Genomic DNA, 57,671 nt, shown 5'->3' with positions numbered 1-57,671 from the left:
CCGTGCCGACGAGGGCGCCGAGCGCGCGGTCGCCGCGGTGGGGATCGCCCTGCGGGACCAGGGGTTCGACGACGACCCCGCCGAGGCCCTCACGCTCACCTGTTCGACGACACCGTGCCTCGCACCCGGCAGCGATGTGGCGGCCCGGATCGACGTACGCGTGCCGCTGCCCTTCGTGCCGGGGTTCGTGCGCGACGTCGTCCCGCTGGAGGTGCCGGTGAGCGCCGAGCGGGTCGCACCCGTCGACACCTACCGGGCGACCCGATGAGGGACAGGCCGGAGGACGACCGCGGCCAGGTGATGATCCTGACGCTCGGGTTCGTGGTGGTCGCCCTGCTGCTCATCACGGTCGTCGTGTCCGCCGCGGGGGTGCACCTGGAGCGCAAGCGGCTGCTCGCGCTCGCGGACGTGCTCGCGCTCGAGGCGGCCGACGCGGCCGGCGACGACCAGTACTTCGCCCCGGGTGCGGGCCAGGGGGACCCGGCGACCGAAGGGGTCCCGCTGACCGACGCGTCGGTGCGCGACGCCGTGGACCGGTACCTGCGCGACAACCCGGACGCGGCCACCGCGTGGGACGAGCTCGCGGTGCTCTCCGCGTCGACGACCGACGGCCGGTCGGCGCACGTGCACCTGGGCGCCGTGGTCCGGCCGGTGCTGGTCAGCTGGGTGCTCGCGCCGTGGTCCGACGGGATCGCGCTCGAGGCGGAGTCGGTCGCGCGCGGCTCGTGACGGGCTCCCGCCGGGGGAGGAGCGGGGAGCGTGGACCCGGTAGCCTGGACGGTTGTGGCCACCACCGACTTCCCCACCGCAATCCGTGATCTGCGCACCACCCTGGGCACCATCCAGGCGGTGAGCGACCCGACCGCGCTCGAGGCCAAGGTGGCGCAGCTGTCGGAGCAGGCGTCGGCCCCCGACCTGTGGGACGACCCGGACGCCGCGCAGAAGATCACCAGCGCGCTCTCGTCGACGCAGGCGGAGCTGGACCGGATGAGCAAGCTCGACGGGCGGATCGACGACCTCGAGACGCTGGTCGAGATGGCCGCCGAGGAGAACGACGAGGACACGCTCGCCGAGGCCGAGGCCGACCTGCTGAAGATCAAGAAGGACCTGGGCGAGCTCGAGGTCCGCACGCTCCTGGCGGGGGAGTACGACCAGCGCGAGGCCGTGGTGACCATCCGTGCCGGTGCCGGTGGTGTCGACGCCGCGGACTTCGCGGAGATGCTCCTGCGCATGTACCTGCGCTGGGCCGAGCGGCACGGCTACCCGACCACCGTGCTCGACACCTCCTACGCGGAGGAGGCCGGGCTGAAGTCGGCGACGTTCGAGGTCAAGGTCCCGTACGCGTTCGGCAACCTGTCGGTCGAGGCCGGCACGCACCGGCTGGTCCGCATCTCGCCGTTCGACAACCAGGGCCGACGCCAGACGAGCTTCGCGGCCGTCGAGGTGATCCCGCTCATCGAGTCGAACGACTCGATCGACATCCCGGAGTCGGAGATCAAGGTCGACGTGTTCCGCTCGTCGGGCCCGGGCGGCCAGTCGGTCAACACCACCGACTCGGCGGTACGCATGACGCACATCCCCACCGGCATCGTCGTGTCGATGCAGAACGAGAAGTCGCAGATCCAGAACCGCGCCGCGGCGCTCCGGGTCCTGCAGTCCCGCCTCCTCCTGGTCCGCAAGGCCGAGGAGGACGCGAAGAAGAAGGCCCTCGCGGGCGACGTGAAGGCGAGCTGGGGAGACCAGATGCGCTCCTACGTCCTACAGCCGTACCAGATGGTCAAGGACCTGCGCACGGAGCACGAGGTGGGCAACCCCGCCGCGGTCTTCGACGGCGACATCGACGACTTCATCGAGGCCGGAATCCGCTGGCGCCGGTCGCTGGACAACGCCTCCGCCTGATCTGTCTGTCTTCGGAGGCCGAAGTTATAGGTCCTAGGTCCTTCGGAAAACGCTCTCAAACCCCCGCAGGACACGGGTTGGTAACGGCACTTGCGCTCACGTAGCCTTCAGGTCTTGAATTCAACCGACATGACCGGCCATGCGGACCGGCAGGACCAGAGACGGTCCCGCTCGGGCCGCCGGGGCACAGATGCCCCGGCGCCGCAGGCCGGACGGTGCAACGAGAGAGCGGACAACGATGTCATTTGCATGGAAGAAGGTGGCCGTCGGCATCGCCACGGCTGGCCTGGTGATCGGCCTCTCCGCCTGCAGCCAGGAGCGGGACGCGGCTGACGAGCCCACGGGCGACGCAGCGGTCGAGGACACCCTGATCGGCATCGCGATGCCGACCAAGAGCCTCGAGCGGTGGAACCGTGACGGTGCGCACCTCGAGGAGCTCCTCAAGGAGGCGGGCTACGAGACGACGCTGCAGTACGCCGACAACAAGGTGGACCAGCAGATCACGCAGCTCGAGAACATGATCAACCAGGGCGCGAAGGTCCTCGTGATCGCGTCGATCGACGGCACGGCGCTCGCGCCGGTCCTCGAGCAGGCGGCGTCCAACGACGTCAAGGTCATCGCGTACGACCGCCTCATCAACGACACCCCGAACGTGGACTACTACGCCACGTTCGACAACGAGAAGGTCGGCACGCTCCAGGGCGAGTTCATCGTCGACGCTCTCGACCTCGAGAACGCCGCAGGCCCGTTCAACCTCGAGCCCTTCGCCGGTTCGCCGGACGACAACAACGCGAAGTTCTTCTTCTCCGGTGCGTGGGACATCCTCCTGCCGTACGTGGAGGAGGGGAAGCTCGTCGTCCCGTCGGGCAAGTCGCCCGCGAGCAACGACGACTGGGCCAGCATCGGCATCCAGGGCTGGGGCTCCGACACCGCCCAGGCCGAGATGGAGAACCGCCTGAACTCGTTCTACGGCGGCGGCCAGAAGGTCAACGTCGTCCTGTCGCCCAACGACTCGCTCGCGCTGGGCATCGCCCAGGCGCTCGAGGGCGCGGGCTACGCCCCGGGTCCGGACTACCCGGTGCTGACCGGGCAGGACGCCGACCAGGCGAACGTGCTCAACATGCTGGCCGGCAAGCAGTCCATGTCGGTCTGGAAGGACACCCGCGCGCTGGGTGACCAGGTCGCCAAGATGATCCAGCAGATCGTGGACGGCGACACGGTCGACGTCAACGACGAGGAGACGTACGACAACGGCAACAAGGTCGTCCCGACGTACCTCCTGGACCCGCAGGTCGTCACGCCGGACACCGTCGAGTCGGTGCTCGTCGAGTCCGGCTTCTACGAGGCCTCCGACCTGGGTCTCTGACCCATTCGGAGAGTGCTGCCGACCGCCGGTCCGTGCGAACACCTGCACGGACCGGCGCTCGGCGGCCCGCCTGACGACACACCTGTGAGGAAGCATGAGCACTGACCACATCCTCGAGATGCGGGACATCACGAAGCGGTTCCCCGGAGTCATCGCGCTGCAGGACGTGAACCTGTCGGTCCGCGCCGGCGAGATCCACGCGATCTGCGGCGAGAACGGCGCAGGAAAGTCCACCCTCATGAAGATCCTGTCGGGCGTCTACCCGCACGGGACCTACGAGGGGGAGATCGTCCTGAGCGGCGAGCCCGTCGAGTTCCGCGGCATCCGCGACTCGGAGCGCCACGGCGTCGTCATCATCCACCAGGAGCTCGCGCTGAGCCCGTTCCTGTCGATCGCCGAGAACATCTTCCTCGGCAACGAGCAGGCGGAGCGGGGCGTCGTCGACTGGAACAAGACCAACTCGGAGGCCGCCAAGCTCCTCGCCCGCGTGGGCCTGGACGAGCGCCCCGACACCAAGATCGTCGACATCGGCGTCGGCAAGCAGCAGCTCGTGGAGATCGCGAAGGCGCTCTCCAAGGAGGTCAAGCTGCTCATCCTCGACGAGCCCACCGCGGCGCTCAACGACGAGGACAGCGCTCACCTGCTCGGCCTGATCCGGAGCCTCAAGGAGCACGGGATCACGTCGATCATCATCAGCCACAAGCTCAACGAGATCGAGGCGGTCGCCGACACCACGACGATCATCCGCGACGGCAAGACCATCGAGACCCTCGAGATGCACGGGGACGACGCGGTCACCGAGGAGCGGATCATCCGTGGGATGGTCGGCCGTTCGCTCGACAACCGGTTCCCGGACCACGTCTCCACGATCGGTGAGGAGGTGCTCCGGATCGAGGAATGGACGGTGCACCACCCGATCGACCAGGCGCGCAAGGTGGTCGACAACGCGTCGATCGACGTGCGCCGCGGGGAGATCGTCGGCATCGCCGGCCTCATGGGTGCGGGCCGCACGGAGCTCGCGATGAGCCTGTTCGGGCGCAGCTACGGTGCACGGATCTCCGGCCGGGCCTTCAAGGACGGCAAGCAGGTGGAGCTGCGCAACGTGGGCGCGGCCATCAGGCACGGCATCGCGTACGCGACCGAGGACCGCAAGCGGTTCGGCCTCAACCTCATCGACACCATCCAGCACAACGTCTCGGCGTCCGCGCTGGGCAAGCTCGCGCGCTGGGGCGTCGTCGACCGGACCGCCGAGGAGAAGGTCGCCGAGCAGTACCGACGCGACCTCAACATCAAGACGCCGACGGTCTCCGCCCTCGTGGGCAAGCTGTCCGGCGGCAACCAGCAGAAGGTCGTGCTGAGCAAGTGGATCTACGCCGATCCCGACGTGCTCATCCTCGACGAGCCCACCCGAGGTATCGACGTGGGCGCCAAGTACGAGATCTACACGATCATCAACCGGCTCGCGGACGAGGGGAAGGGCGTCATCGTCATCTCCTCCGAGCTGCCCGAGCTGATCGGCATCTGCGACCGCATCTACGCCCTCAGCCAGGGCCGTGTGACGGGCGAGGTCGCCCGCGCCGATGCCACGCAGGAGCGCCTCATGCAGTACATGACCATGGAGAAGGACGTGACCCCCCGATGACTACCGACCTCAACCCCGCCCCTGCAGCGCCTCCGGGAGCTCAGGCCCGCGTGCCGCTCGGACAGCGGATGGCCGGCCTCGGCGGCAACGCGCGCCAGTACGGCATCTTCGGCGCGCTCGTCGTGATCGTGCTGCTCTTCCAGGTGCTGACCGACGGCAAGCTGCTGCTCGCCAACAACGTCGCGGCGCTGTTCCAGCAGAACGCCTACGTGATGATCCTGGCCATCGGCATGGTCATGGTCATCGTCGCCGGGCACATCGACCTGTCGGTCGGCTCCGTGGTCGCGTTCGTCGGTGGCATCGTCGCCGTGAGCATGCGGGACATGGGGCTGCCCTGGCTGGTCGCCGTCCTGCTCGGGCTCGCGGTCGGCGGTGTCGTCGGCGCGTGGCAGGGCTACTGGGTCGCGTACGTCGGGATCCCGGCGTTCATCGTGACGCTGGCCGGCATGCTCATCTTCCGCGGGCTCGCGCTCGTCATCGTCGGTGAGACCGTCGCCGGCCTGCCGTCGCAGTTCATCGCGATCTCGAAGGGGTCGCTGCCGAACTTCTTGGGCTACGCGAACAACATGGACGTCGTCACGATCCTCATCGGCGTCCTGGCCATCGGGGCGATCGTGGTCTCGCAGGTCCGTGCCCGCCGTTCTCTGCGCAAGCACGAGCTGTACGTCGAGCCGGTGGGCCTGTTCGCCACGAAGCTCGCGCTCGTGGCGATCGGTATCGGCGTCCTCACGGTCATCCTGTCGTTCTCCGCGGGCGGCACGCCGACCGTGCTCGTCATCGTCGGGGTGCTCATCGTCGCCTACACGTTCCTCATGGGGCGCACGGTGTTCGGCCGGCACATCTACGCGATCGGCGGCAACCGCCTCGCGGCGAGCCTGTCGGGCGTGGACACCCGTCGGGTCGACTTCTGGATCTTCGTCAACATGGGCGTGCTCGCCGGAGCGGCCGCGATCGTCACCACCGCTCGCGCCGGTGCCGCCATCGCGTCGGCCGGGCAGAACTTCGAGCTCGACGCCATCGCGGCGTGCTTCATCGGTGGGGCGGCCGTCACGGGCGGCATCGGCCGGATCTCGGGAGCGATCGTCGGTGCGCTCATCATGGGCGTGCTCAACATGGGCCTGTCGATCCTGTCGGTCGACCCGTCCTGGCAGATGGCGATCAAGGGCCTCGTGCTCCTGTTCGCCGTGGCGTTCGACCTGATCAACAAGCGTCGGGCGGGGACGCGCTAGCAAGGCGATGAACCGATGGACGACGAGTTGCACTAGGTTCGCACGGTGAGCAGGCGAGCACCCGCAGCCGGCTCCCAGTCGTCCCTGCGCGACGCGAACCGCAACCTCGTCGTCGAGACGGTCAAGCGGTACGGCGGGCTCACGCAGGTCGAGCTCTCCGAGGCGACAGGTCTGTCGCAGGCGACGGTGTCGACGATCGTCCGGGAGCTCCTGGCTGCCGGCGTCGTCGACACCGCCACGACCACCCGCAGCGGGCGGCGTGCCCAGATGGTCACGCTCGCCCGCCGCGTCGGTCTGGCGGCCGGCGTGCAGATCGGGCACCGGCACCTGCGGCTGGTGCTGGGGGACTTCAGCCACCAGGTCATCGCGGAGCAGACGCTCCCGCTGCCGGCGGACCACCGGGTGGACACGAGCCTGGACCGCGTGGCCCTGCTCGTCGTCGACCTGGTCGAGCGGGTGGGGGCCTCGCTCGACGACGTCGTCGGGCTCGGCGTGGGGCTGCCCGCGCCGGTCGACGCGTCCACGGGCATGGTCTCGGTGCGCGGCATCATGCCGGGCTGGGACACGGTGCACATCGGCCAGGTGCTCTCCAAGCGGCTGGGCCGGCCGGTGTACGTGGACAACGACGCCAACCTCGGCGCGATCGCCGAGAGCACGCTCGGTGCGGCGCGGCAGTACAGCGACAGCGTGTTCGTGCGCGCGTCCTACGGCACGGGTGCCGGGATCGTCATCAACGGCCAGGTCCATCGCGGCGTCGCCGGCACCGCGGGCGAGATCGGGCACGTGCAGGTCGCGTTCCCGGGAGAGCTGTGCCGGTGCGGCAACCGCGGTTGCCTCGACACCGTCGTCGGCGCCTCGGCACTCATCGACCGGCTCCGCGTGAGCACCGGTCCGCTGGCGCTGCGCGACGTGGTGCAGCGCGCGATCGACGGCGACGAGCGCTGCGGCAAGGTGGTCGCGGAGGCCGGCGCCATGATCGGGATGGTCGTCGCGGGGCTCGGCGTCGCGGTCAACCCGCAGCTGGTCGTCGTGGGCGGCGAGCTGGCGGAGACGGGGGAGCTGCTGCTGCGGCCCCTGCGTGAGGCCGTCCGCAGGAACGTGCTGCTGAACCAGATCGCCCCGCTCGAGGTCGTCGCCGCCTCGCTGGGGTCCCGGGCCGAGGTGATCGGCGCCCTGGTGCTGGCCCTCCAGTCGACCGCACTGCCGCTCCGTGTCGACGACGACCAGGCGGCGGTCGGGGTCGGAGCGGCGCAATGACGCGATCGACGCCTCAGATGGTGGAAGATTCACTGCACGTGTCACGTGCCCAACGGGGAGCAGGTGAGTGGCGATGAGCACGGCCAACGACGTGCCCCTGCTGTCGCTCAGGGGTCTGGGCAAGCGTTTCGGTGCGGTGGAGGCCCTGGTCGACGTCGACCTGGACGTCTACGCGCACGAGGTCGTCGCGCTCGTCGGCGACAACGGCGCCGGGAAGTCGACGGTGGCCAAGATGATCTCGGGCGTGCTGACCCCCGACACGGGACTCATCGAGATCGACGGCGAGACCGTCACCATCCCGACGCCGATCGCGGCGCACGCGCTCGGCATCGCGACGGTGTTCCAGGAGCTCGCGCTGGCCGACAACCTCGACGTGACGTCGAACCTGTTCCTCGGCCGCGAGCTGCACCGCGGTCGGGTGCGCGACGACGAGACCATGGAGCAGATCGCCCGGAAGGTCCTGCGCGACCTGAACAGCCGGATCCCGTCGGTCAAGTCGCCGCTGTCCACCCTGTCCAAGGGACAGCGGCAGTCGGTGGCGATCGCCCGCACCCTGATCGGCAGGCCCAGGATCGTGGTGCTCGACGAGCCGACGGCCGCGCTGTCGGTGTCGCAGACCGCGGAGGTGCTCACGCACATCGAGCGCCTGCGCGACCTCGGGCTCGGGGTGGTCCTCATCAGCCACAACATGAACGACGTCCGCGCGGTGTCCGACCGGATCATCGTGCTCCGGCACGGCCGCAACAACGGCGAGTTCGACGCGGCGACGGTCAGCCACGAGGCGATCCTGGCCGCGATCACCGGGGCACCCCCGACGCGCGAGCTGGACCCGACGGCGTTCCTGCCGACCCCGCACTGACCGGCGATTCGCGGGCGTTTGCCCGACCTGTCCGGACGCCGCTGCAGTTCACAGGTTCCCCTGCGGCGTGTCACCACCGGGTGGGGGTGGGTCCGTTGCCTACTCTCGACAAGGCCAGCAGTAGTTCCCGTGCGTGAAGTCCATCCCCGAACCTGGCCCCTACGAGCACCGTGATCAGATTCGAGAATGTCACCAAGGTCTACGCCCGCGGCGCACGACCGGCGCTGGACCGCGTGTCCCTGGATGTCGAGCGGGGCGAGTTCGTCTTCCTCGTCGGCGCGTCCGGGTCCGGCAAGTCCACGTTCCTGCGCCTCGTGCTGCGCGAGGAGCGGGCCTCGGCCGGCCGCGTGTTCGTCGCCGGCAAGGAGCTGGGCACCCTGTCGTCGTGGAAGGTGCCGACGCTGCGCCGCCAGATCGGCGCCGTCTTCCAGGACTTCCGCCTGCTGCCCAACAAGACGGTGTTCGAGAACGTGGCCTTCGCGCTCCAGGTGATCGGCAAGCCGCGGCACCACATCCTCACCACCGTGCCGGACACGCTCGAGATGGTCGGCCTGGCCGGCAAGGAGAAGCGTCGTCCGCACGAGCTGTCCGGTGGCGAGCAGCAGCGCGTGGCCATCGCGCGCGCGTTCGTCAACCGCCCGAACATCCTGCTGTGCGACGAGCCCACGGGAAACCTCGACCCGACGACGTCCCTGGGGATCATGCGCCTGCTCGACCGGATCAACCGCACGGGCACCACGGTCGTGATGGCGACGCACGACGACGAGATCGTCGACCAGATGCGCAAGCGCGTGATCGAGCTGTCCACCGGCGCGATGGTGCGTGACCAGTCGCGCGGCGTCTACGGGTCGGACCGCTGATGCGCCTCCAGTTCATCCTCTCCGAGATCGGCCTGGGTCTTCGTCGCAACCTGTCGATGACGATCTCCGTCATCCTCGTGACCTTCGTGTCGCTCACCTTCGTCGGCGCCGCCGCCCTGCTGCAGACGCAGATCGGCAAGATGAAGGACGACTGGTACGACAAGGTCGAGGTCTCGGTCTTCCTCTGCCCGCAGAACTCCACAGAGCCCACCTGCGCGAGCGGAGAGGTGACCGACGAGCAGAAGGCCGACATCCAGGCCGCGCTCGCGTCGCCCGAGGTCAAGCCGTACGTCGAGAAGGTCTACACGGAGACCAAGGAGCAGGCGTTCGAGGCCTTCCAGGAGCAGTTCAAGGACCAGTTCTGGGCGTCGGCCGCCACGGTCGACGACATGAACTCCTCCTACCGGATCAAGCTCACCGACCCCGAGCAGTACCCCGTGGTCGCCGAGGTGGTCTCGGGCAGGCCCGGCGTCGAGGAGGTCAAGGACCAGCAGCGGCTGTTCGACCGGCTCTTCTCGGTGCTCAACAACGCGACCCTGCTGGCCGGCGGGCTCGCCGCGGTGATGCTCCTGGCCGCGGTGCTGCTCATCACCACGACCATCCGGCTGTCCGCGCTGAGCCGTCGTCGCGAGACCGGGATCATGCGCCTGGTCGGGGCGTCGACCGTGTTCATCCAGCTGCCGTTCATGCTCGAGGGCGCGATCGCCGCGACGATCGGTGCCCTGCTGGCGGTCGGTGCGCTGTGGCTAGGGGTCGGTTACCTGATCGACGACTGGCTCGGTGAGCAGGCGGCGTGGATCCCGTACGTGAACACGTCCGACGTCCTCGCCGTGGCACCCATCCTCATCGCGGTCGCGATCCTGCTCGCCGCGATCTCGTCCCTGGTCACTCTGAGCCGCTACACGAAGGTGTGATCGTGCGCCGTCTGCGGATGCCCGCGTTGCTCGTCGTGCTCGTCCTCATCGTCACGGCGCTCTTCACCGCACCCGCCTACGCCGACAGGATCGACGACCGCCGCAAGGCGGCCGAGGCGCAGAAGGCCGCGATCGCGAAGGCGCGCGACGACACCGAGGCGGCGATGGAGGGCGTCGACGCCAACCTCCAGGCCCTGGCGATGCAGCTGGCGGACACGCAGGCGAAGATCCCAGCCGCGCAAGCCGTGCTCGACGAGGCCAAGGCTGCGCTGGAGAAGGCGCAGCGCGAGGCGGCGATCATCGCGGCCCGGCTGGTCGACGCCGAGGACCAGCAGGCGACGATCACGACAACGATCACGCAGGACGCCGAGTACGCCGCGCAGATGCGTGCCGCGATCGGGCAGATGGCTCGTGAGGCGTACAAGGACGGCGGCGGCGTGTCCGGCGTCGACGTGATCCTGGACGCGCAGAGCACCGACGACTTCGTGCAGCGGTACGGCCTGATGGCCACGGCGCTGCGCACGCAGGCCCAGATCCTCGACCAGCTCCGGACGGCCGAGTCGGCCAACAAGAACGCCGAGGCGCGGCTGGGCGCGGTCAAGGAGAAGATCGCCCAGCTCAAGGCCGAGGCCGACCAGAAGGTGGTCGAGGCCGACGCGGCGAAGGCAGCCGCGGCCGCCGCGAAGGCGTCGCTCGACGAGCTGCTCGCGCGGCAGGTGCAGCAGCAGGCGTCGCTGGACGCCCAGCGTGCGGCCCTGGCCGCCCAGCTGGCCCAGGCCGACGCCGAGGCGGCCGCCGTCCAGGCCGAGCTCCAGGCCGCGATCGCCGCCCAGAAGGCCCGCGACGCCGCAGCCGGCAACCCGCACGGCCCGGCCGGTCCGATCGGCAACGCCCTGTTCGGCAACCCGACCAGCGTCAGCCCGATCTACGTGACCTCCGAGTTCGGCATGCGGTTCCACCCGACGCTGCACTACACGCGCCTGCACGCCGGCATCGACCTGCGGACCTTCTGCAACACCCCGATCTACGCCGGCCGCGCCGGCACGGTGACGTGGGCCAAGGCGCGGTACGGGTTCGGCAACCAGGTGATGATCGACAGCGGGTTCGTCAACGGGAACGCCCTGTCGGCCAGCTACAACCACCTCACCAGCTTCGCGGTCAGCTCCGGTCAGACGGTCGAGCGGGGGCAGCTGATCGGGCGGTCGGGCAACACCGGCACGTCGGCCGCCTGCCACCTGCACTTCGAGGTCTACGTGAACGGCGGGACCGTGAACCCGCGTCCGCTCCTCGGACTCTGAAAGCGCTGGCCACGGGCAGGTAGTCTCGACCCGCACCATCCGCGCACTCAGGAACGAGGTTCGACCACCGTGGCCAAGGATGTCGGGCGCAAGGTCGTCGCCTCGAACCGGAAGGCCCGGCACGACTACGTCATCGAGGACGTGTTCGAGGCCGGCATGGTGCTCAGCGGCACCGAGGTCAAGGCGCTGCGGATGGGCCGGGCCTCGCTGGTGGACGGCTGGTGCGAGGTGACCAACGGCGAGCTGTGGCTCGAGGGCGTGCACATCCCCGAGTACTCGCAGGGCACCTGGACCAACCACGCACCCCGCCGCAAGCGCAAGCTGCTGCTGCACCGCTCGGAGATCGACCGTCTGGAGTCCCGCACGCGGGAGAAGGGGCAGACGATCATCCCGCTGTCCCTGTACTTCCTCGACGGGCGCGCCAAGGTGGAGATCGCGCTGGCCCGCGGCAAGCGCGAGTGGGACAAGCGGCAGGCGCTGCGCGAGCGGCAGGACAACCTCGAGGCCACCCGGGCCATCCGCGAGAAGCGCGACCTGTGAGGGCCCTGCGCGCGGTCCTGCTGGCACTCGGTCTCGTCGTCGCCCTGACGGCCGCTGCCGTCCCCGACCAGACGAGCGGCCGTGAGATCACGCGGTACGACGTCACGGCCACCCTGGCTGCCGACGGCACGATGCGGGTGACGCTCGACTTCGACTTCGACTTCGGCGACGACCCCGGTCACGGGCCGTTCCTCAGCCTGCCGACGAGGGTCTACTACGACGAGACGCTGGACCGCGCGTTCCGGTACACCGACATCTCGGCATCGTCCGCGTCGGGGGCGCCCGACCAGGTGAACGAGGAGTCGACCTCCGACGCGCTGATCCTGCGGATCGGCGACGAGGACATCGACAACGTCTCCGGCGTGCAGACCTATCACGTGGAGTACACCGCCGACGGGCTGCTGAACCCCGCGAACGAGCAGCACTCCGGCGACGAGCTCTACTGGAACGTCATCGGCGCCGGCTGGGAGATCCCGCTGGGCGACCTGTCGGTGGCGGTCGACGGCCCGGCCGCGGTCGAGGGTGCCGTCTGCTTCGCCGGACCGTACGGGTCCACCACCCCGTGCACCTCGTCGTCGTTCTCCGGCTCGACGTCGAGCTTCACGCAGGACCTGGTGCCCGTCGGCGACCAGTTCTCCACCGTGACCGGCTGGCCGGCCGGCACGTTCCCGGGCGTGGAGCCGATCCTCGTCGACAAGCCCGACCCGCTGGCGCCCGTGCGGCCGACCTCGGCGCTCGGGATCGTCGCCCTGCTCGTGCTCGTCGGCGGCGGCATCCTGGCCTTCCTCCGGGTCCGCCGGGTGGGCCGCGACAAGGCCTACCTCGGACTGACCCCGGGGCTGCGTCCCGCCGACAACCAGCCGGGTGCCGCGACGGGCTTCCGCGACCGCCGCGAGGTCGTCTCCGTGCAGTTCCAGCCGCCCACGGGCGTGCGACCGGGGGAGATGGGCACGCTCCTCGACGAGAAGGCCGACCCCGTCGACGTCACCGCCACGCTGGTGGACCTCGCGGTGCGTGGCTGGCTGCGCATCGAGGAGGTGCCGCGGTCCAACCCGAAGAAGAAGGCCAAGGACTGGACCCTGGTGCAGCTGAAGAACAAGGACGGCTCGCTGCTGCCGTACGAGGACGAGCTGCTGACGTCCATCTTCGCCACCTCGACCTCCGTCAAGCTCTCCGACCTGAAGACGACGTTCGCCGCGTCGATGGCGAAGGTCCAGGACGGCCTCTACGACCACGTGACCGCGTCCGGCTGGTTCCGGGCGAATCCCAAGCACGTCCGCGCCAGGTGGTACGGCGCCGGGATCGCGATCGCCATCCTCGGCGTGATCCTCACCTTCGTCGTGTTCGGCGTCGGTCTGTCCGTGACCGGGCTCGCGCTCGTGCCGATCGCGCTGGTCGTCGTCGGCATCCTCGTCACGATCCTCGGCAAGGCCGCCCCCGCCCGCACCGAGGACGGCACCGCCGTGCTGGCGCAGTCCCTCGGGTTCCGCCGTTACCTGGCCACCGCCGAGGCGAACCAGCTGCGGTTCGAGGAGGGCGAGGACATCTTCAGCCGGTACCTGCCCTACGCGATCGTGTTCGGGCTGGCCGACCGGTGGGCTCGCGTGTTCGCGGAGCTGGCCGCGCAGGGGCGGTCGTTCGAGCAGCCTGGCTGGTACGTCGGCGGCTACTACCCGGGGGCCAACATCTACTGGGCGACCGCGTTCGCGTCGTCGCTGGACCGGTTCCAGTCCGTGGCCACCGAGGCGATCTCCGCGCCGACGCCCGGGTCCTCGGGCGGGTCGGGGTTCAGCGGCGGGTTCTCCGGCGGTGGCGTCGGCGGCGGTGGTGGCGGGGGCTGGTAAGACTGGTGGCCATGAAGCTGCCGGTGATGCCGCCCGTGGACCCGATGCTCTCCAAGTCGGCGCCGTCGATCCCGCCAGGGAAGCTGTACGAGCCCAAGTGGGACGGGTTCCGCGCGATCGTGTTCCGCGACGGGGACAAAAAAAAAAAGCCGATGCAGCGGTACTTCCCGGAGATCGTGTCTGCGGTGCTGTCGTACCTGCCTGACCGGTGCGTGGTCGACGGGGAGATCATCGTGCCGTCGTCGACTCACAGCGGCCTCGACTTCGACGCGCTGCTCCAGCGCGTGCATCCGGCCGAGTCGCGGGTGCGGCTGCTCTCCGTCGAGACGCCGGCGCTGCTGGTGCTCTTCGACGTGCTGGCTCTGGGGGACGACGACCTGACGGGGTTGCCCTTCGCTCAACGCCGTTCGGTGCTGGAGTCCTTGGTCACGCCGGGTGGACCGATCTCGATGACCGCCCAGACCTCGTCCCTCGACGTCGCTACGCAGTGGTTCTCGCAGTTCGAGGGCGCGGGGCTGGACGGCGTCGTCGCCAAGGACCCCGCCGGGCTGTACGAGCCCGGCAAGCGGACGATGCAGAAGATCAAGCACGAGCGCACCGCCGACTGCGTGGTCGCCGGATACCGGCCGCACAAGTCGGGCGACGACGCCGTCGGGTCGCTGCTGCTCGGGCTGTACAACTCCTCCGGCACGCTCGCGTCCGTCGGGGTCGCGGCGTCGTTCCCCATGGCGCGCCGGCGGGAGCTGGTGACGGAGCTCGCGCCCCTGGTGGTGCCGCTGGTGGGCCACCCGTGGGACTACTCCGCGCTCGGACGCACGCCGCGTGAGGCGGCCGGGAGTCGCTGGTCCGCGGGGAAGGACCTGTCGTTCGTGCCGCTCTCACCGACCCTGGTGGTCGAGGTCGCGTACGACCACATGGAGGGCGAGCGGTTCCGGCACACCGCGCAGTTCCGCCGCTGGCGCCCGGATCGGGACCCGTCGTCGTGCACCTACGCGCAGCTCGAGGAGCCGGTGTCGTACGCACTGAAGGACGTGCTCGCGACCAGCTGACGGTTCCACAGGCTGCGCACGGGTGGGCTCCAGCGACCTCTCGGGTGCGAGGCGTTCTCTATTCCTTGACGGCGCCAGACGGGGGCCGTCGGGGAGGTCAGAGCCATGGACGAGCAGCAGGTTTCCGGAGCGTCGGACGCTCCTGTCGAGAGCGCTTCCGTGCCCGCCGGGTCGGTGCCGGGTGCGGGCTCGGTTCCTCTGGGCGCCACTGCGCCGCTGAGTGCGTCGGCGTCGCTGGATGCGGGGCACTCGGGTGCCGACGCGTCCGGGCTGGGCCGTGTCGCCGTCGCGACCAAGCCTGTCGTCCGTCGGGGCCTCGCGTTCGGTGCCGCGGGAGGCGCCCTCGCGCTCGGCCTGCTGGCCGGTGGCGTGACCGGCGGCCTGATCGCGGCGGCCCAGGCGTCGTCCGACACCGACACCGCGGCCGCGTCGGCGGTCGAGGGCGCCGCGTACGAGCCGCCTGCCGCCGAGGTTCCGTCGTTCGTCCCGCCGTCGTGGGGCAGCTCTCCGTCCACCTCTGACCAGGAGGCCGCCAGTGCGGCGAGCGCGGACCAGCAGGTGGGCGTCGTGACGATCACCAGCACGCTGGGCTACCAGAACGCCTCGTCGGCCGGCACCGGCATGGTGCTGACGGCGAACGGGCTGGTGCTCACCAACAACCACGTGATCGAGGGCTCGACGTCGATCGAGGTGACCATCGAGTCGACTGGCGCTTCGTATGTCGCCACCGTCGTCGGCACGGACGCCTCGTCGGACGTCGCGCTCCTGCAGCTCCAGGACGCGTCGGGGCTGGACACGGTCGCTCTGGACGACGACAGCGGCGCGGCGGTCGGCGACGCCGTGACGGCGGTCGGCAACGCGGAGGGCGGGGGAGACCTGCTGGCCGCGGTCGGCAGCGTGACCGCGCTGGACCAGACGATGACGGCGTCGACGGACGGCTCGTCGTCCGAGACCCTGTCCGGCTTGATCGAGTTCTCCGCGGCCGTCGTGCCCGGCGACTCGGGCGGCCCGGTGTTCGACGACGAGGGCGAGGTCATCGGCATGACGACCGCCGCCTCCAGCAGCACCGTGGACACCGTGGCGTACGCGATCGACATCGAGGACGCGCTGGTGATCGCGAACCAGATCCAGTCCGGCGTCGCCTCCGACACCGTCACGATCGGGTACCCGGCGTTCCTGGGAATCTCGCTGAGCACTGATGGTTCGGTGGCGGGAGTGCTCGACGGCACGCCGGCTGCGTCGTCCGGTCTCGTGGCCGGTGATGTGATCACCGCGGTGGACGGCGTCGCCGTGTCGTCGGCTCCTTCTCTCTCCGACCTGCTCGGCGCCTACTCGCCCGGTGACACCGTGACCCTGACCTGGACGGTTGCGTCCTCTGGTGCCTCGGCGTCCGCGCCGGTCACTCTGATCGCCGGACCGGCCGACTGACCCGGAATGAGCACGACCAGCCTGCCGTTGAGAGGTAGGCTGGTCGCGCTGGCTCCGGCCGGTGCTTGAAAACTGAACATGGGGGTGATCGGTTTCGACGGTGATCGTCGAACCAGGAGAAGCGGGTCGAGGACGCACGGTTATCTCGTCAACGCTCCGTGCAAACCAATAGGTGCCAATACAAACCGCACCGACTTCGCCCTCGCCGCCTGAGCGAGTCCCGAAGTCCGTTGGCCTGAGTACGCTCTCGACTCAGTAACCAGCGTCATCTAGAGAGCCACTGCTGGTAATCGTCGTCAGTGCGATTGCCGGGACTTTTAGCTGACTGGGCCTGTCCACGGCTTGCCTGTGTGACCGTGGGGGCCGAGAAAATCACAGCAGGCTGCACCCGGAGAATCCCTGGTACTGCGTCACCGGACGCGGGTTCGATTCCCGCCACCTCCACCCATCTGACCTGCGGAAACGTCGGGTCATGTTGACAGAAGGTAGCCTCTCGTTGACACGAGGGGCTACTTTTGTGTCTATGGCCTCCATCAGGGAGCGGGCACGGGCCGACGGCACGCGGTCGTACGCGGTGCTCTGGCGGGACCCTGAAACGAAGCGGCAGAGCTCGCTGACGTACGACGACGAGAACGACGCCCGCGTCGCGAAACACCTCCTCGAGGTGACCGGTGGGCACACTGACGAGGCGGCCCGAATCGCAGACGCAGTGCGGCACCATGGCCCATCGGTTGTCGAGGTGATCTCGGAGCACATCGACCTGCTGACCGCCGTGGGTCCGGATACTCGCGCGAGCTATCGCACGCAGCTTCGCCGCCACATCGCGCCTACGCTCGGGTCGTATCCGGTTGCCGTGATCTCCTACCGGCACGTTGCTGGGTGGATTCGCTCGATGAGCGACAGCGGTCTGTCGCCCAAGACAATCGCGAACATCCACGGACTGCTCTCTGCGTCGATGTCGACGGCCGTCCGGCTTGGGTACCGGGCGGACAACCCTTGTGTCGGCGTGCAGTTACCCAAGTCGCAACTGACGCAGGACGAGATGACGGTCCTAACGCGCGGCGAGTTCGCCCTCCTGCTGTCGCAAATCCAGCCCCATTACCAGCCATTGGTACTGCTGCTCGTCGCGACCGGCCTGCGCTGGGGCGAAGCAACCGCTCTGACCCCCGGTGATCTCGATCTCTTCGCCACTCCGCCGACGCTGCGCGTTACGAAGGCGTGGAAGCGCGACGGCGATCGGCACTGGTACGTGGGGCCGCCGAAGACGAAGCGTGCGCGGCGGACCGTGTCGCTCCCCGACGAACTGGTCGACGTACTCATGCCGTTGGCCGCTGGGAGGCAATCGGACGCGCTCTTGTTCACCAACACCGTGGGCCAGCAGATTTCCTCGTCGCGATTTTGGACGACCACCTGGACGCCGGCCCTAGACGCCGCAACTAGCCCACTCCGCCAAGATGGCACGCCTGACCCAGATGCACCGCGACTCACGCGGCGCCCTCGGGTACACGATCTGCGACATACCCACGCCTCGTGGATGATTGCGGCCGGGACGGACCTTTTCGTCCTGCAGCGCCGCCTCGGGCATGAATCGATCACCACGACCACTGAGACCTACGCCCATTTGCTACCCGATCAGCAGGCGGCCGCAGCCGCTGCGGCAGGCCGGGCGCTCGGCGGGCTTGGTCTTTCACGCCCCGACGAGTCGGATCGAGGTCAGCGGCTTCCATAAATCGCGGCGAGGAAGCCGATCGCCACGCCGACGACGGCTCTCGGGCTGGTGCTCATTCCGGCTGCGATCAACTCGTCGTTCGAGATCGGGCATAGAGGTGCAATAGCGACGAGTTCGCCCCGTGCGACGGACAGCGAGGAGAGATGGCCCACGCTTGTCGTGCCGCGCCGCTAGCCTCTGTTTCTGATGGACATCAGCGATCACGAAGATCCGAACTACGTCGACTGGCAGCGGCGCCTGGAGACCGCGTTCTTTAGCGATCCCGACGGGCTCGTCGTCATGTTTGTCGACGATGACGTGCTTGCGCGGATTGCCCCCGACTTCCCCGATGCGTCGCTGGATCTCGCGGCGGCGGTCATGGCGAACTCCGGACAGAGACGCTCAGCGGACTTGTTTCCGCACCTGTCTGCGCTGCATGACACGTGGGCCAGCACCGGGCGGGTGGGACTGCCGCCCACGCTCCCTCTACTCGCACTCTCGGTCCTCGCGGCGAGCCGGATGCGCAGAGACCAGAACGTTGCGGCGAACAACTACTACCTGCGGCTCGCAGAGCTGATCCACGAGGTCCAGCCGGAGCATGGCATTGAAGAGACCCGCGTCGCGCTGAGCTCGTCGTTCCGCTCCGTCGCGCGAATGTGGATTTCTCTCGATCGACTCCTCGACGAGACCAAGAGCTTTGGCGCGTCGACCATCCGTGACCATCCGAAGTACACACTCATCGGCTATCCCTTGTCTCAGGCGTTGATCCGCGGAGCCGATCGAGCGCATCTCACTCGCTTCTTCAGTCGGCTCGACCTCGAGCACGATGGGGTACCAGCCGAAGCGGCTCTCTTGAAATACCTGAAGATCTGGGCGGAAAGGCCCCGAGGGCTCAGTCCGGCCTTCACGAACGCGATCGGCAATGCCGAACTCTCTGCCCTGATCGGCCCACTCATCCACCGGTTGGCAGAGACTTGGGACGGGCGCGTCGCGACGGTCGAGGGGAAATGGGAGCTGCCGCTGCGCATTGCGCTCGACCTCGAGGAGTTTCGTACTCATTGGATAGTCGACCTGACGCCGGGTCTCGACGGCGAAGTCCTAACCGGAGCGACGAGCGCGGGTTCTGTCTCGGTCACGATCGATACGTCACACGGACTGTCGTACTACTCGTTCGACGACGACCTCCCTCTCGCTGGCCGTGACTGCACCCGCGGACTCGAGCTCAGCGGAACGCGGGCGCTAGCTAGGTTTCGCGGCACCGAGGTTCTGCTCTTCTCGAAGAGCCCGGCAACAGGTACATGGCTGTCTTGCGACGCCATCGTGCCGTTCGAGGAGCACGTTCTGGCCGCCACCGGGCAGTCGGTGGAGGCGGTTCGAGCACTACTCGCAGACGCCGGTGACACGGGATGGAGGCCGCTCGCACAACAGCGTGGCGGTGCGGCGCTATTGGACGGGTACACGGTATTTATCCGGGCGACGTTCTCGGACGAGGACACTCTTGAGCGTGCGCTGCGTGGCTCGATTGGACTGAAGGCACCGACCCTTCGGCCGGAGCCAACGACTCGCCCACGCTTCTCGAACGGCCTCCCCATTGCTCGCAACCTGAGCCGCAACCACTACCTCGTCGGCGGCGCGCCGGACCTGCTGATCCCGGCGAGCGAAACGGCCCAGACGGTGACCGCCAACCTGGATGGCGCCGAGAGCCGCCTTCGTGCCCGCGGCTTTCCCGTTCCGCTGCGCGGTCTGTCAGATCTCGGACCTGGGCAGCACAGGGTGGAGGTCGACGGCGATGCGCTCCGCTTCACGCTGCTCGATGGCGACCCTGACGCCGCGGCACCGAGCGGGACCGGCTCACTGGCGTGGTCGCTCTCCGCCCAACTTGGCGCAGCCGAAGAAGCAAGCCTCGCCTGTGGTGGAATCATCGCTCGAGTCGACATTCTCGAGCCATTGCTTGCTCGCAGGGGCCAGGACACAACGCTCGTCGTGCACACGGACGGCACAATCCAACGAGTGGACGAACCCGCAGCGCCGGCCTTCCTCGGCGCCGAATCCCACATCGCAACCAGTCAGTACTTCGAGGTGTCTGCGGGAAACGCCGTCGCATGGCTTCTGCAGTGCCGGAAGGGGCGCTGGACGATCCGAACCGTCTCGAACGAGCGCCCGTCATTCGAGCGCCGCAATCTGAGCGGGGAGGTCACCAAACTCTGGGACTCGCTCGAGGCGATCGACGCCGGTGACGACCCGCGATGGCAGCAGTACCTGCGCGCGGCGGGAGTTGCCACATGATTGGCGACCTGATGCTCACGTGGATGAGCGAAGTCGGCACTGGTTCCGTCCGCGACGCCCGATCGCGCGTTCAGTGGCTCGCACGCACGACCCGAGCCGACGCCTCGGAGCAGGCGGCGGGCCGGTGGCTTCGTGACATTTCGGTGCTAGGTCACTGCGAAGTCGACTGGGACAACGACCGCTGGGCAATCGCTCCGCCCGCCATCGTCACCCTCCCAATGTCCGACGGGCACGCAACGATCGTGGGTGCGCGACGTGTCCGCTTCGCCGAAGCGCTGGCCAACTCCGACCTCTGGGTCGACTCCGTGGTTCATGCACCGACAGGTTCGGATATCGAGGCGCCGGCAACTCTCCTGGTCGCGTACGACACGGTCGAGGCGCTCAAGCAGGAGGCAGCGGACATTGAGCTGGTGTACTCCGGTGCTGCCGCGACTAGGCTGGCCGCCCAGCTTCCGACCATCTCGGCGACGCAGCCCGCCGCCCCTCCCGCCTGGTCTAACACCACCGTGGAGTACCTCGACGAGCTCACGCCGTCGAGATTCCGCGCTTCAGGGGACCGAACCACCGACGGCCTCTACCGCTTCGAGGCCAACGGACGCATGCGCCACCTGCTGTGCCGAGGTGGCAATTGGTTCAGCTGCGACCGAAGCGTCGGCATCTTCCTCGAGCTGGCCCGCGTGGGCACCTCCGTCATGCGTTGGCGGCCGGAGTCGGGCAGCGGCCGAAGCACGGTCGGCACAGTGTTCGTCGATTTCGGTGCCGCGCTTCCACCACTTCAATCCCGGACGCTGGCCCTGTGCAGTGGGTTCGTGCCACGGTTCCATCCAGCAGCACAGACTGCCGCCTACGCCAACGTTCCCTTGGTGATCGCCCGATTCGTCGCACAGTCCGTCCTGCAAGAGATCGAGGTCATCACATGACAGCGGCACCAACTGGACCTGAAGTCGAAGGCAGCCGGCGGCTCGACCCGCTTGCCACATTCGAGCGACTGCGCGAGGCGTACTTCCGGTACTACAACACCCCGTTCGGGCTTGCCGACGAGCGTCTCGAGCGAGAGCGACAGGCGGCGCTCGATCGAGACGGCGGTGTCTTCCGCTTTCCACTGCTAGAGCTCCGGCCCGAGTACGTCAGCGCGCAACGTTCACTCGCAGAGTCGGTCAAAGCGGCGGGGGCGACACCGGAGCTGGCCGCGTTTGCGGCGGCGGGACTGATTCCGCCGGGTCGAGACCTCTACCTCCACCAGGAGCAGGCGCTGACGGCCGCGAACTCGATGCCGGGACACATGGCCATCACCGCAGGTACCGGCTCGGGCAAGACCGAGTCCTTCTTGCTGCCCCTCCTCTCGACGCTGCTCGAGGAATCGAAGGGCTGGGGCGGCAAGCCGGCTGATGCGCCGAACTGGTGGACGAAGGACGGCGCGAAGTTTGTGCCTCAGCGCGAGGGGGAGACCGGTCACGACCAGGCTGTTCGCGCCCTGATCCTGTACCCGATGAACGCGCTCGTGGATGACCAACTCGTTCGCCTTCGGCGCGCACTCGACAGCGACGCAGTTCGCACCTGGCTCGATTCAAACCGCTCAGGGCACCGCTTCTACTTTGGTCGGTACACGGGCGCGACTCCGGTAACCGGGAGCCCGACGAACAACCTCGCCGTCAGCGAGCTTCGTCGGTACCTGCGAGAGACGGACCGTCGCGGCAAGCGAGCTCGCCAACTCAGTGCAGCTCAAGGCGGCGACCCCGACACCCAATACTTCGTGCCTCGCCTGGACGGCGCCGAGATGCGCTCCCGATGGGACATGCTCGCCGCGCCGCCCGACATCCTCATCACCAACTACTCGATGCTCAACGTGATGCTGCTGCGCCAGCGAGACGACAGCTTCTTCGTGCCCACGCGTGAGTGGCTCAAGAACCCCAAGAACCGATTCACGCTCGTGGTCGACGAGCTGCACATGTACCGAGGCACGGCAGGGACCGAAGTCGCTTACCTGCTGCGGTCACTTCGCCACCGGCTGGGCCTCGATGACCGGCCTGACCAGTTCCGAGTCCTCGCGGCCTCAGCGTCGCTCGATCCCGCGCGCGACCGTCCCTACCTGTCGCAGTTCTTCGATGTCGACGCTTCGGATTTCGTGTTCGTCGATGGCACGCACACACAGCCCTCGAAGCCGGTGCTCGGTTCTGGTACCGATGCGGAGCAGATTCTTGCCGCGCCAACGCCGCAAGCGGCCGTCGAATATGCGCGCGCGCACGGCCTCACTGACGGCCTGCGCGAGTCATTCGTCGACCAGGCGAACACGGCGCGGAGAACGACGATCGCGAAGTCTGGCAAGCAACTCTCGGAGGCGTTGTTCCCAGGCGTGAACGAGGGCACCGCGGAGAGGGCACTGTCGGCCTTACTGTCCGGACTGACGTCGAGCTCCGCCGATGGCGACCCGAAGCTGCGCGCCCACATGTTCTTCCGCAACGTTCCCGGAGTGTGGGCCTGCTGCGACCCGACGTGCGCGGCGGTGCCCGTCGAGGATCGAGTGAATCGCACGGTCGGCAAGCTCTACGTCGAGCCCGCCACTCGTTGCGAATGCGGTGCGCGCGTCCTGGAGCTGTTGTACTGCCAGAACTGCGGCGACGTCATGCTCGGCGGGTTCGTCCCCGAAGGGCAGACGCAGGGCAAGGCAGTAGACACGATGCTGCTCGCCGACGTCCCGGAACTCGCGAAGCTTCCCGACCAGGTCAACCTTGAGCGGACCGCGGCCAACTACCTCGTGTACTGGCCGAGCAAGGACATGACTCTCAGCAAGCTCGACAAGCCCGAATGGGAGTACGAAGGGGGCACTGTCAAGTTCAGCTTCCGCCGCAGTCGCCTCAACCCGGCCTCAGGGCACCTCAAGAACAAGGAAGCCGACCACACCGGCTGGAGCTTCCACGTCAACGTCGACAAGAAGGCGAAGCGCGAGTCGACAGAGCTCGGCCCGTTTCCGACGCAGTGCCCCGCGTGCGGCGACGACTGGGAGATCAAGTACGGCCCGAAGCTGCTGCCGATCACCGATCCCCGTCGCCAACGTTCGCCCATCCGCACGATGCGGACGGGCTTCGAGAAGATCAACCAAGTCCTCATCACCGAACTCGCAGGCGACATGCGCCCCGAGGACCGCAAGGTCATCGTCTTCACCGACAGTCGGCAAGACGCTGCGAAGCTCTCATCAGGAATGGCGCTCCGCCACTACCAGGACTTGCTACGCCTGCTTGTCGTCGAGCAGCTCGCAGCTGCCGAAGACCCTCACGCCGACCTCGCGCTCGCCGTCGAGCACGTCAAGAACCACGTGACGTCGTCAGAGTCGTTCGCCGCCATCAAGAGGCTCAGGCCGCGAGACACGGTCGCATTCGATCAGCTCCGGGCCATCTGGGAGGGTGACCCCGATGCCGACCCCAACGATGAAGCGGCCCTTTCCAAGCGCCTCACGCGCTTCCGAACCATTGCCCAGTTGTCGAGCGCCGTCACTACCGAGCTGCTGAAGCTGGGCGTCAACCCGGGCGGCCCACACGCTCGACTCCAGTCGACAGACGGCAAGGACTCGCGACCGTGGACGACGCTGTACGACTGGGGCGTCAAGCCCCCGACCCTTCGCAGTAACCCCACCACAGAGCAGTCGGCCCTCGCCGGGCGCATCAACGAATCTTTGGTCAAGGAGATGCTCGATGGGCTCTTCTCCGGCGCCGGCAGGGACTTCGAGTCGCTCGGCTTCGGGTGGCTCGCGCTGGCCGACGACGACGAGCCTGCCGAGGCAGAGCCGGGCTCCGCGAACGCCCACACCAGAGCGGCACTCCGCGTTCTCGCTGACCAGCGGCGCTTCTCCGGCTTGCGGGAGGGCCGCTCTGACCCGACCGCGCGTCTCAAGGCCCTTTGGCACGCGGTCGAGCATTCAACTGGGCCGGCGTTTGACGACATTCGCGAGGCGGTACTGGGCCGCGCGGGCGCGGCCCTGAAGGAGTACGTCCTCGACCCGGACCACGTGTCGCTCCGTCCGGGAGCAGGCTCAGCCTGGGTGTGCCCGAAGTGCTTCCGCCAGCACCTCACGCGGGGATGCGGGCTGTGCACGAAGTGCCACACGCCGCTCCCTTCGATCGGCGTCGCGATTGACAAGCGCGAGGACTACTACGCGTGGAAGGCATCCAAGCGAGACGGACGATTCCGGCTCAACGCGGCTGAGCTCACCGGCCAGACAGACCGCGTCGATGCGCAGAGCCGACAGAGCCGGTTCCAGGGCGTCTTCCTTGACGAGACCGAAGTCGAACTTGCCGACGGCGTCGACCTGCTGTCGGTGACGACAACGATGGAGGCAGGCGTCGACATCGGCGCCCTCTCGGCCGTCGTATTGGGCAACATGCCGCCAACGCGCTTCAACTACCAACAACGGGTCGGCCGCGCAGGGCGACGAAACTCGCCCGTAGCCGTCGCTCTGACGGTGTGTCGAGGGCGAAGCCACGACGAGTACTACTTCGACCGGCCCGAAGCAATCACCAATGACCCGACACCCAAGCCCTACTTGGCACTCGACCAGGAACCGATCTACATGCGGTCCCTCCGCGCCGAGGTCCTCCGGGTGGCGATGCGAAGTGTCGGCGGCACCCTGACGGCCGATCCGTCGCTCGATTTCGAGCTGACCTCCAACGTGCACGGAGCGTTTGGCCGCACCAGGGATTGGCCAGTCCTGAAGCCGGCCCTTCAGGAGTGGCTCAACAAGAACCGGGTGACGGTCGAGCTGAGCGCTACAGCGCTCGCTCGGACTACACCCTTCGCGAGCGACGTAGCAGCGCTCGCCGGGAGACTGGCGGGTCAGCTGATTTCGGAGATCGATGCTGCCGTCGCCGGGAAGGGTCACGAAGACCTGAGCCAGCGCTTGGCGGAGCATGGCATCCTCCCAATGTTTGGTTTCCCCAGCAGCGTTCGATACCTGCACCTGAGTCGGCCGCGGCGCTCCTACCCGTGGCCGCCGAAGGGCGTCATCGACCGCGATCTGGCCATGGCAGTAAGCGCATTCTCGCCAATGAGCGAGGTCGTTCGAGACGGGAAGGTTCACACCGTCGTCGGCATCACTGCCTTCAAGCCCGTCGGCACCGGTGCAGAACCGTTGGCTGAACCGCTCGGCACCGAGCGAGATATCGCGGTTTGCCGCTCATGCTCCTTCCTCCAGGAGAACGAGGAAGCGACAGAGGACGTCGATTCGGAAGTCTGCCCACGGTGCGGCGCTGGTCCCGAGGCCTACGCCATCATCCCGATGCGTGAACCAATGGGTTTCCGCGCGGGCAAGGCTCGCGACTTCGACGGCAACTTCTCCTGGTCAGCGAGGGCGATGGCCGCGCGCGCTCACACCGACTTGAGCCTCTTGCCGTCCTTTGAGTCCGGGAAGGCTCACATCTACGCCGGGCCAGGTCGCCGGTTCGTCCTGAACGACAACGGCGGCCGGCTCTTCGACCTCATCCCAGCATCTGCACCCAGTGACGGCTGGCCTGCTTGGGGCGGCTACATCTCTGGCGAGGCGGTTCGGCGGGAGTTGCTGCATCCGAAGGATGGAGATGGGGAGCCGTTCAGCGTCGCGTTCGGTGCCATCCAGCCGACCGACTTCCTCTTCTACGGCCCTGCGCAACCTACAGACTCAGAGTCGGGTCTCCGGCTCAACCTCTCCCTCGGTGCTCGGCAACCTTCTGGCGCACGAGACACCACCGAGGGGAGACGCGCCGCGTGGTACAGCCTCGCTTTCTTGCTTCGGACGGTTGCGTCGTCGTATCTCGATGTCCAGCCGCTCGAACTGAACGCTGGCATCTACTCCGGCTTGGTCGGCGACGAGCCGGCGCTGTTCGCGTTCATCGCCGACACTCTGGAGAACGGGGCAGGCTTCAGCACCCGTCTCGGCTCCCCCGAGGTCCATCCAGAGTTCCGCGACCGGCTGGACGCCTACCTTCTCGAGCTTGCACGGGCGGACCATGCCGCCGAATGCACCGCGTCCTGCTACCGCTGCCTACGGGACTACGGGAACATGGCCTACCACGCCCTTCTCGACTGGCGTCTGGCTCGCGACTTGCACAAGGTCCTGCAGGGAGGGGCGCTCGACATCGACGCCGCCGCCGAGGGCAACGCGATCTCCCGATGGGCAAAGTCGTTCGGTGCCACTGTTGTCGACGGCTTCCCCGCAGCAACGGCCCGGTTTCACGGCCTCGACGGCAACTTTGCCGTCGTAGCGAAGCATCCGCTTGAGGCCTCCGAACAAGTCCTCATCTCTCCGCGACTCGCCGACTGCCAAGCACAGGTGGAGGTTGCCATGGAAGGGCTCGACGGCGTCGTCTTCGTCGATACCTTCACGCTTGATCGCGACCCACGACGCGTCCTCGACATGTGCAGAGAGGCGAGCGATGGCGGTGTCGGCTGACACCGAAGCCAAGATTGGTTGGGTCACTCCGGCGGCGGCCTGGCGACTGTGCCTATGTCCTGCATCCGCATCGCACTCGGGCGGCCCCCACAAGCCTGCGCCGGGACCGGTTGAGAACGCAGGTCAGGCGGCGCATCTAGCGCTGCAGAGTTGGATTGAGTCGAGATCATTCATCGACCGGCCAGAGTCCCTCGCGCAGTCGTTCGACGACGCCTGCACGAGTGCCGGTGTGCACGTAAGCGAGCTCCGGAACGGCCGGATGACGCGCGCTCGGCTGGTGGCCCGCGGGACTCAGCTCGCCGCACTCCTCGCCAGCGCCGGCTCCGGCGCAGACATTACCTGCGAGGAACCGCTTGCCGACGCGAGCCGACTGCTGTGGGGTATCCCAGACATAGTTGTGCGCGGATCGCGCACGATGGTGCTCGATCTCAAGACCGGGGCAGATGCCGCAACGGATGTCTCCGAGTCGGTTCGGCTGCAGCTCCTGCTCTACAGCCATCTCTTCCGGTTCACCTACGGCGCGCTTCCTGCCGTGACGGCTGCGTTCAGCCTCGCACATGGGTTGATCGAGATTCCTGCGCAACCCGAGGCTGTCGACCTCGCGGTTGAGTCGGTGATCGCTGCGCGCCATGCGACGGGGGCAAGGCCGTCCCCCGAGGGATGCCGCCACTGCCCTCGGAGGTTCGCGTGTGAGTCACATTGGGCGGCGGTGCACGAAGGAGACCTGGCCGACGCGCTCGAGGGCGTCATTAGTGAGTCCGCGACAGCCGAGTCGGGTCTCATTGCTCTACGGATCTCCTCGCAGGCGAGTAAGCATCTTGTGACGGGGATCTCCGATGAGACCATCCGTGGTGACGTGGCGGTCGGCAGCCACGTGCGTATCGTTCGAGCCCTCCAGCTCTCCTCCTCTGAACGTCAGGCAATGTGGCGAGGGGGCAAGACGACAGCGGTCGAGGTCGACCCGCTCGGCTAGGGTTCGCAGCCCTCTGGCGTGGTCGTCTGGACCCACTAGCAGCGCGCCGCCATTCTGGGCTGGCGATCCCCAGAACGCGCAAAACCGTGCCTCCGTTCGGGTGAAGAGTTGCGGCGCAAGCGGGGGAGAGTCGCAGGTCACAGACGCGCTCGACCGAGGTCGGGACTTGTGGCTACGCCTGCGCGGCGACCAAGCCGAGTACCTTCGCACGGCCAACGCCACGTGAGGGGACTCGTCATGACCGGGGATGTCGAACAGCTGCCTTTGCCCGACAGTGCGGAGATCCAAGGGAGCTTCTCCAACCGCGAAACTCGTGAGGCTTACAGATTCCTGTATGAGCGCCGTCTGAGCCCGCCCACGATGGCGGAGTGGATCGCACGCGCGGAGAACGTTCTCGGCAAGGCAAATGTGCATACGTCGCGACGGCTGAGGGACGTTCGCGATCACTTCGAGGTCAGATCAACAAAGGTGGGTTCGGATTGGGTCTACGAGCTCGTCGGGCGTCGAACAACTCCGGTCGCCAAAGGTGGGCCGCGGATCTCCCCGCGTCTGGAGGCGGAGGTCTACACCGTCAAGGGCCGGTTCTGTCATATGTGCGGTGCGACACCCGAGGACGGTGCGAAGCTTCAGATCGACCACATCATCCCCCGGTCGTGGGGCGGGGAGACGTCGCTAGAGAACCTTGAACCTCTTTGCGCAGTGCACAACAACGGCAAGCGCAACTTCTTCGCGTCCTTCAGTCCATACGCTGATGCGATCAAGCTGGCGATCGGGCAGGCCACGCCGTGGGAGCGGATCGGCGAGCTGCTCCGCTCTTCGCGAGAGCTTGGCATCTGGGTGCCGTCGGAGCTCCTCCCAGTCGTCGGCCGCGAGTCGCACAAGGGTGACCCCGCGCGCCGACTGCGCGACCTTCGCGTCGTGCTCGGCTGGACGATCAAGGCGCACAAGCGCAAAGAGGGGCGTGGGACGAAAGTCGAGTACGAGCTGATCGCTGATAGGCCCTGGCCGCCGGAAGGCGCCCAGGAGGCTGTCACCCGCTACGAGAGGGAGCGCAAGCGTCGAAAGGCTGCCGGCCCATTGGCGACATGACGGCGGGGGAGTCAGCGGACTCGCCGAGCCAGTGTGAACGGGAATCGGCTTCGAGCGCGTACGCTCGAACGCATGTTCGAGCTACGAACCGCCCAGGGCGCTCTCTACCTCAGCCACGGCCCTCTCCAGACTCTCGTGCTCCCAGATCCGCACCACCCGCCATCCGGCCGAGCGCAAGGTCGCGTCAGCGGCCCGGTCCCTCTCCACGTTCCGGCGAAGCTTCGGGGACCAGTACCACTCGTTCCTGGTTGGCTCACGGCCGTGCTCAGGGCAGACGTGCCAGAAGCAGCCATCGACGAACACTGCAACCCGAGCTCGGGTGAACACAATGTCAGGCCGTACACGCCCTCCGGGCAGCGCCATCCGGAGGTCCTTACGAAAACGCCGACCACGAGCGTGGAGCGCAGACCGCAAGGCGCGCTCGGGTCCTGTGTCGGTTCGACGGACTGCCGCCAGATTGCGCGCTCGACCGGGCGTTGCCGGGACGGGACCTCCCGGCGGCCGGGGTACCTGAGACACCCCGTCACGATACGGCCGCGATCGACCAACTACGCCTCGTCGTTTGGCACAATCAGTCACGAGGGACCCGGCGTCGACACCGATGCGTCCCCGCGAGTGCAGGGAGATCCGGACCGTGGCGTTTGAGGTAGTGGAGATCTGTGCCGGGGCGGGCGGCCAGGCTCTCGGTCTAGAGCGGGCAGGCTTCGCCCACGCGTTGGCGGTCGAACTCGACAAGTACCCGGTCCAGACTTTGCGCGAGAACCGCAGCCAGTGGAAGGTCGCGCACGGGGACGTAGCGGATCCGGATGTATGGAGGCCGCGCGACTACGCAGGCGTCGATCTCTTTGCCGGAGGCGTGCCGTGCCCTCCATTCTCGATCGCGGGCAAGCAGCTCGGCGCCAACGATGAGCGGGACCTATTTGCTTGGGCCGTCGAGCAGGTGGTCGAGATGAAGCCCCGCGCGGTTCTTCTCGAGAACGTTCGTGGCCTCTCGATGCCGCGGTTCGCTGCCTACCGGCAGGCCGTTCTCGATCGCCTAGCCGATTCTGGCTATGTCGGAGATTGGAAGTTGCTCCAGGCGTCAGATTACGGAGTGCCCCAATTGCGCCCGCGCTTCGTGCTCGTCGCGCTGCGCGAAACCGACGCTCCATTCTTTCAATGGCCGGCACCAGTGGCGGCAGAGGACCGACGAACTGTCGGCCAGACACTTCTTAAGCTGATGTACGCCGGCAAGTGGAGAAGAGCTGCAGCGTGGGCGAAGGCTGTGGATAAGGTCTCGCCGATTGCTCCCACTATCGTTGGCGGGAGCAAGAAGCACGGTGGCGCCGACTTGGGTCCAACCCGTGCCAAGCAAGCCTGGCGAGCGATGCACGTCGACGCGATGGGTCTCGCTAACGCCGCCCCAGATCGTGATTGGGGGGACTTCCGAGTGCGCCCACCGAAACTCACGGTGGAAATGGTCTCTCGGCTCCAGGGCTGGGATCCTGAGTGGGAATGGAACTTTGCGGGAGGAAAGACTGCCCAGTACCGACAGGTCGGCAACGCATTTCCCCCGCCTTTAGCTCAAGCAGTGGGGGAGAGTATTCGAAAGGCGCTCGACCACGAGAGTGAGGAGTCGGGGGCCAGGACGCTGGTTCAGCGCTCGGTTCACGACGACGTTTATCGCACGCTCCGTGAAGCTGATGGCTTCGTTACGCTCGACCAGCTTGCCGAACGCCTCGCCAGTAAGTACAGCGTGGCCGAGTTGCACGAGAGGGTGACGGGCCTCGAGCGCGACTTCGAAATCATCCGGCGCCGAAAGCGCTCGGGCGAAGCCGTGATGCTAGGTCACTTCAAGGCATTCATCGGACAGGAAGACCATCACCGCCATGCCGCCTTTGCCGAGGCGGCGGCTAGGTCACGGATCAGCTAAGACGAACAGGTCGTGACTGACCGAATGCGGGAAAGCGAGGAGTCGATCGCTGTCCCGATGCGCTGCGGGGGCCAACACTCGAATGGCCCGACCTCGTTGGCGCCTCGTCGACGACGCGGTGTTCGCAAACCAGCTTCGGACGATGCGAACGCCGACTACGTCGCCTCTGGTCACGCCGGCGCCCATAAGGTCAACGTCGAGCTCGGAGCGATGGTCAACGCTGCCGTCGCCGCTCAGTTGGGCGCATCTGCCACCCAGGCGTCCTCCACTCAGAGGCCGAGGCTCAGGTTCAGCGCGCGGACGTCTCCGCCCCATCGGTGCCCGCAGTCGGCCGCCGTGCCGCGTCCGCACGGGCACTGCCGGGAACCCTTCACGGGCACGAGGTCCCGCCAGTACCTGCGAAGCGTCAAGGTCGCGGCAGAAGTGGTCAGGCCGAAGTCGTCGACCAGCCACAAGCCGTGTTCGAGCACTTCTGACACGAGGCTGCCGCAAAGTCGGGCGGCGTCGGCGCTCACATGAGCAATCCTGAAGTCGGTACCGCCGACGAGCTCATCCGCGCGGCGGGGAGACACCGGTCGGCGAGCCAGAAACTGCAGCGCCACCGCCCCTGACTCGTGCACCACGGGTTGCGATGACAGTGCGATGCGGGCGCCTGCGGCGGGATGGGCGGCGTCCGAGAGCCAGTCATACCAACTGCTCACCTCAGGCTTATCAACGGCCTTAGCCAGCTTCTGGATGTAGGTCAAGACACTCGTCGCCTGGCGCCGCTCTGACACGCCCGCCATCCTCGAGCCAAAGACGGCCTTGAAGAGAACCGGTGCCAACTCTGCTCGGACGTCGATCGCGCGTTCGAACGGCAGCATGCCGGAGGTCGCTGACTTGACCTTCGACCAGGCCGCGTCCAGAGCACGCAGTTCGTAGAGGAAGCAGCCGGTTTCCTCAAGCAGGGCTCGCGCTGAGATCGCAGCTGTGGAAATGCGCCACTCCTGTAGGTCGCGCGACGTTGCGTCGAGCAGGTCCGTCACTCGCCAAGCGTGCACGAGCCACCAAGCGACGAGGCGGCTGTGCAGTTCCGGGTAGAACACGGCGCCAGCGGGGTCGCGGCGGGCCAACGGAGAGGGCTCGTCGATCGCAAACATTGCGCCGTCGGTCGACGTCACATACCGCCACTCTCCCCCCCGAAGTTGCACACCCTGCTGCAAGGCACGCGCCTTTCCGCCCGTAAGCGGCGACAGTGTCACCACGGTGGTTTCGGCCGAGTCGATGAGCGCACGTTGCGCGACGACCCAATCACGCACATGTCGTAACGCGTCGAATCGCTCGGCCCCAAGGGCCTCCTCCGGAGTCATTCCACGAGGATGGCGCAGAAGCACCGCTCGTGGGCTCGACTCGTAGAGGCGGCAGGTTGTACGCGAACCCGCGAGCACTCAGATCGTCGTCACTCGGTGTCCACTCGGTGTCCAGTCGGGCCATGCGCGCAGCGTCCCGCCCGTGACGTCGACCGAGCCGTCTTCCCGACGCTTCCACTCGTAGACGCGACTCGTGAACGACAAGCTACTGAAGTGGCGCCCCGCCGGTGCCTTGAGCCCGACTGAGGTCCGTCTCAGGGCGTGTGCCAGCGGGTTCAGCTAGAGCATCCCGCGAGCTTTTCGGACGGCCGCCTGCACGTCTCGTATGGCCCTGTCAAGCCCTTTCGCTGTGGGATCCAGGCCCTCGATCCTGTGAACAATCCGGCGGACTTCGCGGAGGGTCCGCAGGGCATCCTCGGCGCGTCGTCGCTTCCGCGTGCTCCCTGTGGCAGCCTGAAGCGTCGCGCGGGCCGAGACGTCGTCGATTTCATTCCGCAGGTCCGGTAGCCGCTTCTCGACCTGGGCGCGTCGCTGCTCCGCAAAGAAGCCGACGCGCCGACCCGTCCGACGAGAACCATTGAGAACCAGCGCGTGCGCAGCCTGGGAGACGGGCTCAGCGCCGTCGAACCCCAGTACGAACAGCGCAACGCCGTTCCTGCCGGCCCACTCCACAGCTTGCCGTGTGTACCCAGCCGAGGAGTAGAAGACGCCTCGCGTCCCAGCCGCCATGGCGGTTCCATGGAGGTCTCGCACGGGTGGTTCGCCGACCGGACGAGCCCAGTCCTTAACCTGCGCGATGACGCCCGTACCGATCGCGTCGACCCCGCCATCGGCGCCGCGTACGCCCTGTCTCGCGTCCGAGAAGCCAAGCTCGCGGAGGTGCGCAACGGCGCGCTCCTCCGCCCACTGCCACCCGAGGTTCGAAACGCGGTACATCACCCCCGAGTTGTATCGCATCCGTGCCGTCCGACAACCCGCTCCCGCTGCGTGAACCGCCCCGGATTGATGGAGGCTCTCAACCCCCGGAGGATGAGAGTCATGGCAGCACCGAGGAAGTATCCGGATGAGCTTCGCGAGCGGGCGATCCGGCTCGGGTTGGCCAGCCGGGCTGAGGGGTCGGTCACCGGTCGGTGCACACGGATCGGCCGGCAGCTGGGAATCAATCTCGAGACACTGCGCTGGGTCCAGCGTGCCGAGATCGACGCCGGGCAGCGACCCGGGACGACAACCGCGGACGCGGCTCGGATCGCGGCGTTGGAGCGGGAGAACTTCGAGTTGCGGCGGGCGAACGCGATCTTGAAGTCGGCGTCTGCCTTCTTCGCGGCGGAGCTCGACCGCCCCTCACCCAGGTAGTCCAGTACATCGACGAGCACCGCGACGAGTTCGGGGTCGAGCCGATCTGCCAGATCCTGCAGATCGCCCCGAGCACGTACTACGCACGCAAGACCCGCCCTCCTGCTGCCCGCGCGATTGCTGACGCCGCGTTGGGTGAGGTTCTGGTGGCCGAGCACGCCGCGAACTACGGCGTCTACGGGAACAGGACGATGTGGAGACACCTGAATCGGTGCGGACACGCCGTCGGGCGGGGTCGTGTCGAACGCCTCAATGCGTGCGAACTCTCTGGTCGGAGCAGTACGCGGGCGCGCCAAACGGACCACGATTGCAGGCAAGGACGGCATCCGGGCAGGTGACCTGGTCAACCGGAAGTTCAGCGCTGCTACACCGAACGAGCTGTGGGTGGCGGACTTCACCTACGTGCGGACCTGGGCCGGATTCGTCTACGTCGCGTTCGTCATCGATGTGCACTCGCGCATGATCGTGGGCTGGAAGGCCGACACCACGATGCGCACCCAACTCGTCGCGGGCACCCTCGAGATGGCCGTCTGGACCCGCCACCGAGCGGCGTGATCGAACCTGACCGGCCTGGTCCACCACAACGACGCCGGGTCGCCGTGCACCTCGATCGCGTTCACCGAGCTACTCGCCGCCCTCGGCTTGCAAGCCTCGATCGGGACCGTCGGGGACGCTTACGACAACGCCATGGCCGAGTCCACGATCGGGCTGTTCAAGACCGAACTGATCCGCCGGTTCGGCCCATGGAAGACCCGCGACGACGTCGAGATCGCGACCTTGGAGTACGTCGATGGGTTCAACAACCGGCGCCTGCACTCCGAGCTCGGCGGCATCCCACCAGCCGAGCACGAGGCCGCCCACTACAGTCAGAACGCGGCCGTGGTCACAGCCGAAACCAGGCGAGCATGCACTGAAGCCGGGGCGGTTCAGCCGACGTGCTAAGTCCAAGCGCACAACAGGCGCCGTGTCGCCAGTGAGGTCAGGCGCTCCGACCCAAACAGAGATCAGATCAGCGGGCACTCCAGGTTGATGAGACGCCTTGGCGGCCTCTCGAAGCCGCTGGCACGTCGACGGTGACCCCCACATTGGGGTGCTTCGGCCGGGGGAATTGGCGGTTACAACTGCGAGATCGCGCCGGTGAAACGCCCATCAACCCCCGAAGGCCGCCGCCGCCGCATAGGCCCACCCTCCTCCTCGTTCTGGTAGGGCACGCCGCCTGGCGCGACCTTTGCCCACCCGTGCAGCGACGCGTGAAGCTACGTCGCGAACCGCGCAGCGTGCCGGAGTCGATGCTGGTCTCGGGGGTGGGCTCGGCGGGCGCTGTGCATGCTGCGAGAGTCAATGCGACGACGGCCACGATGGGCGCGAAGCCGTTCAGTCATCATTCGATTGTGCGTCGTCGCTCTCTGCGGTGAGGCGCTTCTGGGTCGCTTTGATGTCGTCGGCTTCCTTCGCAGCCAGCTTGCGTGCTGCGACCAGTGCGGCCATGTCGACGTTGGTCGAGAGCCGAACGACGCCGAGGATCAGCAGGATCAGCCCGACCAGCGCCATGAGCGCGCCGATGACAATAGCTGTTTGCCCGTCCGAGGATGTGTCGAGGAACCCGGATGAGGTCAGTGAGTCCAGGAGCGCGGACTGCTGACCGTTGGACCAGACTGCCTGACCAAGGACAAGCAAGACGATGCCCCAGATGAGCAGGCCGGTGGAGCGCGCGTACTGGCTGGAGTGCACGGGGCGCCTTCCGTGTAGCGGTGATGTATCTCGTCGACCGCAACGTAGCGAACCGGCGCAGCCGGCGTGGCAATACCGCTGAGCCGATCGGGTTCAGTCCGGGACTGTTCCGCTGTGAGGCCGATGCCGACGGGTTCGCATAAGGGTTTCGGGACCGCCACCACCACACGAGCAGCCAGACGGTGTCAGCATTCAACTCGCCCAGACCGGTGGGTCAGTCGGCGCAGGAGTCGCACTGCCGGGTCGCGGGCAGCTGGACCTGGTGGACGGGGCACACGTCAGGTTCGGGCTCCGGCGCGCGGTTGTGTCCGTGGCCGCCGGTACCGCGCGCGAACGACACCGGCATGACGATGCGCCGGTAGACGCCGTGGCCTTCGGGGATGTCCACGAACCCCTTGGAGAAGTACGCCAGGATCGGGCCGGCGGCCTTAAACGCGGACACGTACCGGGCTGAAGCGGGGATCTCGAACCGGGTCGCATCCAGCTCGCGGGCGATGCGGCGCATCTCCGGCTGGTTCTCCAATGGGACCCCGAACGCGTCCAGGGCGGTGTCGAAGGAGTCGAACGTCTGCTGGGCCGGTGGTGTGCTCATGGATCCCATCGTGGACCTCGAGCGGGCCACGGCCGCCGCTACTGGCCAGCTGTGTAGTAGCGGGGCGCCGCACCCGTCAGCGGTGTAATGGCCCGTCAGCGTCAAGGACCTGGCCCGGCGCCCCGAACCAGATCGTCACCAGCGCGACGACGAGCAGGGACCACCGGTATGCCGATCGGGTTGGGGCGAACCTTCGAGGTCGTGGCGGTGATGTCCATGACCTGCAGATGTGCGGCATGTCCACGACCTCGAACCGCCGGCTACCCGACGAGGTCGGCAGCGCCCTCATCGTCAGGGCTGTCTGCGCAGGTGCAGGTCCCGAGGGTTGGGGTCCAGTCGACGTCCCGGGCGCGGGCAAGCTCCACGACCGGGCAGTCGGGCAGGTGCTCGCCCTTGGGCCACACGCCCATCCCCCACGGTTCGCCGGGGTCGTTCACGCAGACCGGTTCGGGTCCGTCAGTCCACGGGAGCTTCTTGGTCGGCATCTCCTCGCGGAGCTGCAGGGTGCCGCAGGAGTGGCACCAGCCGACGGGAAGGCGTACGAGCGCGGTCATGGCGTGGACGGTACCGCGGGACCCCTGTGCCGGTAGAACGTGGCGCGCGACCAGCCGACCATCGCCGCGGCGTCCGCGGCAGTGGCCCCTTGGGCGACGGCTTCGATGGCGACGGCGAGCTTCGCGGCCACCGAACGGGGGTCCTCGGGGGTGCGCCCGAACCGGACTCCGTTGGCCTTAGCGGCTGCGACGCCGGTGTTGACGCGTTCGCGGATGAGCTCCCGCTCGTATTCGGCCAAGGTGGCCAGCATCCCGAGCATGAGGCGCCCGACCGGTGTGGTGGGGTCGATGCCGTCGGAGATGGACCGCACCCCGATGCCACGGGCTTGGAGGTCGGCGACGGTCTGCAGCACGTCGATCAGGGACCGTCCGAGCCGGTCGATGCGCCACGCGACCACCATGTCACCGTCACGGGCGTACGCAACCAGTTGGGCCCACGCCGGCCGGGACGCGGCGCCGGACGCCCCGGTGATCACGTCCTCGTAGATGTGCTCCGCGGCCACGCCGGCGGCCAGGAGGGCGTCACGCTGCAGGGTGGGGTCCTGCTGCTGGGTGGAGACACGTGTGTAGCCGAGCAACGTCATGGGGTCGGCATCCTTCGATCGCTCAGTCGGTGACGGCCGCGGCCAGCTCACGGCTGATGCGGAACTCCTGAGCGTCAGCCTCCGTGCGGTACTCCACGATGGAGACTTTGTGCGCCTGGAGGACCTCGAGGACCTGTGCGGGTGTGGCATAGAAGAACTCGCGCCTCGTGTTGATCCGGTTCACGCGGTGCTCAGCGAACGTGCGGTGCAGCATCGCTTCGATCCCGAACGCGTCCTCGGAGAAGAACAGGGCGTGCACGTCGAACGTGAACGGGACGGACGCGTCGCCGAGCTCCTTGACCCGGTCCATGGGGTCCAGGCGGCGGGTCATCCCGATCTTCACGACGGTCTCCCCGAAGGACCCGACGTTGGAGATGACGTAGACGTACCCGGCGCGGATGTTCGCGGCCCGGAAGTCGACGTCGGCGATGGACTGGTCGATCTCGGCGAGCTTGGCGGCCAGCTCGGCGGCACCGGCGTCGTCCCCGCGGGCCTGCAGCGCGGCCAGGGCGTTGGCGTAGTGCTCGCGTTCCTTGTCGAGCTGCTCGCGTGCACGGCGCAGCTCGTCCTCAGCCCGCTTGGCTTCACGCAGCTCGGCGCGGTGCTCCTTCTCCGCTTCGCGTTCGGCTGCCAGGGCCTGGGCGTGCATGGCTGCCAGCTCGAGCTCGCGCCGGCGCAGGTGGTGGTAGGGCCGCGCGATCGACAGGTCGATCATCTTGCCGTTCTTCTCGATCTGGTCCACGACCTTGTCGAGCCGGGCCTGGGCGGTGGTCAGCCCGCCTGCCTTCACAGCCTTGCTGGCGTTCTCGACCTCGGCGTTGTACGCGGCGAGCATCGTCTTGGACAGTCCGGCGACCATGGCCTTGCCCTTGGCGGCCGAGTTGTTGAACATGAAGTTGCTGGTCGCGTTGATGGCCCGACCGGACTTCACCATCTCCTTGGCTGCGGTGCGGACGCGTTCCAGCTCGCCGGCCAGCGTTGCGGAGCTCTCCGCGGGGTGCTCGTAGTCATAGAGGCCGAACTCCTGGACGTCGATGGCGTTGCGCAGGTCGATGACCTGCCGGCGCAGGGCTTCGGTCTCGGCGGTGACTGCGGCCAGTTCCGCGGCGGCGCGCGCCTGGGTCTGCCGGGCGCCCGCTTCGAGCTCGGCGAGCTGCTGGCGGGCTTGGGCGGTCTGCTGGAGGACTTCGGCCAGGGTGAGCCCGTCGACCTGGGCGAGCGCGGCCCGCAGGTGCTCGTTCTCTTCTGCGAGGTCCCGGGCGGCTCCGCGCGCGCCGAAGATCGAGACCTTCTTCTGGGCGGGCGCCTGGACTGGGGCCGCCAGGGTGGGCGCGACCTGCGCGACCTGAACTTGTGCCCAGGCGGGCTGCTGCTGGGGCGGGGCGGCCGGGTCCACGCGAGGCGCGACATGCGACGTCCACTGCTGGCCATCCCAGTACCGGACCTGGTTCGCGTCGTGCGGGTCGGGGTACCAGTTGGCTGGCGTCGTCGTCATGTCCGGACCGTACCCCTGACGTCTCATCACCCCTATGCCCGTCCGGATGAGACGGCAGGCTTCCGAGACGACTGCTGAGACACCGGGACATGCTCAGCTCGACGCCTTCGTCCGGCTGTCGCTGGACGTCTCGCGACGTGAAGTTGGCGAGACCGCATGCCGCACCGAGGCAGGATCGGCGACCCCCTGGCGACCGATCGCGGCACCGCGTAACTCGATTCGTTGAGTTGGCAGAGTCTGCGAACGCCATGTCTACCGCGCGAGGCGAAGTAGACGTAACTCGTGGCGCGTCAGACCCTTTCCGGTGCGCTGACTTTCAATGCCCGGCGCACTTCCGCGATGAACTGCTTCTCCGCAATGGTGAGCAGCTCAGCGGTCCCGCTCACACCTTCGGGCAGCTTCTCGGGCGCGGGGCCGTACCAGTCGAGGTAAAACGCCTCAAGCCAGGCTCGTGCAGCGTCACGCAGCCGGTCCTCGGCGAAGAACTCCAGGGTGGCCACCAGCACTTCCGCGGTCGGTTCGTCGCGCGCGACACCGAAACCGTCCGGCCCGGGGTCGTCGACGTAGGAGTACCCGTACTTCTCGGTGTACTGCAGGTGCCAGAGGTTCAGCCGGCGCATCTCGGTGGCGAAGTCGCTGGCCGCCCGTACCAGGTCCGGGTAGCGGGTCTGGTGGGTTGCGGCGTCGATCTGCAGCTTGGTCCTGGCAGTCTCCGCCTTGGAGTTGAACCACCACAGGATCACCGCCACGACCCCGGAGATCACCGCACCGACAACGACCCCCTGCAGCTGCTCTGACATGGCGGGGATCCTCCCGCACCGGGTCACGCCGCGGCTAGGCGACCCTGAGTCTGCTCCGCGGGTAGATGACAGTTGGTTTCACGCGGCGATTGCTACCCGAAGGGCGTTGATGGTCTCGTACCCGAAGGATGCCGGTCGACCGAGCGGCTGGCGTCGGCGGCCGTGATAAGACCCATTTCGATCGGCACCGCGTGCCACGGTGGGAACACCGAGCGCGTGAGAACACTGGACCGCCGACATGCCACGAGTCCGTCCCGCGTGGCACCCTGACGCACCGAACTTCGTCGATGCCGGGACGGTCCGGGCCGATTGCGGCGACGATTTCGTTCCCATACTCGCCGGCGAGCCGGGCTGCCGTACGCGCACGCCCGGACCCCCACTCCTTGCGGGCCGGGCCGGGCCGGGCCGGGCCGGGCCCGGCTGAGGTGACCTGAGGTCGGTGCAGGCCCTGGCACGATGGTCGCCGGTGCCTATGGTGGGCTCACAGCTTGAAGGGCAGAGGGCAGCATGGAACAGCGGGCAGGACGCATCTGGTACTCCGGGTCGGCACAGCCGCCGCCTCTGGTCGGCGGAGAGTTCGCGGACGGTTGGACCCTTCTGGGGTACACGGCCGACCGTGACCGCCACGTGACGACCCTGGAGTGGCAGCGAGCCCAGAACGGCTCGAGGGGCAAGCCGCTGCAGTTCTACGTGGCGGCCGAGGCGGAGGTCGACGTCAACGCACTGCCCGGCAGGGCGTGGCTGGGTGCAGACCCGGCGGGCGCCGACGGCACCGTCCGTCTGGTGTCCGCGGCGCCCGCCCAGCTGGGAGGTGCGCTGCGGTCCGGGCCGCCCGAGCAGCACCCAGGGCTTCTGGTGCCGCACAAGCCGGTGCCGGTCAAGACCAGCGCCCCGGGCGGGGTGTCCTTCCGCCGGGCCGACTGACCTGGCGCGTGCCCCAGGCATGCCCTGCCGCGCATCAGAGGGGTATGACCGACACCAGCGCACCCGGCACGACGTTCCAGACCGGTGACCTGGTCGAGACCGTCGGCCGGGATGCCCCTCGGCCGTACGAGCACGGGACCGTGCACTCCACAGGCACCGTCACGGTCCTGGTCGACTACGGCGACGAGCTGGTCCCTGTGCCGGCGGCCCGCCTGCGTCGGGTCAACCCGCTCGCTGCCGAGCCGCCCTGCACGTGCACGCACACCCGCACCCTGCACTCCCTGCGGGTCGGACCGTCCGTCCTGGTGTGCGACGCGACGGACTGCACCTGCTGGGCCTACAGCGCCCGCATGGCGACGAGCGACACTTCACCCGAACGCCACCTCCGAGTGTGGGTGCCCGTGGCTACCTTCGGAGCACACCCACGACGGAGGACCTCATGAAGGACGACATGGCGGGCAACGTCCCCCTCGAGCCGTCCAAGCCGGCGACGGACGGCCCCGCGGCCGCGGCCGGGAACAACAAAGGGTGCTTCCTCGGGTGCCTCGGCATGACCGCGGTCGTCATCGCGCTGGCGGTCAGCTGCAGCGTCGCGGGAGGAGGCGACAACGACCGGGCGCCCTCGAAGTACGAGGCTGAAGTCCAATGCCAGGACTGGGTCCGCGACAAGCTCAAGGCTCCGTCGACCGCGGAGTTCTCCGAGACTCGGAGTACCGGCGGCCCTGCCTCATGGACCATCTCCGGTGCCGTCGACGCGGAGAACGGGTTCGGGGCCATGCTTCGGAGCTCCTGGACGTGCAACATCGAGCTCGACGGTGACATGTGGCGGGGCTCCGCGATCCTCCTGGACTAAGGCAACCGACAGGCCAGACCGTCCGTAGCCGAACGGGGCGCTGCCGCTCGTGTCGTCTGGGGTGGTGGTCGGGCGGGAAGCGGGTGCGGGCCGCGCCGGCGGCGGTTCGGTCTCAACATCGCCGCGAAGGTACGTGTCAACGTCCTGTTGCCTGAACCTGCGATGGCCGCCAGGGGTACGGGTGCTCGGCAGGGAACCGGCGTCGGAGAGGCGGCCCACCGTTTTGACGGTGACGCCCAGGAGCTCCGCCACCTCCGCGGGGGTCAGCCCCTCGCCGGCGCGCCCATCAACGACTGGCTGCGACATCACGCCATCTTGCCCGGGCCCTCGCCCGGCAGGCGAGGCGTGCGCCGCGGCCCGTTCGGCGGGCCGACCGTGCCGCACATCTGCACGTCATGACCGACGCCGAGTGCGACTCCCGGGATCGTGTGCTGCTGCGTACCGTCCACGGCACCACCTCGTCGTCATGCCACTGGCCGTGCGGGCGTATTCGGCATGGGCCATGTGGCTCGACGAGAACGATTCAGTTCGCTGACGGTTCAACTTCCGAGCAGTAGTTCCTGCAATTCCTCCGGTCGCAGCCACGGGCCCCTATGAATCATCCGGTGGCAGTTCGCGCAGATCAGCACGAGATCTTCGAGCCGAACCTTGCGACGACCGGTGACGTGCAGTGGAACGACGTGGTGGCACTCGACATACCCGCTTCCGCGGGTGCCGTACGTGGCCGCGAAGTCGAACCCACAGACCTCACACCCCAGACCTCGTCCCGACTGCCGGGCTCTTGCGATCTTCGCGTCGCGAAGCTTCGGATCCCTCTCACGCATGGCGTGGAGCCGCATCAGCAGCCCCCCTTCCTCACTCTCTGGATCCTCGACGCTCCCAACCCTCGCCTCCACGATCTGGTCGAACTGCCCTTCGTCGAGGCCGCCTCGCAATGCGGTTGCGACGTCGAGCATGTGGCTGGGGTTCGCCAAGAACTGCGCGATTACCCGCTCGTCCGTCATGCCACCACGCGTTCGCTTGCCCGGGTAGTCGGGATGGGCGGTGGCCAGGTCCGACGTCTTGCGGGAGACGGCGTCGGGGCTTCGGAAGTTGGCTGGTCGCTCTGCCATGGGGTGGACAGGTAAAGCCCGCAGCACCTGAGACAGTTCCTGCACGCGCGGATCGGGAGTTCGTAGTTCGCGCCAGCCGTTTGCATACACAAGCGCGCACGCGAGCACGACTTCTTGCCAGTCCCAGTCGAGCCTCTTGATCGATGCGACGTTGAAGCCGAGTGCTCGAAGCCGACGCGCCACCGTTGCTTCGCCCCCACTGAATTGGTCAGGCGTGAGACGCTCGCCAGTCGCGTATCCGTGAGCGGCGCCCACGATCGCCTTGGAGTCGTACCGTCGCCCCTCGTGCACGACGAAGTAGCTCCGAGCCTCCCCGAATCGGTACTTGTCGAGGAACGCCTCGCGACCCAGTGCGTCAAACTCCCCAAGGGCTGCGGTCACGGCATCGACGGTGATGTTCTCCAAGGCCATGAACCGACGCTAGCGGCCGATCGCCCAGAATCGCCGCAGCCACTCGAACGGTCCCAATTCGGTCGTCGCTGGACCGTTGTGGGCCGAACTAGCTCGTCTCGTCGGTCAGGAAGAGGCACACGGCGGTAACGAGCAAGAGGGCTTGCGTAGTGTTGCGCTGGCTGAACTGATGGCTCGAGACCCGATGCGCTGTGGCATGCCGGGCGAACGTCTGTGGGATGAGGGCTGACCCCGCCCTCCCGTCGAACTGCTGGTAGGCGTGCCAGACAGGGCCCATCACCATGAAGGTGCGCAGGTCCCACTCAAGCAAGTCGGCTCGCTGAGTCAGCTTGTGGCTCGTGTAGGTCGCGCGGCGCTGTTGCGGCAACGTCTGGATCAGGTGGTCGAGTGTGCTCGCCAGCAGCGCCTGGGCAGCGGCGTGGTGCCCGTTGCGGATTGCAGCGATGGCTTGCCGCGTGAACGGCACCGCCTCTCCCAGCGAGTGCCCGGTCGCCCGGTCGAGAGCCTCGTCGCAGTCCTGCGCGATCTGCGGAATCGTGCTGTCAAGGATCGAGCGCAGGGCGGCATTGTCCGGAGCTGCGAGGAGCGCCGCGGCGATCTCTCGTCGCGGCACCTCGTAGACGGTGATGCCGACATCGGCCAGCCTCTGCAGTCCGGCCACCGCGACGTCGAGACCCTGGAGGTTGCGCGGATACAGCTGCTCGAGCGTCGAGCTTGGCCAGACGGAGGCGGTGCGCGCCCACGCGTCTGCCATCTCCGCGAACTGGCTCACGACGACTTCGACGCCCGTGCTCCACGCGATGTCGATCTTGGGCATAGCGGCAAGACCCTCCACCGCTCCCCAGAGCTGCTGGTGCAGGCCCTGGTGCCTCTCGGCAAACTGCCCGAGGATCTCCTGGAGATTCGCTCGCATACCGTCGATCGGATCCAGCTGCTGGATCACCGGGGCGAAACTGGCCTGCCACGCCTCGAGAACGCTTGAGAGATCGAGCAGTCCAGTGCGCTCCGCCAAACCGCTGGTAGCCGCCGCCAGCTCCAGAATTGCGTTCCGTGCGATGGCCACCGACTTCGGCGTTAGGTCCGGGGAACTATTCGAGGTTGCCGGATGGTTCCTTGGGGGATGAGAGTCAGCGGGCTCATCGGCTGGGTCGTTCTCGGCGTCGGCGGGCTCGCCAGGCTCGTCGCTCTGCATCGCGCGAGCGTAACCGGCTCGTCGCTCGTGCATCGCGGCGAGAGCAACCGGGCCGCCTCGATACCTCGCTGGATCGGGAAACTTCGACTTAGACCCCGCGGCGGCGGTGACGACTGGGAGCCACGGGTGTAGCTCGATGCCGTAATTCACGATGCGCGCGATCTATTGGCTTGAAGCGCATCGCGGTTGAGCCGAAGCTCGCTCGCCTGGTCGGCAAGGGCGGATCAGGCGCTTCCGTCAGCTATGCAATGTGACTCGGCTCCAGACAAGATCGTGCGTCGGTCGTAACCGGCGCTTGGAGGTCGGCGGGAGCTTGTGGGCGCGGTCGGGTGTCGCGGTATTGAGTGAGAACGGCGTCCCGGATCACGTCCGGCACAGGGACCACAGCACCCTCTAGTTTGGCGCGCACGAGTTCGGGGGAATCCGTTACTTCGTCACCGGTCAACTCGCGGGCACGGACGTGAATTTGATCGGACGCAGCCATGGTCCGGAAGCTCGTGACGTTCCAGTCGGCGATTTCGTTGCTGACGGCGACGGCACACTGGATCGTTGCGTGGGCAGCGCGGACCCCCGAGACATCGCGAGACCGAGCGGTTCCTGGATCGGGCATGTCGACGTCGCGCAGGAGTCGCCGGAGCCGAGGGACCGCCGCGTGCACTACTGGGTTGGGAAGCCCGGGCGCGAGAAGGTGCCCCATGCTGACGATCAGCGATTGCCAATGTCGTGCCGCGCGAACGAACTGCCGCGGGTCGGTGTTTGCGTGGAACTCGGCCGCCGCAGCGTTGGCGACTAGTCCGAACAGTGCGAAGTCACGCAGCGTCACGATGGAGCGGTCGGGCTCGCGGGCGTTCGTCCATGCGGCGTTTCGCACCTGCCGAAGCCGGTCGGAGATCTCAGCCAGCTGGTCGTGCGTGCGGATCGGCGCGTTGGCCAGCGTGATGTCGTCCAATGCGCTCACACCGCCTCGCCCGTTTGCCGCGGCGGTCGCTTGAGAGGCCCAGGCCTGCGCCTCTTCCATCCCCGGAAGCCAGCGACGCAGCCGCCACCACGTGAGTCCTGCTTGTCCGGCCCGCAGGGTCAACGTCATCTCGCCGGAGAGCAGCGCGCCGGCCAGGTCGGCGATCCGAGACAAGCTGACTCGTCGGGCATCGAAGTCGGTAACGGTGGCGGCATCGGGGGTGCGGGGGAACCCGTCAGGGTCCAGGTGGGTAGCGAGCAGGTCGGTGCCGGCGCGCAGAAAGCGCGCAGCCTGGGCCCAAGGGTGACCGTTCGGTCCCGGGAGGTAGGGAAGCCGACGATCCTTGTCCTCGAGCACTGGGATCGAATCGACCATCTGCACAGCCGCGTACTCGACGTGGTCGCCGGTGACCAGCCCGGGTGGCACGCCGTACAGAGTGCCCATGCGGTGCGGGTCAGCCAACGAGCGGACGTGGCGCTCGATCGCGTCAAGCACTGCGTGGTAGCCGATGAGCGCCTCGTACGCGTCATCGATCGTGTCGAAGCGCTGATGCTGGGTTCGGGCGCTGCCCTCGTGGATGCACTGCGCCGCCTTCGTGACGAGCTCGCCGTACGTGGTCACGGCACACGTCCGAGGATCGCAGTCCGTGCGGTGAAGAGCTTGTTCGTGACCCGGGTCAGGCAGGCGAACTCTTCGACCTCAGTCGCCCCATCGGCGAGGAGACTGGCCCGGTCGAGCGCAGCCTTGAGGAGTCGGTCCAGGACGAGTCGCGCCGCGTCGATGTCGTCGGTGGGTCGCAGGACGCCAAGGTCGACCGCGGTGCCTCGTTCTATGAGTCCGTTGTCGAGCCACTCGAGCTCGTCGCGGGCTTCGCGGATGTCCATCGCCGCGAACGTCAGGTCCACCACGGTGGCCAGCGGGACGCCGAGGCTCAGCTTCAGCGTGGCGTGGCTGGCCGCGTAGAGCAGCGACCACAGCCCCTCCCAGCCGGTCGCGGCGTGCTCGATGAGCACCCTCGCCGGCGCTTCCCATGTTGCGCTCATCCCTGCCGCCTCCCTCGTCGTCCCATCGGTCCGTTCACCGTGATCCGCGCCCCGCGGCCGATGTGATCGATCGACCGGATGTGTGGATGAAGCTGGCTCACAGGAGTAGGTGCGCCAGCGGGCGCGTAAGACGCGAGGTCGATCAGCGACGGGCTCGACGAGGGGCGCGAGGAAGGAACTGGGCCATGACACCTCTGGCACCAACGGTCGATCACGAAAACTCGGGCTCGCGTGTTACGCGCTGTCGGGCGCACTACAGGGCATGGAATTCAGGACTCGAGCGCGCATCGGTGCAGCGTCGTGGTGATGACGTTGCATCGCCTGACCGCCGGGGCGGGCTATCAGTATCTGCTTCGGCACACGGCGTCGGGAGACTGCGACCGGTCGAGTGCGACGTCACTGACGGACTACTACACCGCGTCCGGGAATCCGGCCGGCCGGTGGCTCGGGTCCGGACTGCCCGGTGTCGGGGGAGCAGATGGCATCGGAATCGAGGTCGGCGACGTTGTCGAGGAGCAGCCCATGGCCCGGCTGTTCGGGCAAGGGCGCGACCCGGCAACGGGCACCCCGCTGGGCCGCGCCTACGTGACCGGCGACCCGGTAGCCAAGCGTGTCGAGGCGCAGGTCAAGGTGCTGCCGGAGAGCATGGACGTGGACGCTCGGCGGGCGGCGATCGATGCGATCACGCGGGTGGAACTGGCCCGGGGTGCCCCCAAAACGGTGGCCGGGTTCGACCTGACGTTCACGCCGCCGAAGTCGGTCTCGACGCTGTGGGCGGTCGCCGACCCCCGCACCCAGGCCACCGTGTTGGCCGCGCACCGGGCGGCGGTGAGCCAATCGTTGGGGTTCCTCGAGGACCGGGCGTTGTTCACTCGCACGGGGCACGCCGGGTGCCGGCAGGAGTCGACGCTCGGTGCGATCGCGGCCGGGTTCGACCATTGGGACTCCCGTGCCGGGGACCCGAACCTGCACACCCATCTGGTGGTAGCGAACAAGGTCCAGGGCGCCGACGGGGCGTGGCGGTCGCTGGACTCCCGGGCGCTGCACCACGCGACCGTGGCGATCTCCGAGGTGTACGACGCTCTGATGGCCGACGAGTTGGCCCGACGACTGCCCGTGCGATGGGGCTGGCGGCACCGCGGTGCCCGCCGCAGCCCACGCCTGGAGATCGACGGCGTCGAGGACGGGCTGATGGGGGAGTTCTCCACGCGCTCTCGTTGCATCGATGAGGCGATGACCGACGAGGTCGCCCGCTTCGCTGCCACCCACGGCCGGACACCGAACCGGATCGAGATCACCCGGCTCCGCCAAACGGTCACCCGAGCCACCCGACCCAGCAAGCACGTCCGCCCCCTCGGGGAGTTGCTCATGGCATGGCGCCGCCGCGCCGCCATCCTTACCGGACGCACCCCGGAGGAACTCACGGGGACGGTCCTGCAGCGCGGCCGAGGCGTCCCCTTGCATGCCGACCGGATACCCGCCGAGGTGGTGGACCGGGTCGCACAGGTAGTGCTGGCCGGGGTGATGGAGCGCCGCTCGACCTGGACCAGGTGGAACGTCCTGGCCGAAGCCGCGCGGGTGACCCGCGGGTTCGTGATGGCCAGCCCGGCCGACCGTCTCGCCTTGCTCGATGCCGTCACCACCGCCGCACTGAGTGACGCGATCTCGACCGCGCCGCCCGCGTTGTTCGTGTCTGGGCCGCGCTACCGACGCGCCGATGGCACGTCGGTCTTCGAACGCTCCGACGAGGAGCGGTTCACCGACCGGCGGGTCCTGGAGGCCGAAGCACGGTTGCTCGCCGCCGCTGCAGCGGACAATGCTCCCGCAACGACCGCGGCCGCGCTTGCCGTGGCGGCCGCGGACGGCAGCAGGCGGCTCGCACCCGATCAAACGGTCGTCGTGGAGCAGGTGACGAGGTCCGGGCGGCGTTTGGACGTGTTGGTCGGGCCGGCCGGCTCGGGCAAGACGACCACCTTGCGCGGGGCTCGCCGCGCCTGGGAGCACACCTACGGTCGCGGGTCCGTGATCGGACTCGCGCCATCCTCGTCGGCGGCTGCCGAGCTCGCCCGAGCATTGGGCATCGGGTGCGAGAACACCGCCAAGTGGATCTTCGAGTCCTCAGGTGACGGTTCCCAGCGGCGCACCGCTCTGACCGAACGACTGAGTAGCGCGCGCGAGGCCGCTGCACGTGACGGCAACGTGCAGGCGCGACGCACCGTCGAGACTGCCCTCGCCGCGCAGGCCCGGGAGGGCGCACGGTGGAGACTGCGGCCGGGGCAGCTGGTGATCGTTGACGAGGCATCTCTGGCTGGGACGTTCACCCTGGACACCATCGTCACCCAAGCACGCCTGGCGGACGCCAAGGTGCTGCTCGTCGGTGACCACGGTCAGTTGTCCGCGGTCGACGCCGGTGGGGCGTTCGCGCTGCTCGCCGACCGCACCCGTCCCGCCCGGCTGACCTCGCTGTGGCGGTTCAGCCACCCGTGGGAAGCCGCCGCCAGCCTCGGACTGCGAGACGGCGACAACGGAGTCCTCGAGGACTACGTCGACCAGGATCGGGTCCACGCAGGCGCCGCCGAAGCGATGCTCGAGGACGCCTACACCGCCTGGGCCGACGACATCGATGACGGCATCGACGCCATCCTGATCGCCCCCGACGCACGCACGGTCGCCGCCCTGAACGCCCGCGCCCACCGCGACCGCGTCGCCGACGGCCTGGTCACCGCAACCGACGTAGCGTCCGCGGCGGGGGAGCCGCTCGGCGTTGGAGATCGGATCGTCACCCGCCGGAACGAGCGCACACTTCGCCCGCTCGGCGCCGGACGTCACGCCTACGTGCGCAACGGTGACCTGTGGGCCATCACCCAGACCCACCCCGACGGATCCCTCACAGCTACCCGGACCCGCTCCGCGACCGGCACCGCGCAGGCGTCGGTGCTCCTGCCGGCGCAGTACGTCGCCCAGGACGTGGACCTCGGGTACGCCAGCACCACCCACCGCGCCCAAGGCATCACCGTCGACCACGCCCACGTACTAGCCCACCCCGGCATGGCCCGAGAGAACCTGTACGTCGCGATGACCCGCGGCCGACACGCCAACCACGTCTACGTCGCCCTGGACGCGGTCGACCCGGACTGCGACGACCTCCCCGAGGCCCCGACCAACAGCACCGGACGCGACGTCCTCGCCGCCATCATCGCAATGACGAGCGCCGAGCAGTCCGCCACCGCGCAGATCGCCGCCGAACAGAGCGCCGCCGGCTCCCTGCACCGACTCGAACCCATCCGACGCACCCTGCTCGCCGAGGCATCCCGCAACCGCTGGACCACGCTATTGGCCAGCGCCGGACTTAACGAAGAGGACGTGCAGGCCCTGCAGGCCTCGCCCGAGGCCGGGACGTTGCTCACGACGCTCGACCGAATCGCCGCGCTCACCACCAAGCCCGCCGCCGTTGCCAGCGACCTCGTCACCGCGGCGGCCGACGACGCCTCCGTCGACGCGCTCACCCGCGAGGCGCGCCGCTGGGTACATGCCCTCGCAGAGCACCCACAAGACGTTCCAGCCACAGGAAGTACGACTGGCCTCGACGTCCAGGACCTCGCCCTGGCCACCACTATCCAAGACCTGATCAACCAACGCGCCACCGCACTCACCCAAGCCGTCCTCGACGAAGAGCCCGCCTGGCTCGACCGACTCGGACCTGAACCTGCCGACACGCACGCGCGAGCCGCGTGGCTTGCTCAGATCGCCGCCACCATCGCCCACCTCGACCAGCAGCGTCCGCAGGATCTCCGCAGCCCGTCGAGGACACCGAGCGCTGCGGCGACCACTGCTGCTCGCGAAGGAGCGTCGATCTGATGACCCGACCACGCCGCAGGACGTCTGCTGGCCAACAAACGTTCTTTCCCCGGCGCGTCCTGATAGCACCAATCGGCCCGCCGACCCCGATCGTGTGGTCCGCGTTCAGCGAGACCGACCAAGAGCTGTTGCTGGAGGACCTCGACCTATGGGTCACATGGTTGGTGGAGCGCTACCACCTCGACCATCGCACCGTGCCACCCTGCTGGACCCGACACCCCGAACTCATCGAGGAACTGTCGGCCCTGCAACTCGCATGGCAGGGCGCCTACTCCACCAGCGCCGTCCCCGACGCGCCACTGAACTGGCATGAGCGCTTCGCCGCCGCCCGCATTCGAATCAGCGACTGGGTGTCCCGCGCCGGCTGCCGGCCAGGTGCGCACCGCGAGATGTAGGTACCGCCCCGGCGGCTCCAAAGGGTCACCCGTTCGGCGGGGTGAGGCGTAAATGCCGCATCCGAACGGTGCGCCATTGGCAAGGATCCCGAGCACTGCATGAGTATCGTGACGGCCATGGCGGCGAAACTGCGGGTGCGGGAACAGAATATTGCCGTCTTTGGGGAGAGTGGCAGCGGCAAGACCGTGCTGGTCTCCTCGTTCTACGGTGCGGCGCAGGAGCAAGCGTTTCTCAAGGAGAGCCCCTTCCATCTCGTCGCGGAGGACACCGGCAAGGGCAATCACCTGCGCCAGAACTATCTAGGTATGAAGAACAGCGCGCAGGCCCCGGAGGCGACGCGTTTTGCCGCAACGCAATACTCCTTCATGCTCCAGCTGAAAGACCCGGCCGATGCCAAGGCGGCCAAGGCGGCCAAGGCGCGGCCGTTCGACGCGCTGCGGCTCGTCTGGCACGACTACCCCGGTGAGTGGTTCGAGCAGGAGACGAGCAGCGACGAGGAGGCGGGGCGTCGACTCGACTCCTTTCGCACACTGCTGCGGTCCGACGTCGCTCTTGTCCTCGTCGACGGCCAGAAACTCGTCGACTACGCGGGCGAGGAAGAGAAGTACCTGAAGTCGATGCTCGGGAACCTCCGCGACGGCCTGCTCCGGTTCAAGAGCGATCTCCTGGACGGCGGCGAGTTGCTGACCGAGTTCCCACGCATTTGGATCCTCGCGCTGTCGAAGGCCGACCTGCACCCGGACCTGGACGTCCACGGGTTCCAGGACCTCCTCGTCGAGAAGGCGGCCGGCGACATCAGCTCGCTTCACGATGTTCTCAAGGGCTTCGTGAACCTTCCCGAAGCGCTCTCGATGGGCGAGGACTTCCTGCTGCTGTCCTCTGCCAAGTTCGAGCCTGGCAGGATCGAGGTGACGGAGCGCAAGGGCGTCGACCTACTTCTCCCGGTGGCGTGCGTGCTGCCGCTGGACCGGCTCGTCCAGTGGGGCAGGAGGCTCGAGATCCCGCGCAAGATGCTGGACCGCCTCGTGGACAACGCCGACGACATCGCGCGCGTCCTCTACGGCGCCGCGCCGTGGATGATCAAGGTGCCCAAGGTCGGCAAGTTCCTGGCCATCGCGCTCCCCTATGTCGCTCGGGCGATCAAGAACGGCAGCCCGATGCTCAAAGAGATTAACGACAGGGCATGGGCGAACCACGACTACCTCACCGCGGTTCTCACGCGGTTCAGGCTCGACCTCGACAGAGGCGTGAAGGAGAACCTGCTCGTCAAGAGCACGAAGTGAATCTCGTCTGGGCCACGCGGGGGCGCACCTGGGGTTTCCGTTTCCTCCTCGACGGCGGGTACGCGGACCCGCTGCCCGTCTACGAGAGAGCGTTTGCGGGGGTCGAGGGCGAGCGGACGGTGTGCAGGCGCGTCGGCACGCTCGTGGCACTGCGCTTCTCCGATCCCGAGGGCCGTCACGACGAGTCCGGACGCCGCATCCCCCATGACATCGTCGTCCTGCCGCCGTTGGCAGACGTCGTCCACTCCGCCGAGGACGGCCGCCGGCTCGTCTGGCCAATGCTCGCAGAGGCGTTCGAGCGTCTGTGGGAGCAGCCGCGGGCGCCCTCACGAGAGGACGTCGAGAGCGCCCTTCAGAGCAGCCCCGATTCCGCGGTCGGGCCAGGTTCCTAGTCTCCTCGGGCCGCCGGGGCGGCCACAGTGCTTCGAGTAGTGCCGCAGCGCGCGTGTCTGCGATCGGTGCCTGGGAGATTGAGCCACGCCGTCGAACGACTGCTCGCTGCGGCGCGAGCCTTGACCTCTCCCTGCTGACCGAGACGAGCTGCGCGAGGAACATGCCGGTCGACGCGAGGGTATATGGCGGGTCGTCGAGCAGGCGTCGTTCGGGTTGTTCTGTCAGCGGCTGCCTGCGGGCACCGACGGGTACTTCGAGACCCGCCGGTTCGTCGAACAGCCGCCGCTGTCGACGTCCAGAACGGTCGGCTTCGACGCAAGCCCCGCGTTGACGTTGGCGCATTCAGCAACCAGCACGCGGTTCGGCGGCCGCCCTTTAGGTCGCGCAGCTGCCAGCCGACTACCTCGTAGGGCCGATGTAGAGGTGGAGCCGATGCCTGTCTTGGAAGACGTAGAGGTCGAGGAGTACCGGTTTGCGGATCGGCACGTCAGCGCGCGCGCATGGTCGATCGCGACGGAGCTGTGCCTGCGTCACCCGGAGCTGCGCATCACCGGTGTGATCAACGAGGAACGCGTCCCTCTGCTGATCGCCCACGACGAGCGCACCGACCTGCGGATCCAGTTCGACCTGGTCGCGTGGATCTTGTACCTCAAGCCCGACGGCGCTCCCGAGTACATCTACTGGGACCAGGTCTTCGCGTCCGGCCTGGACACGGTCGTCAAGCGCATCGAGTCCGGCACGGGGCTCGGTGAGCCGTGCTGGGGTGCTCGTTTCCCCGATGACTACCCACACGTGCGCACCTACCAGGTCATCAGCGAGCTCCTGCGCGCCGGTGTGCACGACTCCGACGGATGGCAGGTCCGGCCCGTCACCGCCTCACCGCACGACCCCGACACGACCGACGACGCCTTGCTGGACCTGTTTCACGGCCGCGATCACCTGCGGTCGGACCTGGTCGAGGACCTTGAGCGCCGCCTCGACGCCGGCGCCACCCACTACGCCGAGCCGGTCTGGGTCTTGTATCGCGCGCTCGAACCGGTCGCTCTGCTGAACTCGGTCACGGCCGTCGGGTACACCCGTCACCACATCGTCCCCCTGTCCAAGATGACGCGGCGCACTGCCGTATTCGACCTGCTCGCCGCGACACAGCAGAACCCGCCAATCCCGCAGGACGAGGAAGGCAACTTCTCGGCTCTGGTCGCCCGTGCCCGCCGCAACGGCAACGTCGGACGCCATCGCCCGCGCCCTCGCGCGCGGCCCTACGCCGACCTGGACCCCCTCGATGACTGAGCCGACTGCCGATGAGTCCGAACTCGAGCAGCCGTCGCGCGCCCACACGCTTGCGGCGACGTGGGCGATCGCTGCGCGGCTCGTCGAGCACTGGGACGGCCTGGACCTTGCTCGCCCAGACGACGACCCGGAGGTGCTGCTGACGATCGCAGCGTCGCGCGGAGCGCACCCGTTCGTGGCGTTTCATCATGTCGCCGGCATCGCCATTCGGAACGGAGGCGAAGTCGAGAACGTCGAGTGGTTCGACGTGTTCGCCCAGCCGTTCCCGACGACGACCGCCGACGTCATCCTCGAAGCTCTCGCACCGCAGGCTGGCCGGCCCGGTACACCACCGGACGCGCTCGCCCACCAAGTGGTCGCGACCTACCTGGCTTCGGTCGTCGACGATGGCGGGCATTGGGAGGTCGCCTCCGACGGTGACGAGGGCTGGGTCGTCCGTCGCGACGGCGAGTACGTCTGGTCCGTCTACCCACCGACGGGCCGTATCAAGCGCGTCGGTGTGCGCGGAGCTGAAAGCCTGGCAGATGCCCTTATCCGCGTCGGTGGTGACCGCACCCTGCTGGTGCTGGACCTGCTCGGTCGGCTCTGACTGGCGCATGTGCTGCGTGATGATCAGCAGACACCCGCAGGCCGGTTGGATCGGTGACGGAGGGGGACAGTTGTGAACGCAGACGTCAGGGCCCGCATTTCCAAGACGTCTTTGAGGATCGACGACGAGGGCGAATCGGTGGCGTCCATCGCCGCGATGACACCGGGCGTGCCCGACGAGCCCCACGTGACGACGCCCGGGCTCGCCGATGCGCGCCTCGCCCAGTTGGCTACCGCCCTCGGTGGCGAGAACCTGGAGTGGCCCGACGGAGGCGGGGTCGTCTTCGACCTCGATCGAGCCACCGCGGAAGCGAGCATCAAGGAAGGAGGTGCGCGCGTCGCAGTACACGTGATGCTCAGCCCAGCGACTGCGACGGAGGTCGAGGAGTGGGTCGCATCTCAGCCAGAACCAATTGCGACTGTCCTTGAAATCGAGGAAGGCGAACTGGACGAGGCGTTCCCGTGTCTCATGTTCGAGCGTTCTCTCGACTTTGTGTCCTGGGGGCTGGACGCGGTTCTCGACGACATCGCGGCGTTCGCTGCGGCGTGGGCGGGAGCTGAGGGCATCGAGCCGGCCGGGGATCCGAGAGACATTGCTCCGTCAAGTGCGTGGTTGCTCATGGGCGATGAGGCCTCATACCCGGACTCCGACGAGCTTGCGCGCCGCACCGCGGTCGCGCAGGTCGGTGTGTTCGACGCGAAGTGGACTACTGCGAAGCAGACCATCGTCGGAGACCTGTACCTGGTCTACTTCACCGCACCGCGCAAGGCTGTTCACTTCGTTGCGCGAGCGGCATCGAACGCGTTCTACGCCGATGACATCGAGGTGAGCACCGAAGGGACGGTCGCGAACCAGCAACAGTGGACGTACCTCACCCCTCTGATCGAAATCCGGCCGATCCCGTTAGCCACAGTGCTGGCGGCCAACGACGGCCACCTGGTGATGCGTGGTCGATCGGGCAAGTTCCTGCGACCCGAGGTCATCAGTGCTCTGAACTTCGTCGCGCTGAACCCCGACGACCAGGCGGCTGTCGACCGGGTGGTCGTCACGCCAGCAGGTCTCGCCGACCTTCCGGATCCTGCCCAGCTCACGCTCCACGACTGGCATTCGATCGCGGGTGGAGCGCTGCCCCTGGAGAGCCACGTATCGCAGTACGTCGTCGAGCCACTGCTCAACCGGCTCCTCGGCCGACGCTTCGAGACTCGACGCGAATATCGCGCGGGACGTGGTTTCGTCGACTATGTCGTCCTCCAGGACGGCGCACCGACGGCGGCGATCGAGGTCAAGCTCGCGATGGCGACGCCCACGCACGGTGACTGGTCACGGACAAGAGAAGCGCAGCAGTTGAGGCGGTACACGGCCGAGCTCGACGTGCCCGGCGCCCTGATCGATGCGAACCGGATCCTGCTCTTCGCACGCGGGAGCGCGAGCCCGTACCGGGAGATCGAACGGCGTAGTGCCTCGGCCGACGACCTGGAAGCCGTGCGAGTGCACCTCGAGCAATCCTGAGCCCGTTGTGGTGATGACCGTGTGCGTCCGGAGCCCGCGGCCAGGGTCGTCGTCGGGCTTGGATGCGCCGGGCCAACTCATAAAGGCCGGCAGCCGCTAAGGGGCAGCGTCGGGGCTAGTCAGGTGGTACGGGGTCCATCGCTCTTTCGCCGGGGGCCGAGCGCGGCGTTCCGTCCAGCCGCCGCCAAGGAGCGATAGGTGGTCCAGCCCGTCCGAGCGTGCCGGGGCGAGGTCGCGGTAGTCGCCCAGCACCAGGTCGGCGATGCCGGGGCCGGGTCTGGTGTCGGGCTCGTCGGGAGTCCCGATCGAGCGTGCCGCGATCAGCACCTGGGTGGCGGATTCCCGAAGCAGGTCGGGGTGCCCGTCGCTCCATCCGGCGATGTAGGGCAGGGAGTAGTTCGTGGTGTCGAGACCGGCGATGGCGGCGACGAGGTAGGCGATGGATTCGGCTTCGACTTCGGCGCGTCCGCGGCACTGCGCATCGCTGGCGTAGTCGGGGAAGCGGTGTTCGTGGTCGGCTCGGATGTGTCCGAGCTCGTGGGCGAGTGTCTTGGTCGCTTGTGCCGGTTCGACGTCGTCGCGGATGCGCACGGTGTTGGCGCGGTAGGCGGTGTAGCCGTTGGCTCCCGGGGGGCATGGACCGCGCTCGAGGGTGAAGCCGTCGTCGGTGACCAGAGCGGCGAGGTGCGCCCAGAGGTGCTGCGGGGCGTCGCCCGTCAGCAGGCGCGGCTCGACCTCGGGGAGGGGTGGGCCGTCGGTCTGGCTGATGTCGAACACGTGCACTACACGGAAGCCGCGCAGCTCACGCATCGAGACCGGGTCCGCGTCCTCTCGACGCGCCGCAGCCGGGTCGGCCGCGCGGGCCGCCGACTCGGCGTCGGTCACGATGGATCGGTAGGTGCAGGGGGCGAGGATGGCGATGCCGTGCTCGCCCTTGACGACGCGTCGCCCGAGGTTGTTCCAGGTGCGGATCCCGGCCACCCGGGTGGCGTCGGGGCGTTGTGCGGCGATGAGGAGCACGTTGGAGGGGGAGTAGGTGGGGAACCGGGCGGCGGTGGTGAGCATCTGCCGCCAGCGTTCGGAGTGGACGAGGTCGGCGACCGCGGAGATGAGCTTGTCGTGCAGTGCGGCGAGGCGTTCGTCGCTGGACGGTGATGTGCGGCCGGTCATGGTTACCGTCCGGAGGGTGCGGGGTGGGTGGTTCCGGCGGGGAGCAGCGCTCCTTTGCAGATGGGGTTGGACCAGCCGAGGTATCCGTTGCCGTGCAGGTACATCGCGGACAGGCGGTCGAAGCTGATCAGGTAGACGCCGCCGTGGTTGCCGGTGGCGGAGTCGAAGACCTCGTTGGCGGTGAGCAGGATCTTGGAGGGGTCGCACCCGGGGTCGGCTTGGACGACGAGGGAGGCGTGGCCGAAGGGGCGTCCGGTGTTCCAGAACGTGAACGCGCCCAGCGGTGGGCAGGCGTCGCCGGGGTGGGCGTGCCCGGTGGCGACCATCTCGGTCCAGTGGGCCTTGGCGGAGGTGAACCCGGAGCCGACGTACCCGTACGCGCGGCAGGCGAGCCGGTCGCACAGTTGACGCCACCCGGAGGTCACACCGACGTAGGCCAGGCCGTTGCGCACGGCCGTCGCGACATCGGCCGAGGTGCCGGCCGGCACGACGACCTCGCCCCCGCCGAGCTGGGGCGTGCACCCCCGGTCGGCGACCCGCCGGAGGGTGCGGCCGCAACGGGGAGGGCGGGGTTCGGGACCTCCGGGGCGGCGCCCGAGACGCCGTCGGCGGTCCAGGCGGTCATGCGTTCCTCGACGTTGGCGATGAACTTGGCGGTGACGGCCGGGATGGTCGGGTAGGTGCGCAGCCGGGATTCGCCGGCGTTGTGCGCGATGACCAGGGCGTCCAGGATCGGGATGCTCGAGGAGGCCCAGTCGGGGTGGTCGGCGCGGATCTGCCGCACGCCGGCCAGGCGGGCGCACAGGTAGGTACCGCCAACGGCCGCGTGGAGGTCGGGGTCCTCGATGTCCGGGGCACCGTTGCGATTGAGGTCGGCGTTCGGTGGGTGGTCGTAGTGCGCCTTCCAGATGGAGGCGTTCATCTGCAGCAGTCCCCAGGTGCCGCCGTTCGAGTCGTCGGCGTGCGCGTCGGGTCGAAAGTCGGACTCTTGGGCCATGACGGCGGCGATCCACGTCTCCGGCAGGTCGGGGCAGGACGCCTCCGTCTCGGCGATCCAGGTCCGGGCGATCGCGGGGATGGGGGCGTCGTCGGCGAGCGGTCCGCCGGCGGAGGTGGCGATGCAGGCGCTCGCTGTGCCGCCGACGGCGACGGCGGTCACGATCGCAATGGCCGGGACGGACAGGAACCCGAGGGCGCCGAGCGCGAGCTTGATCATGTCGGCACCGCCGTGCCAGTCGCGGTGGCGTGCTCGACGGCCTTCTGGTCCGCCTGCAGTGCTGCTGCGTCGCGTCGTGCGGTCCACGCGGCCAGGTCGATCACGGTGGGTTTGGTCTGGCGTAACAGCAGGACCGCGGTGCCGAAGGGCAGCGTGCGCAGTACGGAGGCGGGCATGACCGGGACGGTGCGCACCGAGGTGGACGAAGAGCGGCCGCCGGCGCGGCCCCGGGAGCGGGTCTCGGTGAGCTCGTCGACCTCGCCGACGAGGCGGGCCACGTCGTCCAGGTCCCGGTACTTGGCCAACCCGCCCAGGACGATCTTGACGGTGGCGGCGTCCCAGATGGCGTCGGCGGCGTGCTCGCCCCAGCGGGCGCGAGCTTGGGCCAACGATTGCAGGACGGCCAACGTGGTGATCCCGGAGCCGCCACCTTCGGCCATCAAGG

At 68.0% G+C, this 57,671-nt stretch carries 50 protein-coding genes, 1 other RNA gene, 2 pseudogenes and 1 other annotated feature (1 of these 54 running past the window's edge); of the genes and pseudogenes, 34 read left to right on the top strand and 19 right to left on the bottom strand.

Annotation, left to right across the window (positions count from 1 at the left end; all coding sequences use genetic code 11):
• From ASD18_RS19875 to ASD18_RS19775, 22 genes are all read left to right on the top strand, one after another.
• Positions 1-268 carry the 3' portion of a hypothetical protein gene (locus ASD18_RS19875; RefSeq protein ID WP_056096678.1) on the top strand. The gene continues 170 nt to the left of window position 1, outside the view, so the window shows 268 of its 438 coding nt (coding positions 171-438); its start codon lies beyond the left edge, outside the window; its stop codon occupies positions 266-268.
• Positions 265-729, top strand: coding sequence for a pilus assembly protein TadG-related protein (locus ASD18_RS19870; RefSeq protein ID WP_235522490.1), 465 nt, complete (start codon positions 265-267; stop codon positions 727-729). Before ASD18_RS19875 ends, ASD18_RS19870 begins: the two co-directional genes overlap by 4 nt.
• A 54-nt stretch (positions 730-783) precedes the next feature.
• Positions 784-1,899 carry a peptide chain release factor 2 gene (gene prfB / locus ASD18_RS19865; protein WP_056096673.1) on the top strand — a complete coding sequence of 372 codons (1,116 nt, stop codon included), beginning with the start codon at positions 784-786 and terminating at the stop codon, positions 1,897-1,899.
• Positions 1,900-2,137: 238 nt separating this feature from the next.
• Positions 2,138-3,265: a multiple monosaccharide ABC transporter substrate-binding protein gene (gene chvE, locus ASD18_RS19860; protein WP_056096670.1), complete on the top strand. Its 1,128-nt coding sequence runs from the start codon at positions 2,138-2,140 to the stop codon at positions 3,263-3,265.
• A 94-nt stretch (positions 3,266-3,359) separates the two neighbouring features.
• Positions 3,360-4,907 carry a multiple monosaccharide ABC transporter ATP-binding protein gene (mmsA, locus tag ASD18_RS19855; protein ID WP_056096667.1) on the top strand — a complete coding sequence of 516 codons (1,548 nt, stop codon included), beginning with the start codon at positions 3,360-3,362 and terminating at the stop codon, positions 4,905-4,907.
• Complete coding sequence (mmsB, locus tag ASD18_RS19850) at positions 4,904-6,136, top strand: multiple monosaccharide ABC transporter permease (protein ID WP_056096664.1); 1,233 nt, start codon at positions 4,904-4,906, stop codon at positions 6,134-6,136. The genes mmsA and mmsB overlap by 4 nt, the downstream gene beginning before the upstream one ends.
• 45 nt (positions 6,137-6,181) lie before the next feature.
• A complete protein-coding gene (locus ASD18_RS19845; RefSeq protein ID WP_056096662.1) occupies positions 6,182-7,393 on the top strand; it encodes an ROK family transcriptional regulator in 1,212 nt (403 codons plus the stop codon).
• 73 nt (positions 7,394-7,466) lie between these two features.
• A complete protein-coding gene (locus tag ASD18_RS19840) occupies positions 7,467-8,252 on the top strand; it encodes an ATP-binding cassette domain-containing protein (RefSeq protein ID WP_056096659.1) in 786 nt (261 codons plus the stop codon).
• A gap of 170 nt (positions 8,253-8,422) precedes the next feature.
• Positions 8,423-9,112, top strand: coding sequence for a cell division ATP-binding protein FtsE (gene ftsE / locus ASD18_RS19835; protein ID WP_056096656.1), 690 nt, complete (start codon positions 8,423-8,425; stop codon positions 9,110-9,112).
• A complete protein-coding gene (gene ftsX, locus ASD18_RS19830; RefSeq protein ID WP_056096653.1) occupies positions 9,112-10,026 on the top strand; it encodes a permease-like cell division protein FtsX in 915 nt (304 codons plus the stop codon). The genes ftsE and ftsX overlap by 1 nt, the downstream gene beginning before the upstream one ends.
• A 2-nt stretch (positions 10,027-10,028) precedes the next feature.
• Positions 10,029-11,324 carry a peptidoglycan DD-metalloendopeptidase family protein gene (locus tag ASD18_RS19825; protein ID WP_235522489.1) on the top strand — a complete coding sequence of 432 codons (1,296 nt, stop codon included), beginning with the start codon at positions 10,029-10,031 and terminating at the stop codon, positions 11,322-11,324.
• 69 nt (positions 11,325-11,393) lie between these two features.
• Positions 11,394-11,864 (top strand): SsrA-binding protein SmpB, encoded by a 471-nt coding sequence (gene smpB / locus ASD18_RS19820; RefSeq protein WP_056096649.1) that lies wholly within the window; start codon positions 11,394-11,396, stop codon positions 11,862-11,864.
• A complete protein-coding gene (locus ASD18_RS19815; protein ID WP_056096647.1) occupies positions 11,861-13,708 on the top strand; it encodes a DUF2207 domain-containing protein in 1,848 nt (615 codons plus the stop codon). The genes smpB and ASD18_RS19815 overlap by 4 nt, the downstream gene beginning before the upstream one ends.
• A gap of 11 nt (positions 13,709-13,719) precedes the next feature.
• Positions 13,720-14,757 (top strand): ATP-dependent DNA ligase, encoded by a 1,038-nt coding sequence (locus ASD18_RS19810; RefSeq protein ID WP_056096644.1) that lies wholly within the window; start codon positions 13,720-13,722, stop codon positions 14,755-14,757.
• Between the two features lie 105 nt (positions 14,758-14,862).
• Positions 14,863-16,185, top strand: a complete 1,323-nt coding sequence (locus ASD18_RS19805) for a S1C family serine protease (protein ID WP_056096640.1) — start codon at positions 14,863-14,865, stop codon at positions 16,183-16,185.
• A gap of 80 nt (positions 16,186-16,265) precedes the next feature.
• Positions 16,266-16,632, top strand: a transfer-messenger RNA (tmRNA) gene (ssrA, locus tag ASD18_RS20895).
• Positions 16,633-16,708: 76 nt separating this feature from the next.
• A complete protein-coding gene (locus tag ASD18_RS19800; protein WP_056096637.1) occupies positions 16,709-17,914 on the top strand; it encodes a site-specific integrase in 1,206 nt (401 codons plus the stop codon).
• Between the two features lie 186 nt (positions 17,915-18,100).
• The gene (locus ASD18_RS19795; RefSeq protein WP_056096632.1) at positions 18,101-20,179 is read left to right on the top strand and encodes a hypothetical protein; all 2,079 of its coding nucleotides are present in this window, start codon (positions 18,101-18,103) and stop codon (positions 20,177-20,179) included.
• Positions 20,176-21,099 carry a hypothetical protein gene (locus ASD18_RS19790; RefSeq protein ID WP_056096629.1) on the top strand — a complete coding sequence of 308 codons (924 nt, stop codon included), beginning with the start codon at positions 20,176-20,178 and terminating at the stop codon, positions 21,097-21,099. Before ASD18_RS19795 ends, ASD18_RS19790 begins: the two co-directional genes overlap by 4 nt.
• Positions 21,096-26,597, top strand: a complete 5,502-nt coding sequence (locus ASD18_RS19785; protein WP_056096626.1) for a DEAD/DEAH box helicase — start codon at positions 21,096-21,098, stop codon at positions 26,595-26,597. Before ASD18_RS19790 ends, ASD18_RS19785 begins: the two co-directional genes overlap by 4 nt.
• A complete protein-coding gene (locus tag ASD18_RS19780; RefSeq protein WP_156388114.1) occupies positions 26,581-27,570 on the top strand; it encodes a PD-(D/E)XK nuclease family protein in 990 nt (329 codons plus the stop codon). The genes ASD18_RS19785 and ASD18_RS19780 overlap by 17 nt, the downstream gene beginning before the upstream one ends.
• Positions 27,571-27,807: 237 nt before the next feature.
• Entirely contained in the window at positions 27,808-28,659 is an 852-nt protein-coding gene (locus ASD18_RS19775; protein ID WP_056096621.1) for an HNH endonuclease, read from the top strand.
• An 81-nt stretch (positions 28,660-28,740) separates the two neighbouring features.
• Here the strand turns inward: ASD18_RS19775 and ASD18_RS19770 are convergent, their stop codons facing one another.
• Complete coding sequence (locus ASD18_RS19770; protein WP_082574329.1) at positions 28,741-29,178, bottom strand: very short patch repair endonuclease; 438 nt, start codon at positions 29,176-29,178, stop codon at positions 28,741-28,743.
• Between the two features lie 115 nt (positions 29,179-29,293).
• Between ASD18_RS19770 and ASD18_RS19765 the strand changes: the two genes are divergently transcribed.
• Positions 29,294-30,571, top strand: a complete 1,278-nt coding sequence (locus ASD18_RS19765; RefSeq protein WP_235522488.1) for a DNA cytosine methyltransferase — start codon at positions 29,294-29,296, stop codon at positions 30,569-30,571.
• Between the two features lie 269 nt (positions 30,572-30,840).
• Here the strand turns inward: ASD18_RS19765 and ASD18_RS19760 are convergent, their stop codons facing one another.
• Both ASD18_RS19760 and ASD18_RS19755 read right to left on the bottom strand, forming a co-directional pair.
• Entirely contained in the window at positions 30,841-31,920 is a 1,080-nt protein-coding gene (locus tag ASD18_RS19760; RefSeq protein ID WP_056096613.1) for a hypothetical protein, read from the bottom strand.
• Positions 31,921-32,199: 279 nt separating this feature from the next.
• A complete protein-coding gene (locus tag ASD18_RS19755; RefSeq protein ID WP_082574328.1) occupies positions 32,200-32,877 on the bottom strand; it encodes a restriction endonuclease in 678 nt (225 codons plus the stop codon).
• Positions 32,878-32,958: 81 nt separating this feature from the next.
• Here ASD18_RS19755 and ASD18_RS19745 point away from each other — a divergent pair.
• Positions 32,959-34,215 (top strand): annotated as a pseudogene (locus tag ASD18_RS19745) (IS3 family transposase).
• Positions 33,231-33,344 (top strand) — a sequence feature (AL1L pseudoknot). Its footprint overlaps the pseudogene before it by 114 nt.
• Before the next feature lie 432 nt (positions 34,216-34,647).
• Here the strand turns inward: ASD18_RS19745 and ASD18_RS19740 are convergent.
• The 6 genes from ASD18_RS19740 to ASD18_RS19715 all read right to left on the bottom strand — a co-directional run bounded on the left by ASD18_RS19740 (position 34,648) and on the right by ASD18_RS19715 (position 39,029).
• Positions 34,648-35,004: a hypothetical protein gene (locus ASD18_RS19740; RefSeq protein WP_056096606.1), complete on the bottom strand. Its 357-nt coding sequence runs from the start codon at positions 35,002-35,004 to the stop codon at positions 34,648-34,650.
• Between the two features lie 214 nt (positions 35,005-35,218).
• On the bottom strand, positions 35,219-35,596 hold the full coding sequence (locus ASD18_RS19735; RefSeq protein WP_056096602.1) for a hypothetical protein: 378 nt from the start codon (positions 35,594-35,596) through the stop codon (positions 35,219-35,221).
• 260 nt (positions 35,597-35,856) lie between these two features.
• Positions 35,857-36,150 (bottom strand): hypothetical protein, encoded by a 294-nt coding sequence (locus ASD18_RS19730; protein WP_056096597.1) that lies wholly within the window; start codon positions 36,148-36,150, stop codon positions 35,857-35,859.
• Positions 36,147-36,734, bottom strand: coding sequence for a recombinase family protein (locus ASD18_RS19725; RefSeq protein ID WP_056096594.1), 588 nt, complete (start codon positions 36,732-36,734; stop codon positions 36,147-36,149). Before ASD18_RS19725 ends, ASD18_RS19730 begins: the two co-directional genes overlap by 4 nt.
• A 22-nt stretch (positions 36,735-36,756) precedes the next feature.
• Positions 36,757-38,229, bottom strand: a complete 1,473-nt coding sequence (locus ASD18_RS19720; RefSeq protein WP_082574327.1) for a DUF4041 domain-containing protein — start codon at positions 38,227-38,229, stop codon at positions 36,757-36,759.
• A gap of 290 nt (positions 38,230-38,519) precedes the next feature.
• Entirely contained in the window at positions 38,520-39,029 is a 510-nt protein-coding gene (locus tag ASD18_RS19715) for a hypothetical protein (RefSeq protein ID WP_056096590.1), read from the bottom strand.
• A gap of 507 nt (positions 39,030-39,536) precedes the next feature.
• Here ASD18_RS19715 and ASD18_RS19710 point away from each other — a divergent pair.
• The 3 genes from ASD18_RS19710 to ASD18_RS21655 are packed head-to-tail and all read left to right on the top strand — an operon-like array spanning position 39,537 to position 40,806.
• Complete coding sequence (locus tag ASD18_RS19710) at positions 39,537-39,953, top strand: hypothetical protein (RefSeq protein WP_056096586.1); 417 nt, start codon at positions 39,537-39,539, stop codon at positions 39,951-39,953.
• Positions 39,954-39,997: 44 nt separating this feature from the next.
• Complete coding sequence (locus ASD18_RS19705; RefSeq protein ID WP_056096583.1) at positions 39,998-40,396, top strand: hypothetical protein; 399 nt, start codon at positions 39,998-40,000, stop codon at positions 40,394-40,396.
• Positions 40,393-40,806 (top strand): hypothetical protein, encoded by a 414-nt coding sequence (locus tag ASD18_RS21655; protein ID WP_056096579.1) that lies wholly within the window; start codon positions 40,393-40,395, stop codon positions 40,804-40,806. Before ASD18_RS19705 ends, ASD18_RS21655 begins: the two co-directional genes overlap by 4 nt.
• A gap of 135 nt (positions 40,807-40,941) precedes the next feature.
• On the opposite strand, the pseudogene ASD18_RS21650 reads toward ASD18_RS21655, so the two are convergent.
• The 6 genes and pseudogenes from ASD18_RS21650 to ASD18_RS19680 form a co-directional block, all read right to left on the bottom strand.
• Positions 40,942-41,112, bottom strand: a pseudogene (locus tag ASD18_RS21650) (excisionase family DNA-binding protein); the annotation flags it as partial.
• The gene (locus ASD18_RS21115; RefSeq protein WP_156388112.1) at positions 41,112-41,255 is read right to left on the bottom strand and encodes a hypothetical protein; all 144 of its coding nucleotides are present in this window, start codon (positions 41,253-41,255) and stop codon (positions 41,112-41,114) included. The pseudogene ASD18_RS21650 and the gene ASD18_RS21115, both read right to left, overlap by 1 nt.
• A 90-nt stretch (positions 41,256-41,345) precedes the next feature.
• The gene (locus ASD18_RS19695) at positions 41,346-42,329 is read right to left on the bottom strand and encodes an HNH endonuclease (protein ID WP_056096576.1); all 984 of its coding nucleotides are present in this window, start codon (positions 42,327-42,329) and stop codon (positions 41,346-41,348) included.
• 88 nt (positions 42,330-42,417) lie between these two features.
• Positions 42,418-43,521 carry a hypothetical protein gene (locus ASD18_RS19690; RefSeq protein WP_156388111.1) on the bottom strand — a complete coding sequence of 368 codons (1,104 nt, stop codon included), beginning with the start codon at positions 43,519-43,521 and terminating at the stop codon, positions 42,418-42,420.
• Between the two features lie 241 nt (positions 43,522-43,762).
• The gene (locus ASD18_RS19685) at positions 43,763-45,100 is read right to left on the bottom strand and encodes a hypothetical protein (RefSeq protein ID WP_056096570.1); all 1,338 of its coding nucleotides are present in this window, start codon (positions 45,098-45,100) and stop codon (positions 43,763-43,765) included.
• On the bottom strand, positions 45,097-45,522 hold the full coding sequence (locus ASD18_RS19680) for a hypothetical protein (protein WP_156388110.1): 426 nt from the start codon (positions 45,520-45,522) through the stop codon (positions 45,097-45,099). The genes ASD18_RS19685 and ASD18_RS19680 overlap by 4 nt, the downstream gene beginning before the upstream one ends.
• 306 nt (positions 45,523-45,828) lie before the next feature.
• Between ASD18_RS19680 and mobF the strand changes: the two genes are divergently transcribed.
• The 7 genes from mobF to ASD18_RS19645 all read left to right on the top strand — a co-directional run bounded on the left by mobF (position 45,829) and on the right by ASD18_RS19645 (position 54,840).
• Positions 45,829-49,380 carry a MobF family relaxase gene (mobF, locus tag ASD18_RS19675; RefSeq protein ID WP_156388109.1) on the top strand — a complete coding sequence of 1,184 codons (3,552 nt, stop codon included), beginning with the start codon at positions 45,829-45,831 and terminating at the stop codon, positions 49,378-49,380.
• The gene (locus ASD18_RS19670) at positions 49,380-49,775 is read left to right on the top strand and encodes a hypothetical protein (protein WP_200938653.1); all 396 of its coding nucleotides are present in this window, start codon (positions 49,380-49,382) and stop codon (positions 49,773-49,775) included. The genes mobF and ASD18_RS19670 overlap by 1 nt, the downstream gene beginning before the upstream one ends.
• A 99-nt stretch (positions 49,776-49,874) precedes the next feature.
• Positions 49,875-51,059: an ATP/GTP-binding protein gene (locus ASD18_RS19665; protein ID WP_235522487.1), complete on the top strand. Its 1,185-nt coding sequence runs from the start codon at positions 49,875-49,877 to the stop codon at positions 51,057-51,059.
• A complete protein-coding gene (locus ASD18_RS19660; protein WP_056096560.1) occupies positions 51,056-51,451 on the top strand; it encodes a hypothetical protein in 396 nt (131 codons plus the stop codon). Before ASD18_RS19665 ends, ASD18_RS19660 begins: the two co-directional genes overlap by 4 nt.
• Before the next feature lie 424 nt (positions 51,452-51,875).
• Entirely contained in the window at positions 51,876-52,742 is an 867-nt protein-coding gene (locus ASD18_RS19655; protein WP_156388108.1) for a hypothetical protein, read from the top strand.
• Positions 52,735-53,331 (top strand): hypothetical protein, encoded by a 597-nt coding sequence (locus ASD18_RS19650; RefSeq protein ID WP_056096552.1) that lies wholly within the window; start codon positions 52,735-52,737, stop codon positions 53,329-53,331. The genes ASD18_RS19655 and ASD18_RS19650 overlap by 8 nt, the downstream gene beginning before the upstream one ends.
• Before the next feature lie 72 nt (positions 53,332-53,403).
• Positions 53,404-54,840: a hypothetical protein gene (locus ASD18_RS19645; protein ID WP_056096549.1), complete on the top strand. Its 1,437-nt coding sequence runs from the start codon at positions 53,404-53,406 to the stop codon at positions 54,838-54,840.
• A gap of 96 nt (positions 54,841-54,936) precedes the next feature.
• On the opposite strand, the gene ASD18_RS19640 is transcribed toward ASD18_RS19645, so the two are convergent.
• The 4 genes from ASD18_RS19640 to ASD18_RS19625 all read right to left on the bottom strand — a co-directional run.
• Positions 54,937-56,010: an ArdC family protein gene (locus ASD18_RS19640; protein WP_056096547.1), complete on the bottom strand. Its 1,074-nt coding sequence runs from the start codon at positions 56,008-56,010 to the stop codon at positions 54,937-54,939.
• 2 nt (positions 56,011-56,012) lie between these two features.
• Positions 56,013-56,498, bottom strand: coding sequence for a hypothetical protein (locus tag ASD18_RS19635; RefSeq protein ID WP_056096544.1), 486 nt, complete (start codon positions 56,496-56,498; stop codon positions 56,013-56,015).
• Entirely contained in the window at positions 56,432-57,226 is a 795-nt protein-coding gene (locus tag ASD18_RS19630; protein ID WP_056096540.1) for a transglycosylase SLT domain-containing protein, read from the bottom strand. The genes ASD18_RS19635 and ASD18_RS19630 overlap by 67 nt, the downstream gene beginning before the upstream one ends.
• Positions 57,223-57,671 (bottom strand): type IV secretory system conjugative DNA transfer family protein (locus ASD18_RS19625; protein WP_156388107.1); only part of this gene is annotated, 449 nt, incomplete at its 5' end. The genes ASD18_RS19625 and ASD18_RS19630, both read right to left, overlap by 4 nt.

This window comes from Cellulomonas sp. Root137 (assembly GCF_001426725.1).
Lineage (GTDB): Bacteria > Actinomycetota > Actinomycetes > Actinomycetales > Cellulomonadaceae > Cellulomonas.
The sequence above is the reverse complement of the archived record's forward strand: the minus strand, read 5'-3'. Positions and strand labels throughout refer to the sequence as shown.

Coding starts and splice junctions, on each gene's coding strand:
- ASD18_RS19665 (WP_235522487.1), top strand. CDS start 49,875: ATGAGTATCGTGACGGCCATGGCGGCGAAACTGCGGGTGCGGGAACAG.
- ASD18_RS19725 (WP_056096594.1), bottom strand. CDS start 36,734: ATGACGTTGCTCGGCTACACACGTGTCTCCACCCAGCAGCAGGACCCC.
- ASD18_RS19790 (WP_056096629.1), top strand. CDS start 20,176: ATGATTGGCGACCTGATGCTCACGTGGATGAGCGAAGTCGGCACTGGT.
- ASD18_RS19795 (WP_056096632.1), top strand. CDS start 18,101: ATGGACATCAGCGATCACGAAGATCCGAACTACGTCGACTGGCAGCGG.
- ftsX (WP_056096653.1), top strand. CDS start 9,112: ATGCGCCTCCAGTTCATCCTCTCCGAGATCGGCCTGGGTCTTCGTCGC.
- ASD18_RS19760 (WP_056096613.1), bottom strand. CDS start 31,920: ATGACTCCGGAGGAGGCCCTTGGGGCCGAGCGATTCGACGCGTTACGA.
- ASD18_RS19755 (WP_082574328.1), bottom strand. CDS start 32,877: ATGCGATACAACTCGGGGGTGATGTACCGCGTTTCGAACCTCGGGTGG.
- ASD18_RS19805 (WP_056096640.1), top strand. CDS start 14,863: ATGGACGAGCAGCAGGTTTCCGGAGCGTCGGACGCTCCTGTCGAGAGC.
- ASD18_RS19800 (WP_056096637.1), top strand. CDS start 16,709: ATGGCCTCCATCAGGGAGCGGGCACGGGCCGACGGCACGCGGTCGTAC.
- ASD18_RS19710 (WP_056096586.1), top strand. CDS start 39,537: ATGGAACAGCGGGCAGGACGCATCTGGTACTCCGGGTCGGCACAGCCG.
- ASD18_RS19715 (WP_056096590.1), bottom strand. CDS start 39,029: ATGTCAGAGCAGCTGCAGGGGGTCGTTGTCGGTGCGGTGATCTCCGGG.
- ASD18_RS21655 (WP_056096579.1), top strand. CDS start 40,393: ATGAAGGACGACATGGCGGGCAACGTCCCCCTCGAGCCGTCCAAGCCG.
- ASD18_RS19680 (WP_156388110.1), bottom strand. CDS start 45,522: ATGAGCGCAACATGGGAAGCGCCGGCGAGGGTGCTCATCGAGCACGCC.
- ASD18_RS19840 (WP_056096659.1), top strand. CDS start 7,467: ATGAGCACGGCCAACGACGTGCCCCTGCTGTCGCTCAGGGGTCTGGGC.
- ASD18_RS19650 (WP_056096552.1), top strand. CDS start 52,735: ATGACTGAGCCGACTGCCGATGAGTCCGAACTCGAGCAGCCGTCGCGC.
- ASD18_RS19870 (WP_235522490.1), top strand. CDS start 265: ATGAGGGACAGGCCGGAGGACGACCGCGGCCAGGTGATGATCCTGACG.
- ASD18_RS19810 (WP_056096644.1), top strand. CDS start 13,720: ATGAAGCTGCCGGTGATGCCGCCCGTGGACCCGATGCTCTCCAAGTCG.
- ASD18_RS19785 (WP_056096626.1), top strand. CDS start 21,096: ATGACAGCGGCACCAACTGGACCTGAAGTCGAAGGCAGCCGGCGGCTC.
- ASD18_RS19640 (WP_056096547.1), bottom strand. CDS start 56,010: ATGACCGGCCGCACATCACCGTCCAGCGACGAACGCCTCGCCGCACTG.
- ASD18_RS19630 (WP_056096540.1), bottom strand. CDS start 57,226: ATGATCAAGCTCGCGCTCGGCGCCCTCGGGTTCCTGTCCGTCCCGGCC.
- ASD18_RS19695 (WP_056096576.1), bottom strand. CDS start 42,329: ATGGCCTTGGAGAACATCACCGTCGATGCCGTGACCGCAGCCCTTGGG.
- ASD18_RS19735 (WP_056096602.1), bottom strand. CDS start 35,596: ATGAGCACACCACCGGCCCAGCAGACGTTCGACTCCTTCGACACCGCC.
- ASD18_RS19775 (WP_056096621.1), top strand. CDS start 27,808: ATGACCGGGGATGTCGAACAGCTGCCTTTGCCCGACAGTGCGGAGATC.
- ASD18_RS19670 (WP_200938653.1), top strand. CDS start 49,380: ATGACCCGACCACGCCGCAGGACGTCTGCTGGCCAACAAACGTTCTTT.
- ASD18_RS19720 (WP_082574327.1), bottom strand. CDS start 38,229: ATGACGACGACGCCAGCCAACTGGTACCCCGACCCGCACGACGCGAAC.
- mmsB (WP_056096664.1), top strand. CDS start 4,904: ATGACTACCGACCTCAACCCCGCCCCTGCAGCGCCTCCGGGAGCTCAG.
- ASD18_RS19780 (WP_156388114.1), top strand. CDS start 26,581: ATGGCGGTGTCGGCTGACACCGAAGCCAAGATTGGTTGGGTCACTCCG.
- ASD18_RS19690 (WP_156388111.1), bottom strand. CDS start 43,521: ATGCAGAGCGACGAGCCTGGCGAGCCCGCCGACGCCGAGAACGACCCA.
- ASD18_RS19730 (WP_056096597.1), bottom strand. CDS start 36,150: ATGACCGCGCTCGTACGCCTTCCCGTCGGCTGGTGCCACTCCTGCGGC.
- mmsA (WP_056096667.1), top strand. CDS start 3,360: ATGAGCACTGACCACATCCTCGAGATGCGGGACATCACGAAGCGGTTC.
- chvE (WP_056096670.1), top strand. CDS start 2,138: ATGTCATTTGCATGGAAGAAGGTGGCCGTCGGCATCGCCACGGCTGGC.
- mobF (WP_156388109.1), top strand. CDS start 45,829: ATGACGTTGCATCGCCTGACCGCCGGGGCGGGCTATCAGTATCTGCTT.
- ASD18_RS19705 (WP_056096583.1), top strand. CDS start 39,998: ATGACCGACACCAGCGCACCCGGCACGACGTTCCAGACCGGTGACCTG.